The sequence below is a fragment of the Lysobacter sp. ISL-50 genome, from assembly GCF_018612875.1.
Lineage (GTDB): Bacteria > Pseudomonadota > Gammaproteobacteria > Xanthomonadales > Xanthomonadaceae > Lysobacter.
In genome coordinates, this window is sequence record NZ_JAGGRI010000045.1 from 95,113 (window position 1) to 152,783 (window position 57,671).

47 protein-coding genes, 1 other RNA gene and 1 riboswitch are annotated in these 57,671 nt (G+C 66.8%); of the genes, 11 read left to right on the top strand and 37 right to left on the bottom strand.

Annotated elements, in window-relative coordinates; genetic code table 11:
• Positions 1-45 precede the first annotated feature (45 nt).
• An RNA gene (gene rnpB, locus J7J50_RS21660) (RNase P RNA component class A) lies at positions 46-405 on the bottom strand.
• A 100-nt stretch (positions 406-505) separates the two neighbouring features.
• Between rnpB and J7J50_RS21665 the strand changes: the two genes are divergently transcribed.
• The gene (locus J7J50_RS21665) at positions 506-847 is read left to right on the top strand and encodes a hypothetical protein (protein WP_215059400.1); all 342 of its coding nucleotides are present in this window, start codon (positions 506-508) and stop codon (positions 845-847) included.
• 10 nt (positions 848-857) lie between these two features.
• Here J7J50_RS21665 and rsmI read toward each other — a convergent pair whose 3' ends face one another.
• A complete protein-coding gene (gene rsmI / locus J7J50_RS21670) occupies positions 858-1,685 on the bottom strand; it encodes a 16S rRNA (cytidine(1402)-2'-O)-methyltransferase (protein ID WP_215059403.1) in 828 nt (275 codons plus the stop codon).
• A gap of 234 nt (positions 1,686-1,919) precedes the next feature.
• Between rsmI and J7J50_RS21675 the strand changes: the two genes are divergently transcribed.
• The 4 genes from J7J50_RS21675 to J7J50_RS21690 all read left to right on the top strand — a co-directional run bounded on the left by J7J50_RS21675 (position 1,920) and on the right by J7J50_RS21690 (position 5,995).
• The gene (locus J7J50_RS21675) at positions 1,920-3,275 is read left to right on the top strand and encodes a penicillin-binding protein activator (protein ID WP_251047327.1); all 1,356 of its coding nucleotides are present in this window, start codon (positions 1,920-1,922) and stop codon (positions 3,273-3,275) included.
• Positions 3,259-3,672: a YraN family protein gene (locus J7J50_RS21680; RefSeq protein WP_215059407.1), complete on the top strand. Its 414-nt coding sequence runs from the start codon at positions 3,259-3,261 to the stop codon at positions 3,670-3,672. Before J7J50_RS21675 ends, J7J50_RS21680 begins: the two co-directional genes overlap by 17 nt.
• A 395-nt stretch (positions 3,673-4,067) precedes the next feature.
• Complete coding sequence (locus tag J7J50_RS21685; RefSeq protein ID WP_215059409.1) at positions 4,068-4,610, top strand: metal-dependent hydrolase; 543 nt, start codon at positions 4,068-4,070, stop codon at positions 4,608-4,610.
• Positions 4,607-5,995, top strand: a complete 1,389-nt coding sequence (locus J7J50_RS21690) for an FAD-linked oxidase C-terminal domain-containing protein (RefSeq protein WP_215059411.1) — start codon at positions 4,607-4,609, stop codon at positions 5,993-5,995. Before J7J50_RS21685 ends, J7J50_RS21690 begins: the two co-directional genes overlap by 4 nt.
• 121 nt (positions 5,996-6,116) lie before the next feature.
• On the opposite strand, the gene J7J50_RS21695 is transcribed toward J7J50_RS21690, so the two are convergent.
• The 15 genes from J7J50_RS21695 to glyA form a co-directional block, all read right to left on the bottom strand.
• On the bottom strand, positions 6,117-7,289 hold the full coding sequence (locus J7J50_RS21695; RefSeq protein WP_215059413.1) for a hypothetical protein: 1,173 nt from the start codon (positions 7,287-7,289) through the stop codon (positions 6,117-6,119).
• Positions 7,290-7,494: 205 nt separating this feature from the next.
• Positions 7,495-8,898, bottom strand: a complete 1,404-nt coding sequence (locus J7J50_RS21700; RefSeq protein ID WP_215059415.1) for a YadA-like family protein — start codon at positions 8,896-8,898, stop codon at positions 7,495-7,497.
• A gap of 52 nt (positions 8,899-8,950) precedes the next feature.
• Positions 8,951-10,021: a hypothetical protein gene (locus J7J50_RS21705; protein ID WP_215059416.1), complete on the bottom strand. Its 1,071-nt coding sequence runs from the start codon at positions 10,019-10,021 to the stop codon at positions 8,951-8,953.
• A 96-nt stretch (positions 10,022-10,117) separates the two neighbouring features.
• Entirely contained in the window at positions 10,118-10,852 is a 735-nt protein-coding gene (locus J7J50_RS21710) for a response regulator transcription factor (protein ID WP_215059418.1), read from the bottom strand.
• 50 nt (positions 10,853-10,902) lie between these two features.
• A complete protein-coding gene (locus tag J7J50_RS21715; protein ID WP_215059420.1) occupies positions 10,903-13,767 on the bottom strand; it encodes an ATP-binding protein in 2,865 nt (954 codons plus the stop codon).
• A gap of 219 nt (positions 13,768-13,986) precedes the next feature.
• Positions 13,987-15,009, bottom strand: coding sequence for a thiamine-phosphate kinase (gene thiL, locus J7J50_RS21720; protein ID WP_215059422.1), 1,023 nt, complete (start codon positions 15,007-15,009; stop codon positions 13,987-13,989).
• Between the two features lie 51 nt (positions 15,010-15,060).
• Positions 15,061-15,522 carry a transcription antitermination factor NusB gene (gene nusB, locus J7J50_RS21725; protein WP_057944130.1) on the bottom strand — a complete coding sequence of 154 codons (462 nt, stop codon included), beginning with the start codon at positions 15,520-15,522 and terminating at the stop codon, positions 15,061-15,063.
• Positions 15,519-15,986 (bottom strand): 6,7-dimethyl-8-ribityllumazine synthase, encoded by a 468-nt coding sequence (ribH, locus tag J7J50_RS21730; RefSeq protein WP_215059424.1) that lies wholly within the window; start codon positions 15,984-15,986, stop codon positions 15,519-15,521. The genes nusB and ribH overlap by 4 nt, the downstream gene beginning before the upstream one ends.
• 256 nt (positions 15,987-16,242) lie before the next feature.
• Positions 16,243-17,418, bottom strand: coding sequence for a 3,4-dihydroxy-2-butanone-4-phosphate synthase (gene ribB, locus J7J50_RS21735; protein ID WP_215059427.1), 1,176 nt, complete (start codon positions 17,416-17,418; stop codon positions 16,243-16,245).
• Positions 17,415-18,026, bottom strand: coding sequence for a riboflavin synthase (locus tag J7J50_RS21740; RefSeq protein WP_215059429.1), 612 nt, complete (start codon positions 18,024-18,026; stop codon positions 17,415-17,417). The genes ribB and J7J50_RS21740 overlap by 4 nt, the downstream gene beginning before the upstream one ends.
• Before the next feature lie 197 nt (positions 18,027-18,223).
• A riboswitch (FMN riboswitch) is annotated at positions 18,224-18,388 on the bottom strand.
• Positions 18,389-18,885: 497 nt separating this feature from the next.
• Entirely contained in the window at positions 18,886-19,662 is a 777-nt protein-coding gene (locus tag J7J50_RS21745; RefSeq protein ID WP_215059430.1) for a methyltransferase domain-containing protein, read from the bottom strand.
• Positions 19,663-19,858: 196 nt separating this feature from the next.
• Positions 19,859-20,959 (bottom strand): bifunctional diaminohydroxyphosphoribosylaminopyrimidine deaminase/5-amino-6-(5-phosphoribosylamino)uracil reductase RibD, encoded by a 1,101-nt coding sequence (gene ribD / locus J7J50_RS21750; protein WP_215059432.1) that lies wholly within the window; start codon positions 20,957-20,959, stop codon positions 19,859-19,861.
• Positions 20,960-21,127: 168 nt separating this feature from the next.
• A complete protein-coding gene (nrdR, locus tag J7J50_RS21755) occupies positions 21,128-21,646 on the bottom strand; it encodes a transcriptional regulator NrdR (RefSeq protein WP_215059434.1) in 519 nt (172 codons plus the stop codon).
• Between the two features lie 2 nt (positions 21,647-21,648).
• Positions 21,649-22,056 carry a four helix bundle protein gene (locus tag J7J50_RS21760; RefSeq protein ID WP_215059436.1) on the bottom strand — a complete coding sequence of 136 codons (408 nt, stop codon included), beginning with the start codon at positions 22,054-22,056 and terminating at the stop codon, positions 21,649-21,651.
• Between the two features lie 77 nt (positions 22,057-22,133).
• Positions 22,134-23,423, bottom strand: coding sequence for a serine hydroxymethyltransferase (gene glyA / locus J7J50_RS21765; RefSeq protein WP_215059438.1), 1,290 nt, complete (start codon positions 23,421-23,423; stop codon positions 22,134-22,136).
• 279 nt (positions 23,424-23,702) lie between these two features.
• Here glyA and lpxO point away from each other — a divergent pair, with 279 nt between their 5' ends.
• The 5 genes from lpxO to J7J50_RS21790 all read left to right on the top strand — a co-directional run bounded on the left by lpxO (position 23,703) and on the right by J7J50_RS21790 (position 29,075).
• Positions 23,703-24,605: a lipid A hydroxylase LpxO gene (gene lpxO / locus J7J50_RS21770; RefSeq protein ID WP_215059440.1), complete on the top strand. Its 903-nt coding sequence runs from the start codon at positions 23,703-23,705 to the stop codon at positions 24,603-24,605.
• A gap of 585 nt (positions 24,606-25,190) precedes the next feature.
• Positions 25,191-26,852 (top strand): energy-dependent translational throttle protein EttA, encoded by a 1,662-nt coding sequence (ettA, locus tag J7J50_RS21775; RefSeq protein WP_215059442.1) that lies wholly within the window; start codon positions 25,191-25,193, stop codon positions 26,850-26,852.
• 293 nt (positions 26,853-27,145) lie between these two features.
• Positions 27,146-27,883, top strand: a complete 738-nt coding sequence (gene map, locus J7J50_RS21780) for a type I methionyl aminopeptidase (protein WP_215059445.1) — start codon at positions 27,146-27,148, stop codon at positions 27,881-27,883.
• A gap of 102 nt (positions 27,884-27,985) precedes the next feature.
• Entirely contained in the window at positions 27,986-28,798 is an 813-nt protein-coding gene (pyrF, locus tag J7J50_RS21785) for an orotidine-5'-phosphate decarboxylase (RefSeq protein WP_215059447.1), read from the top strand.
• A 13-nt stretch (positions 28,799-28,811) separates the two neighbouring features.
• Positions 28,812-29,075: a hypothetical protein gene (locus tag J7J50_RS21790; protein WP_215059450.1), complete on the top strand. Its 264-nt coding sequence runs from the start codon at positions 28,812-28,814 to the stop codon at positions 29,073-29,075.
• Positions 29,076-29,094: 19 nt separating this feature from the next.
• Here J7J50_RS21790 and J7J50_RS21795 read toward each other — a convergent pair whose 3' ends face one another.
• Positions 29,095-29,976 (bottom strand): hypothetical protein, encoded by an 882-nt coding sequence (locus J7J50_RS21795; RefSeq protein ID WP_215059451.1) that lies wholly within the window; start codon positions 29,974-29,976, stop codon positions 29,095-29,097.
• Positions 29,977-30,091: 115 nt separating this feature from the next.
• Between J7J50_RS21795 and J7J50_RS21800 the strand changes: the two genes are divergently transcribed.
• On the top strand, positions 30,092-31,069 hold the full coding sequence (locus J7J50_RS21800) for an MBL fold metallo-hydrolase (protein WP_215059453.1): 978 nt from the start codon (positions 30,092-30,094) through the stop codon (positions 31,067-31,069).
• 146 nt (positions 31,070-31,215) lie between these two features.
• Here the strand turns inward: J7J50_RS21800 and J7J50_RS21805 are convergent, their stop codons facing one another.
• The 19 genes from J7J50_RS21805 to purL form a co-directional block, all read right to left on the bottom strand.
• Positions 31,216-32,088 carry a glycosyltransferase family 2 protein gene (locus tag J7J50_RS21805; protein WP_215059455.1) on the bottom strand — a complete coding sequence of 291 codons (873 nt, stop codon included), beginning with the start codon at positions 32,086-32,088 and terminating at the stop codon, positions 31,216-31,218.
• 7 nt (positions 32,089-32,095) lie between these two features.
• Positions 32,096-32,935: a glycosyltransferase gene (locus J7J50_RS21810; protein WP_215059458.1), complete on the bottom strand. Its 840-nt coding sequence runs from the start codon at positions 32,933-32,935 to the stop codon at positions 32,096-32,098.
• 648 nt (positions 32,936-33,583) lie between these two features.
• Complete coding sequence (gene gspD, locus J7J50_RS21815) at positions 33,584-35,830, bottom strand: type II secretion system secretin GspD (protein WP_251047326.1); 2,247 nt, start codon at positions 35,828-35,830, stop codon at positions 33,584-33,586.
• A 9-nt stretch (positions 35,831-35,839) separates the two neighbouring features.
• Positions 35,840-36,631, bottom strand: a complete 792-nt coding sequence (locus tag J7J50_RS21820) for a general secretion pathway protein GspN (RefSeq protein ID WP_215059459.1) — start codon at positions 36,629-36,631, stop codon at positions 35,840-35,842.
• Positions 36,621-37,292 carry a type II secretion system protein GspM gene (gspM, locus tag J7J50_RS21825; protein ID WP_343222557.1) on the bottom strand — a complete coding sequence of 224 codons (672 nt, stop codon included), beginning with the start codon at positions 37,290-37,292 and terminating at the stop codon, positions 36,621-36,623. The genes J7J50_RS21820 and gspM overlap by 11 nt, the downstream gene beginning before the upstream one ends.
• Positions 37,282-38,454, bottom strand: coding sequence for a PilN domain-containing protein (locus J7J50_RS21830; protein WP_215059461.1), 1,173 nt, complete (start codon positions 38,452-38,454; stop codon positions 37,282-37,284). The genes gspM and J7J50_RS21830 overlap by 11 nt, the downstream gene beginning before the upstream one ends.
• Positions 38,451-39,299: a type II secretion system protein GspK gene (locus J7J50_RS21835; protein ID WP_251047334.1), complete on the bottom strand. Its 849-nt coding sequence runs from the start codon at positions 39,297-39,299 to the stop codon at positions 38,451-38,453. Before J7J50_RS21835 ends, J7J50_RS21830 begins: the two co-directional genes overlap by 4 nt.
• Positions 39,300-39,385: 86 nt before the next feature.
• Complete coding sequence (locus tag J7J50_RS21840) at positions 39,386-40,087, bottom strand: prepilin-type N-terminal cleavage/methylation domain-containing protein (RefSeq protein WP_215059513.1); 702 nt, start codon at positions 40,085-40,087, stop codon at positions 39,386-39,388.
• Between the two features lie 14 nt (positions 40,088-40,101).
• Positions 40,102-40,458, bottom strand: coding sequence for a general secretion pathway protein GspI (locus tag J7J50_RS21845; protein ID WP_251047725.1), 357 nt, complete (start codon positions 40,456-40,458; stop codon positions 40,102-40,104).
• 122 nt (positions 40,459-40,580) lie between these two features.
• On the bottom strand, positions 40,581-41,015 hold the full coding sequence (locus J7J50_RS21850) for a GspH/FimT family pseudopilin (protein WP_148649010.1): 435 nt from the start codon (positions 41,013-41,015) through the stop codon (positions 40,581-40,583).
• A 166-nt stretch (positions 41,016-41,181) separates the two neighbouring features.
• Positions 41,182-41,616 carry a type II secretion system major pseudopilin GspG gene (gene gspG, locus J7J50_RS21855; RefSeq protein WP_057944152.1) on the bottom strand — a complete coding sequence of 145 codons (435 nt, stop codon included), beginning with the start codon at positions 41,614-41,616 and terminating at the stop codon, positions 41,182-41,184.
• A gap of 487 nt (positions 41,617-42,103) precedes the next feature.
• Positions 42,104-43,321 carry a type II secretion system F family protein gene (locus tag J7J50_RS21860; RefSeq protein WP_057944153.1) on the bottom strand — a complete coding sequence of 406 codons (1,218 nt, stop codon included), beginning with the start codon at positions 43,319-43,321 and terminating at the stop codon, positions 42,104-42,106.
• A gap of 39 nt (positions 43,322-43,360) precedes the next feature.
• Positions 43,361-44,146, bottom strand: coding sequence for a DUF4333 domain-containing protein (locus J7J50_RS21865; RefSeq protein ID WP_215059465.1), 786 nt, complete (start codon positions 44,144-44,146; stop codon positions 43,361-43,363).
• An 87-nt stretch (positions 44,147-44,233) separates the two neighbouring features.
• Entirely contained in the window at positions 44,234-45,928 is a 1,695-nt protein-coding gene (gene gspE / locus J7J50_RS21870) for a type II secretion system ATPase GspE (protein ID WP_215059517.1), read from the bottom strand.
• 339 nt (positions 45,929-46,267) lie between these two features.
• Complete coding sequence (locus J7J50_RS21875) at positions 46,268-46,594, bottom strand: hypothetical protein (protein ID WP_215059467.1); 327 nt, start codon at positions 46,592-46,594, stop codon at positions 46,268-46,270.
• A complete protein-coding gene (locus J7J50_RS21880) occupies positions 46,581-46,913 on the bottom strand; it encodes a hypothetical protein (protein ID WP_215059469.1) in 333 nt (110 codons plus the stop codon). The genes J7J50_RS21875 and J7J50_RS21880 overlap by 14 nt, the downstream gene beginning before the upstream one ends.
• The gene (locus J7J50_RS21885; RefSeq protein WP_215059471.1) at positions 46,895-50,374 is read right to left on the bottom strand and encodes an RHS repeat-associated core domain-containing protein; all 3,480 of its coding nucleotides are present in this window, start codon (positions 50,372-50,374) and stop codon (positions 46,895-46,897) included. Before J7J50_RS21885 ends, J7J50_RS21880 begins: the two co-directional genes overlap by 19 nt.
• Complete coding sequence (locus J7J50_RS21890; RefSeq protein WP_215059474.1) at positions 50,371-52,638, bottom strand: RHS repeat domain-containing protein; 2,268 nt, start codon at positions 52,636-52,638, stop codon at positions 50,371-50,373. The genes J7J50_RS21885 and J7J50_RS21890 overlap by 4 nt, the downstream gene beginning before the upstream one ends.
• A 702-nt stretch (positions 52,639-53,340) precedes the next feature.
• On the bottom strand, positions 53,341-57,291 hold the full coding sequence (purL, locus tag J7J50_RS21895) for a phosphoribosylformylglycinamidine synthase (RefSeq protein ID WP_215059477.1): 3,951 nt from the start codon (positions 57,289-57,291) through the stop codon (positions 53,341-53,343).
• Positions 57,292-57,671: the final 380 nt, after the last annotated feature.

Genomic DNA, 57,671 nt, shown 5'->3' on the forward strand with positions numbered 1-57,671 from the left:
TTTGCAAAGCAAACTTTGGGGCTTTTCCTGGCGCAGCCAAGAAAAGCGCGAAGTAGGCCGATAAGCCGGGTTCTGTCGTGGACAGTCATTCCTCTAGGCGCAACGTCACCGTTACGCTCAAGCAACCTACCCGGAGACATCGCGGGCCGCGACATAGTCTCCCTATTTGGTTTTGCTCCCGGTGGGGTTTGCCGTGCCGGTCTGTTGCCAGACTCGCGGTGCGCTCTTACCGCACCGTTTCACCCTTACCACGCACCCTTGCGGGCCGTTCGGCGGTCTGCTCTCTGTTGCACTTTCCGTCGGCTCGCGCCGCCCAGGCGTTACCTGGCACCGTGCCCTGTGGAGCCCGGACTTTCCTCGGCACCGGATCTTGCGACCCGATGACGCGACTGCCTGGCCTACTTCGCGCCGGCATTGTCGCACGCGCACGCGCCCAACCGCCGTCGCGCAGTTAAATTGGCCGATACCGCGCATCCCGCGCGCCGCGGCAAGGATCGGCCGGCCCATGCAAAGCGACGACCCCGAAGACCACTATCCGCTCTACCCGCGCGGCATGCTCCGCCGCGCCGGCCTGCTCGACGCGCAAAGCCTCGCCGCGCGCCTGCCCGACTGGACCGAGGAAGAACTGCAGGCCGCGTTCTGGCCGGCCTACGGCTCGATCCGCCTAACCGAAATCGACGGCGAGCATTCCTTCAGCATCGACGGCGGCGAACGCACGCTTCGGGTCAACGGCCTGCCGATCTTCATCTCCGAAGACCGCTGGTCCTTCGAAGTGGTGGCTGGGCCGGAACTGCTGGATCAACTGGTCGCGGCGATGCGGCCCCTGCGCAAACCGCCGCCGGGCTGATCGACGGCGTTTATTCGCCGCTGCCGTACAAGGCCTTGCGCGGCGCCCCGCTCAGCTCCGCCGCCAGCTTCGCCGCGGTGGACGGCGGCAGGTGCTCGCTGAGCTTGGCGTAGATGCGCTTGCCTTCGATCACCTTGGCATCGGCATCGTCGCCGGCGCCTTCGACGATCACCACGAACTCGCCCTTGCGCTGATTGGGATCGGCCTTCACCCGCGCCGCCAGTTCGACCAGCGGGCCGTCGAGCACGGTCTCGAACAGTTTCGTCAGCTCGCGCGCGATCACCGCCACGCGCTGTTCGCCGAACGCCGCCGCCATGTCGTCCAGGGTTTCCTCGATGCGGTGCGCCGACTCGTAGAACAACAACGTCTGCGGCTCGGCCGCCAGCCGGGTCAGGCGCTCGCGCCGCGCCGAGGTCTTGGCCGGCAGAAAACCTTCGAAACTGAACCGGTCCGAGGCCAGGCCGGCGACGCTGAGCGCGGCGATCGCGGCGCAAGCGCCCGGCACCGGCGAAACCCGGATGCCGGCGGCGCGCGCGGCGCGGACCAACCGATAGCCCGGATCGCTGACCAAAGGCGTGCCCGCATCGGACACCAATGCCAACGATTCGCCCGCCTGCAAACGCGCCACCAACTGCGCCGCCTGTTGTTCCTCGTTGTGCTGATGCAAGGCCAGCAACGGCCGCTCCAGGCCGAAATGCGACAGCAACTGGCGGGTATGGCGCGTGTCCTCGGCGCAGATCGCCGCCACGCTGCGCAAGGTTTCCAGCGCGCGCGGAGTGAGGTCGCCGAGATTGCCGATCGGGGTGGCGACGATATGTAAGGTGGCGGGAGTCTGCATCGTGCTCAACTGAATGAAATCGCTTGGCCGGGCGGCGCCGGGCGCGCCAGAGCCGGACCGGCGCGCGCGCTGGATGCCGTACCCGCCGTCCAGCGCCGTACCTGAAGCCGGGGCGGCGCGAATGATTCACCGCTACCCAGGCCGGGTAGAATCCTAACCGGTCCCATAGGAACGCCGCTGCGCGGCGAATGCAAGCCGATGACTTATAAGAAAAACCGGCCCGCTTTGACATGGATGTTCAGTGCTTTGGCGGCGACCGCGCTGTTGGGCGGCTGCGCCAGCGTGGAAACCCGGCCCACCGCCGCGGTCAGCGCGTCCAACCCGATCGTAGCCCAGGCCGGCCATCTGGCCGGCAAGCACGCCGGCCTGACCGGCGCCGAACGCGCCGCGAACGAACAACAGATCGATCGCCTGCTGACCCAGCTCGACGACGCCACCTTGAGCCGCGAAGCCAACGCGCTGCCGGCCGGCGATCCGCTGTACAACTTCGTCGGCCGCGCGCTGATGAAGCGCGGACTGCCGCTGCCGCGCCCGTTCGACCGCAGCTCGGACTGGCGCTTCAACGCCGGCCAGCGACCGCCCGCGGAAGCCGACGGCTACCGCCCGCCGGTGAAACTGGCGGTGCTGCTGCCGTCCAGCGGCCCGAGCATGATCGCCGGCGCGTCGGTGCGCGACGGCTTGAACGCGGCCTACTACGGCGAAACCCGGCGCCGCCCGGAAATCAATTTCTACGACACCGGCAGCACCGGCGGCGGCACCCTCGCCGCCTACGACAAGGCCGTGGCCGACGGCAACGATTTCGTCATCGGCCCGCTCGGCCGCGACGAAGTCAGCGCCCTGTTCGCCAAGGGCGCGTTGCCGGTGCCGGTGCTCGCGCTCAATCGCGGCAATGTGGCGCCGCCCAGCGGCAACGTCAGTTTCTCGCTGACGCCGGAAGACGAAGGCCTGGCCGCGGCCGACTACCTGCTCGAACGCAAGGTCAAGCGCGTGCTCGCCATCGACGGCGGCGACGACGGCCAGCGCCGCGCGATCGCCGCGCTGAAGGAACGCCTGGCCGGCGCCGGCGCCGTGCTCACCGACAGCGTCAGCGAAGGCACCGCCGACCTGGGCCCGTTCGTGGCCAAGGAAGGCGGCGTCGATGCGGTGTTCCTCGCGGTCAAGGGCAGCTCGGCGCGCACTCTGGTGCCCAAGCTGGCGATGGTCGGCCTGTCCGACAAACCGCGCGTGGCGACCTCGCAAGTGCTGCAGGGCACCGGCAAGCCGGAGCAGGACCGCGTCCTCGACGGCATCGCCTTCCCCTCGGAAACCTGGACCACCGGCGGCATCCGCGGCCTGTCGCCGGCGGTCGGCGTCGCCCAGACGCTGCCGACCGCGCGCGGCCCCGGCGGCGCGCGCCTGTTCGCCTTCGGCTACGACGCCTGGCAGCTCAGCGCTTATCTCGAACGCCTGGCTTCGCGTCCGGATGCCTACATCGCCGGCGCGACCGGCGTGCTGCGCATCGACGGCGGCGGCACCGTGCTGCGCACGCCGGCGTGGTCCACCTTCAGCAGCGGCGTCGCGGTGCCGCTGGCGGATGCCTCGCGCCGCTGATCCGGCGGCCGGTCCGGCGCGCACCGCGCCGGATCGTCGCGGCCGCGGCGCCGCGGTCGAAGCCGCGGCGCGCGCGCATCTGCTCGAACACGGCCTGCGCGCCGTCGCCGCCAACGCCAACTACCGTTTCGGCGAACTCGATCTGGTCGTGCTCGACGGCGCCACCGTGGTCTTCGTCGAAGTGCGCTACCGCCGCGACGATCGCTTCGGCGGCGGCGCGGGCTCGGTGGACGCGCGCAAACGCCGCAAGCTGGTGCTGGCCGCGCAAGCGTTCCTGCTCGCTCATCCGCGTTATGCCGACTGTCCGTGCCGCTTCGATGTGATTCAGGCCGATGGCGATCCGGCGCAGCCTCGCTTGCACTGGCTGCGCGACGCGTTTCGCGCCGACGACGTCTAGCGCTGCTGCTCTTGTGCTTTGCTGTTGTGGGAGGGGCTTCAGCCCCGATGCCTTTCGATCAGATCGCGCGATTGCGGAGTCTGGCGACCTGATCGAAGAGCATCGGGGCTGAAGCCCCTCCCACAAAAGAGGCACAAAAGATTTCGCCGGGCCGCGGCGATGCCATCAGAGTGCGCGATTACGGAAAAGTCTGGCGACCTGATCGAAAGGCATCGGGGCTGAAGCCCCTCCTACAAAAGAGGCACAAAAGATTTCGCCGGGCCGCGGCGATGCCATCAGATTGCGCGATTGCGGAAAAGTCTGGCGATCTGACCGAAAGGCATCGGGGCTGAAGCCCCTCCTACAAAAGAGGTACAAAAGATTTCGCCGGGCCGCGGCGATACCATGAGCCCACTATGCCGACCATCATGACCCACGCCGTGGTTCCGCTCGCCCTGGGCTGGGCGCTGGGCCCGCGCACGATTCCACCGCGGCTGTTGGTCGCCGGCGCGATCGCGGCGATGCTGCCCGACGCCGACGTGGTCGCGTTCAAGCTCGGCATCGCCTACGCGGACGACTTCGGCCATCGCGGCGCCAGCCATTCCTTCGCCTTCGCGGCGGTCCTCGCCGTATTCGGCGCGCTGGCTTCGCGCTGGTTGCGCGCGCCGCCGTCGCGCGCGGCCTTGTGGCTGTTCGTCTGCGCCGCCTCGCATCCGCTGCTGGATGCGCTGACCGACGGCGGCCTCGGCGTGGCGCTGTATTGGCCATGGTCGGACGCGCGCATCTTCGCGCCGTGGCGTCCTATCGAGGTCTCGCCGATCGGCGCGCGTTTCTTCAGCGTACGCGGACTGCAGGTGCTGTGGTCGGAAGCACGCTGGATCGTGCTGCCCGCGCTCGCCGTCGGCGCACTCGGCGCGAGCTTGCGACGGATGTCGATGCGCGCGGAACCGGCGCGATGAGCAGCCGCCTGCCGCCGGCCTTGCACGAGGAACTCGCGCAGTTGCTCGGCGATGCCTGGCTGACCGATCCGGGCGACCGGCTGTCCTACGCCTACGACAATTCGCGCCGGCAAGCGCTGCCCGATGCGGTCGCGTTGCCGCGCAATCGCGAGCAAGTGCAGGCGCTGGTGCGCGCGTGCCGGCGCCATCGCGTGCCGGTGGTCGCGCGCGGACGCGGCACCAACACCACCGGCGCGTCGGTGCCGATCGCCGGCGGCGTGGTGGTCTCGTTCGAGCGCATGAACCGCATCGTCGAAATCCGTCCCGGCGATCGCTGCGCGATCGTCGAACCCGGCGTGCTCAACGGCGATCTGCAGACCGCGCTCAAGGCCCACGGTCTGTTCTGGCCGCCCGACCCGACCAGCGCGGCGTTCAGCACCGTCGGCGGCAACCTCGCCTGCAACGCCGGCGGCCCGCGCGCGGTGAAATACGGCGCCAGCCGCGACAACGTGCTGGCGCTGACCGCGGTGACCGGCGCGGGCGAATTGATCGTGTGCGGCACGGCCACGACCAAGGGCTCGACCGGGTACGACTTGCATCGTCTTCTGGTCGGCAGCGAAGGCACGCTGGCCCTGATCGTCGAAGCCAGCCTGCGCCTGACGCCGTCGGCGCCGGCGCGTGCGGCGGTGCGCGCGATCTATCGCGACGTGTCGTCGGCCGCGCTCGCGGTCGCGCGGCTGATGGCGCAACCGGTGACGCCGTCGATGCTGGAATTCATGGACGCGCACGCGGTGCAGCTGGCGCGCGACGTCGGCGGCGCCGATCTGCCGCACGAAGCCGGCGCCTTGCTGATGATCGAGGCCGACGGCGATGCGCAGACCCTGCCGTACTCGATCGAGGCCTTGAAACGCGCCGCCGCCGGCGACGGCCTGCTCTGGCTCGACGATGCCGCCGACGAAGCCGCGCGCGAAAAACTCTGGGCCGCGCGCAAGGCGCTGTCGCCGTCGCTGCGCACGCTGGCGCCGGGCAAGATCAACGAAGACGTGGTGGTGCCGGTCTCGCGCATTCCGCAACTGGTCGATGGCGTGCAGGCGCTGTCGCGCGAATTCGACTTGCCGATCGTGTGCTTCGGCCACGCCGGCAACGGCAACCTGCACGTCAACCTGCTTTACGACCCGGCCGACGAATCGCAGAACCAGCGCGGCCACCGCGCGATGAACCGCGTGTTCGAACTGGCGCTGGCGCTGGGCGGCACCTTGTCGGGCGAACACGGCATCGGCCTGGCCAAGCGCGAGTTCATGCCGCAGGCGGTGGGCGTGCAGACGCTGGCGTTGATGCGGCAGTTGAAGACGGTGTTCGATCCGGACGGCATCCTCAATCCGGGCAAGTTGCTGCCGGACGAATGAGTCGCCGATACGATGCGGTTGCTGCTTTCGCGGCGTCGGCGCGACGATTGAAACATCGAAACGGAACCATGCTGGATCTGGATCGCGGACTCGAACGTTCCCGCCTGCTCACCGGCGCGGCTCACAACATCCGCACGCCCGGCAGATCGCGAAAGTACGCCGATACATCACCCGCGCTGAGTTCGGCATGCCCCGGACGCCCCGGCTGACCGTCGGGAGCGGACGAGCCGTAACTGCCGTAACGCCCGCTGCGACCCGAATGGCTGCCACCGCCGCCGCTGCCCTGGCTGCCGCCGCTGCCGCCTTCGCCGCCCGGGCCGGGACGGCCGCCGGAAACGTCGAAACGCAGCAACTGCGCGAGTTCCGGATAACGCCGGTCGTAGATCAATTCGATCCCGCCGCCGTCGCCGCCGATGCCGCCGGGCGCGCCGTAACCGCCATCGCCTCCGTCGCCGCCATCGCCGCCGTAACCCGGGCGATCCTTGTCGCCTTCGCCGCGTCCGCCATCGCCGCCGCTGCCGCCCATGCCGCCGTCGCCGCCCGCGCCGCCGATGCCGCCGGTCGCGAGCAAGGTCAGCGGACGATCCGCCGGCGCCAGCACGAAGTCCTCGAAATCGCCGAGCACGCGCACCGCGATCAGCTTCGGATACCGCCGCGTACTCGCATAGGTCGCGTACATGCGCAGCCGCGGCCCTTGGAAACCCGGGCCGCCCGGCATGCCGTCGCCGCCGCGACCGCCGCTTTGTCCGCCCTGCCCGTCGTAACCGCTGCGCCCGTCGCTGCCGCTGAAACCACTGGCGCCGTCCGCGCCCGACGGCCCAGGTCCGCCGGGCGCGCCGACGCTGGCGATGCAGCGGTAATCGGCCAGGTAATGCCGCGTCTGCGCCAACGACGCGGTCGGGTGCAGCAACTGCGTGCTGATCGCGAAACCGCTGTCCACCGTCGCCAGCACATCCGGATCGGGCGCGAACCAACCCAGTTCGTCGAACCGTCCCTGCGCGCTTGCAAAAACGAAATTACGGAAATCCAGCATGCCGTTGCGGCGCGTGCCGTTGCCGCCGCTCCAGGTCTCGAAGCTCGCCGGCGCCGGCTGGCGCGGCAACTGCGCGGTGACCACCACGTGCATCTGCACCGGCTGGCGCGGGCAGATCGTGTTCACCCCGGGGCCGATGTCGCTCTGGATCCCGCTGACCTTGGCGTCCTGCAGATGGACGGTGTTGATGCCGGCGATCGAACGCATCGCGCCGCAGCCGCTGAGTCCCAGCGCCGCGGCGATGCCGACGAATGCACACACCTGATGACGACGCCGGTGGAAGGAAACGGAACTCGACGCGGCGTGGCGCATGGGCGTGGGCTATGAAGGGTCGGGGCTCAGACTCGCATCGGCGCGATGAAAGCGGTCTGAACTTTTCCGGGCGATCGACCCAACCGATGGCATGGTGGTGCCGCGACGCGTTCCGCCCGCGTCGGAGCCGAAGACACGGCCCGCGACCGGCCGCTTACAGGTCCAGGCCGAAACCCATGCCTCCGGAGCGTTCGCCGCCGCTGAACGCCGCGCCCAGCGAGAACGAAGCGCGTTCGCCCACTCGCCGGCCGTAGCCCAGCGACACGGCTTGTTCGCCGCCCTGGAAACCGGCGCCGATCGCGATGCGTCCACGCCGGCTCTGGCCGCCGGCGGTATTGACCGCCATGTTGAGCATGGCCGCGCTCATCGCGCCCTGGCGATCCATGCGCCGGTCCTGATCGCGGAAACGGTCGTCGACCCGATCGCGGAACGCATCGAAATCTCCGGCCAGATGCGCCAGTTCGCCGACCCGCCGATCCGTGTAGCTGCGCGCCGAGGACAAGGTCGCGGCATCGCCGGCCGCGGCATCGTCGCGGATCGCCGCCTCGCGATTGTCGGTGTATGCGTTCGCCGCGGTGCCGCCGGTGGCCACCGCCGTGTCCGTGTATGCGTTCGCGGTGGCCAGCGTGGAGCGCAACTGATCGACATTGACCGCATCGCTACCCTGGGTGCCGGCGGCGACGTTGACTATCTGTCGCTCCGCGCCGACCGCGCCGACCGACAGCGTGTTGCCGCGATCGGCGATCGAACCATGCCCGATCGCCGTGCTGTAGTCGGCCAGCGCCTGGCTGCCGTGCCCGAAGGCGCTGCTTTGCAAGCCGCGGGCGGAGTTGTTGAAACCGAACGCGCTGGCTTCCTCGCCGTCGGCATAGTTGTTCGCGCCGACCGCGCTGCCATAGCGCGAAAAGACCGAGTTGGCGCTGCCGATCGCGCTGCCGAATTCGCGATCGGAATAGTTCGAGGTCCCCAGCGCCGTGCCGGAAGTGGCGTTGACGGTATTGCTCGCCCCCACCGCGGTGCCGCGATAGCCATTGGCCCTGTTGTCGAAACCCACGGCCGTGCCGTACAGACCGCCGACCTGGTTGCGCGAGCCCAATGCGCTGCCGTAGTCCCGGGTCACGTTATTGCTCTCGCCGAACGCGCTGCTGTAGTTTCCGTAGGCGGTGTTGCCCACGCCGAACGCGCTGGCGCTGCTGGCGCCGACCCCATTGTTGTTGCCGAACGCGCTCGAGTTCGCGCCGCTCGCTTTGTTCGACAGCCCCACCGCCAGGCTCTGTTTCGCATAGGCGTGATTGCTCTTCCCGAGCGCCACGCTCGATTCGCCGCTGGCGTTGTTGCCGTAGCCGTAGGCGCTGCCGTCCGCGTGGCAGGTCGTGTTTTCGAAACCATGCTCGTTACCGGCATTGGTTCCCGGCGCGGGATTGATCGCCAAACCCAAATCGTCGCGGCACAGGTCGTCGGCGGCGTGCGCTGGAAACGCCGCGGTGACGGCTATCGAAATGGAAAGCAGCAAGACGCGGCGGGCATGACCGGCCGAACCACCATTCAACGCATGCATTGTCTGACTCCTTTCGAACCGTTACCGCGACCCGAACGCCGGGGCCGCGCGATCAGTCGCGCGTACCCTGCCAGTTGCAGCGCGGTTGCCCGCTGCTGCCGACGCGCCAACAACCCAGGAAGCGGTCGCGGCCCTGCAAGGTGAAGGTCACCTCGCCCGACTGCGCGCCTTCGGTCCATCGGCCTTGCCATTGGTCGCCGCGCACCGTGCCCTCGACGCGACCATTGAGCTTCGGGTACTCGCCGATGGCCTTGTCGCCGTCGACGCGGATGGTCATCGGTCCGTACAAGGTGGTCCAACTGCCACCGAAGCCCGCGGCGCCCACCGCGTCGATCGCACGGCTCGCTCCGATCGCGCTGCCCAGGCCCGGCGCGGTCCCCGCCTGCGCCAGATCCTTCACGGGCTTGACGGATAAACCCGTCGACACCTTCCGGCCCAGGGGCTTGGGCGGCGCGGGCGCAGCCGCCAACTCCGGCGCCGGATTGCAGATCGGCAGCAGTTGATCGATGTACAAACCGGAGGTTCCCTGGATGCCGTTGACCAGTTGCCCGGCGGCGCAGCGGTTCTTGACCACCACGCCCGGGCCGTCGGTGATCGGAATCGGGATCAGCGGCGCCTTGGAAATCTCGGAATCCGAGCCGAACGAACGCGCAATGCGATTGGACGAGCCATCGATCGGCACGCAAGTGAACTCTATCGAATGCAGCACGCGCGGATCGCGCGCGTAAGCGATGCGGTAGTCCGCGCCGACCGCCATGCCGTCGGGGCAGCGTTTGCTCAAGGCATCGCCGCCGTTGGATTCGCCGATACGCGGCTGCGCCGCCGGTGGTCCCAAGCGTTGCGCGCTCGCATCCCAGCCCGCGCACAGCAGCGCGATGTTGTCGACCCAGGCGCCGACCCGGCCGGCGAAACCGACCACGACGTGTCGATCCGGGCATTCGATCCGATACGGCACCGCGCCATGCGCGGCCGGCGCGCAATGCGCCATCGCCAATCCCGCCGCGGCCAAGATCAGCCATCGGCCAGCCCGCAGTTCGACCTCGCGCGAACGCACCGCCTCGCCTGCCAGAACTACACCCGAAACCGACATCGAGCCCTGCTTGGATTTCGCCCTGCGCTCCATGTCCACCACCTTCCTGTTCGAGACAGGCGCAGGCTAGGCAGGTCGGATCGGGCTGCCTATCGCATGGTGATGCGACATGATCGCGCTCGACGCGGATCAGACCAGGCCATGCCGCAACGCGTAGGCCGCGGCCTCGGCGACGCTGTGCACTTGCAGCGCGGCGTAGATCCGCCGCACGTGGGTGCGCACGGTGTCCAGCGAGATGTTCAGCGCCCGCGCCACTTGCGGATACGACTGGCCCTTGACCAGTTCGCGCAGCACGTCCAGCTGACGCGGCGTCAATCCCAGATCGGCGGGCAGTTCGTGATTGAAGGCGTGCGCGTTGCCGACGCGGACGAAGTTCATCACCGTCGCCGCCAGTTGCGGCGACAAGGCCGCGCCGTGGCCGGCGACTTGCTCCAACTGCTCGCCGATCTGCGCGCCCAGCGCGCTCTTGAGCAGATAGCCGTCGGCGCCGGCGCAGATCGCGGCGAGCACGCGGTACGGTTCTTCGAACACGGTCAGCACGACCACGCGCACCGCGGGAAACATCGCCTTGAGTTTCCGCGTGGCCTCGATGCCGTCCACTTGCGGCAGGCCGATGTCCATCAGCACCAGATCCCAGGGTTGCGGCTCGCCGCGGCGCTGGGCCTGCGCGGCGCGCGCGAGCAGCGGCTCGGCGGCATGGTAGGCGGCGGTCAGAACGAACCTGGGCAGATGGCGCGCCAGCGTTTCCAGGCTGGCGCGGTAGCGCGGGTCGTCTTCGACCACGGCCACGCGGATCGCTGCAGGTGCGGTGTTCATGCGTTGCACCGTGCCGGTCGCGGCGGCGGCCGGATATCGCATGGGCATGCGACCCACGCCCGCCGTTTGCCGAAAGAGTTGGCGCTCGACCGGTTCATTCATCCACCGAACGGTTCGAAATACACCGCGATGCGGGTGCCGGCGCCCGGCGCGCTGTCCAGTTCCAGGCGCGCGCCGATCGCGCGCGCGCGCTGGCTCATCGTGTCCAGGCCGCTGCGGCGCGCCGGGTGTTCCGGATCGAAGCCGACGCCGTCGTCGTCGATGCGCAGCCGCCAGCCCACGCCCTGCGCGCTCAATTCCACCACCACCTGCGCCGCGTGCGCATGCCGGGCGGCGTTGTGCAGCGCCTCGAGCGCGATCATCAACACGTGCCTGCGCACTTGCGGCCGCACCGTGCCGGACGGAAATTCCTCCGGTCCGCACATGCGCAGTTCCGGCGCCGGCCCCGGCAACAGGCGTCCGGCGTGCTGGGCCAGTTGCGCGGCCAGATCGGCCAGGCCGGCGCGGCTCTCGCGCATGGTCCACACCAGCGAACGCAGGCCGCCGCCGAGCAGCTCGGCGACCGAGGCGATCTCGCCGGCGATCTGGCGCCGCTCGCCCTCGTCGTAACCTTCGCGCGCGGCGACGTTGGCGAGCACGCTGATCGAGCCCAGGCCGGAGCCCATTTCGTCGTGCAGGTCCATGGCGATTTCGTTGCGCTGCCGCTCCAATCGCAGCAGTTGCCGCACCCGCAGTCGATACAGGACGACGCCCACGGCGACCAGCGCGCTCAGCCAGATCAATCGCGCCCACCACGTCGCCCACCACGACGGCGCGACCTGGAACGCGAAGGCCCGCGCCGACGACCAATGCCTGCCGTCCAGACTCGCCTGCATCTGCACGCGATAGTCGCCGGCGGGCAGATCGATCAGTTGCAGGGTCGCCTCGTTGCCCGCCTTCGACCATGGATCGCGATCGGAGGTGCGCGAACGAAAACGCAGCAGACTGCGGTCGCGATAGGTCAGCGCGGCGTATTCCAGGTCGAGCCGGCGCTGTTGCGGCGCCAGGCGCAGCGGCTGGTCCGGATCGTGCTCGCGTCCGTCCAGCGTGACCCGCACCAGCCGCACGTTCGGCGCCGGCGTGCGCAACTGCCGTTCACCGGCCGGCACCGCGATCACGCCACGATTGCCGACCACCCACAAGTCGCCGTTGTCGCGCTCGAAGGCGCCGGTCGCCGCGTTGCCGGGCAAGCCTTGCATCGCGCCGGGTTGTTCGAGTACGCGCCAACCTTGCGCGCACTCGTCGCAAGGGGCCAGCCGCCACAAGCTGCCGCCACCGGCGACCCAATAGCCGCCTCGCGGCGACGCGCGCACCATGCCCATGTAGTTCACCGGCAACGAGTCGTTGCCGGGCAGCCGCCGGATCGTCTCGCCGCGCAGTTCCTGCAAGCCGTTGACGCTGGCGTACCAGTAACGTTGCGCACCGACGCGTTGCAGCGGTCCGGAACCCGACGAGCGCGGCGCGGCGATGCAATGGCGCGGCCGCAGCGGCATCGTCGTATCGGTGCGATACCAGCAGGCCTGGCCGCCGCCGACGCGCAGCAGTTCGTCGCGCTCGGTCAGCGCGATCAAGGTCGGTTCCTGCGGATCGGACGCCGCGACCAGTTCGATCGCGCGGGTATCGGCGCGTTCGATGCCATGCTCGATACCGCGTTCGATCCGAAACAACCCGCCGGTGGTGTTCAACCACCAGCGCCGCTGCGCATCGACGGCGCAGCCGGTGCTCATGAATTCCGGCAACGGCCGTGCCGGTGCCGCGGCCCGGCGCAGGCCGGAGCGGTCGAGGCGATAGATCAGCCCGCCGCGGGTCAGCCATAGTCCGCCCTCGCTGTCCTCGCACGGCACCCCGCCGATCAGCGGACCGGCCAACGGGTCGAGCCTGCGCATCGCGTCCGCGTCGAAACGCACCACGCCGGCCCAGCTCGTCACCCACATCTGTTCGCGATAAGGCGCGGCGCGGAATACATGGTTGGACGGCATGCCTTCCAGTTCGGTCCATTGCCAGGTGCGCGGCCCTGGGAAATGCAGCAGGCCGACGAAGGTGCCCAGCCACAGGCTGGCTTCGCGATCGATCAGCAACGGCCCGCCGCTGGGCACGCCCTGGCGCAGATCCTGCAGGCGCTGGCTGCCGTCGTCGGAGACGGTGACCAACACATGATCCAGCGACAGCCACAAAAGGCCGCCGCGCTCGACCAGATCGATGGCGCGGCCGTGCGGGCGCAGAAAACTGCGCAGGCCGCGCGCGTCCTTGCGCCAGATCAGGGGCGGGATCTTCTCGGTGCGATGGCCGACGAACCAATACGGCGCGTCGCCGCCGCCGGCGACCGCGAACAATCCGGGCTGGCTCAGCAACCGCTGCGCGCTGGCGTCCGGATTCAAGCGCCATGCGCCGCGATCGGTGACCAAGGCGACGCCATCGCGCAGCGGCCACAACCGCCAGGGGATTTCGCCGTCGATCGTCGCCGCCGCGAGCGAATGCCAGCGGCTGTCGGGATCGCGCCGCCACACGCGTTCGCCCAGCACTACCCACAGCCGTCCCTGTGCGTCGAACAAGGCCGCGTTGAGATCGCGCACCGCGCGCCCTTGCGGGCCGCGCCACGGTTCCAGGCTATCGCCGCGGCGCTGGTAAGCGACGCCGACCTTGGTCGCCGCGATCAGTTCATCGCCGCGGGTCACCACGATCATGGTCGGTTCGTGCAGGTGTTCGCGGCCCCAGGACTTGAAGGTGCGTCCGTCGAAGCGAACCAGTCCGCCGAACGTACCCAGCCAGAGGAAGCCGTCGCGGTCCTGCGCCAGCGCCGACACTTCGCCGGAATTCAGGCCCTGGCTCTGATCGTAGAACACCGAATGATTGCGTTGCGCAGCCGCGCGCCCGGCGCACAACGCCGTCAGCAACAGCAGCCAGACCGCAAGGCCTCGTTCCATCGCACTCTGCTGGGCAGACGGGTCGGGCCGAGCTTACGCGCGAGGCCGTGCGCGCGACTGTGCGTGCGATCCAAACATTCGGGCCGGCTGGCCCGGCGGAAGTCTGTGCGGGAGGAATCTCGGCGTCGAGCACCGGTTCCATCGTCACGCTCCGGGAAGACCCACCCTCGCTCTCGGCGAACGCCTCTCATGGGAGAGGCTTCAGCTCTGCATTCCGGATCAGCCGAAGTGCTGGTATCCGAAGCGATCGGGCCGCCACGCCGATCCGTCGGCCAGACGCACATGCAGCGCATGCGCCGCGTCCGTTCCGGGGGCTTGAATCCGGCCGATCACGCGCGCCGGCGTGTCCAGCGCGCTCAAGGCTTGCGCGATCACCGCGCGCTGCCGCGGCGGCGCGGTGAAGCACAGTTCGTAGTCGTCGCCGCCGCTGAGCTGCAAGAATCGGCGCGCATCGCCGCCGCATGCGGCCGACAAGGCCGCGGAAACCGGCAAGGCATCGGCGTCGATGCAGGCGCCGACGTTGGAGGCCGCGCACACATGGCCCAGGTCGGCGAGCAGGCCATCGGAAATATCGATGCCGGCGCGCGCCAGTCCGCGCAAAGCGCGGCCCATCGCGACGCGCGGCGTCGGGCGATGCAGGCGTTCGAACAAACGCGCGGCGTCGGTCTGCGCATCGCCCGCGTTGCGGCGCACCTCGTGTTCGCAATACGGGGCGATGCCGGCGAGCGCCAGCGCCGCGGCGGCGTCGCCGAGCGTGCCGGTGACCCAGATGTCATCGTCGATCTGCGCGGCATCGCGGCGCAAGGCCCAGCCGGGCTCGACGAAACCGATCACGGTCACGCACACCGACAAGGGCCCGCGCGTGGTGTCGCCGCCGACCAGGGCCACGCGGTGTTGCGCCGCCAACTCGACAAAACCATCCAGGAATCCGTCGACGAAGTCCTGCAAGGCATCGCCGCCATCGGCGGGCAACGACAACGACAACGTGCACCAGGCCGGATCGGCGCCCATCGCGGCCAGATCGGACAGATTCACCGCCAGCGCTTTCCAGCCGATATCGGCCGCGGCCGCGTCGTCGCCGAAATGCACGCCGCGGTTGAGCGTGTCGGTGGCGACCACCAACTGCCGGCCCGGCGGCGGCTGCAGCAAAGCGGCGTCGTCGCCGATGCCCAGCACCACGTCCTCGCGCGTCGCCGCGCGGGCGCGGATGCGGGCGATCAGGTCGAATTCGGCTGCGCTCATCGCGATGGTCCCAGCGCGCCCGCGGTGTTCAACCGGCGCGGCGCGAGCGGATCACTTCTTCTTGGAAGCGTTGAATTCCACCGCGCGCCATTGCGCGGCGGCATGGTCGAGCACGCCGTTGACGTAGGTGTGGCCGTGCTCGGCGCCGAAGCGCTTTACCGTTTCGATCGCTTCGTTGATGACCACGCGATACGGCACGTCGGGACGATGGCGCAGTTCGTAGGCGGCGATGCGCAGGGTCGCGCGCTCGATCGGATCGACCTGCTCGATCTCGCGATCCAGGAACGGCGTGAGCGCCTGATCCAGATCGTCCTGATGCTGATCCACGCCGCGCACCAGATCCTCGAAATAGATCAGATCGGCCACTTCGTGGGCCTGCTCGTGGGCGAATTGCGAGATCACGTCGTTGACCTTGGCGCCCGACAGCTGCCAGGCGTACACGGCCTGCAGCGCGCGGCGGCGGGCGCGCGAACGCGCTACGGGGTCGATTCCATCCTGACGGCGGCGATTCATGACAGTTGCTCCAGCAGGTGACTCATTTCCAGCGCGGCCAGCGCCGCTTCCTCGCCCTTGTTGCCGTGGCTGCCGCCGGCGCGGTTTTCCGCGTCCTCGTGGCGCTCCACCGCTAGCACGCCGTTGGCGATGGCCAGGCCGTGATCCAGCGACACGCGCATCAGGCCGTCGGAGCAGCCGTCGGCGACTTGTTCGTAATGGCGGGTGTCGCCGCGCACCACGCAGCCCAGCGCGACCACGGCGGCGTGACGGCCGGCGAGCGCGAGGCGGCGCGCGAGCACCGGCAGTTCCCAGGCGCCGGGGACGCGGATCACGTCGATGGCGTCCTCGGTGACGCCGTGTTCGGCGAAGGTCTTGCGCGCGCCGGCCACCAGGGTATCGGTGATGCGCGGGTTCCAGCGGCTGGCGATGATGGCGTAGCGCGCGCCCGGCGGGCTGCGCAGGTCGCCTTCGTAATGGGGCATGACGGGGTCCGCTGAACTGAGGGGGCTGGACGAAAGGGGGCTAGTTTACCGGGTGCGGGCATTGGCTGCCGGCTGGGTGGGCGGTGGCCGGGGGTTTGCCCGGCCTTTGTTTTTGCTCGTCATTCCCGCGAAGGCGGGAATCCAGGGCCTTTCGTGCGAGGACGTTTGAAGTCGCTGGATGTTCGGCTCCGCCGAAGTAAAGCGGAGCCCGCTTTCGCGGGAATGACTGCATGGAAGAAACGAAGCGCCGCCGACCTCACCCCAGCGACGCGATATCCACGTACTCGACCACTTCCAGGCCGAACCCGGCCAGGCCGATCTGGCGCCGGGGCGTGCCCAGCACGCGCAGCTTGCCCAGGCCGAGGTCGGCCAGGATCTGGCCGCCGGCGCCGTTGCGCCGCCATTCCAGCAGGGCGTGGCCGCGGGTCGGCGGCTCGGTCTGGGCCGGTCCGCCCTGCCCCTCAAACGCGGGCTCGTGCGGGCCGTGCCCGTCCGCGTGCGTGGACGGCTGCTCGCGCACGCGCGCCAGCAAGGCCTCGGCGTCGGCGTGGTCGGCCAGCAGCACCAGCGCGCCGCGGCCTTCGCGCGCGATCGCGGCGAGCACGTCGCCGACCGCCGGGCCGAAGTCCGGACGGCGCCAATGCAACGCGTCGGCCAGCGGGTTCTGCACGTGCACGCGCACCAGCGTCGGCGTGTCCGCGTCGGCAGTGCCGCGGGTCAGGGCGAAGTGCAGCGAATGGGTCAGGCGGTCGCGATAACTCAGCAACTGGAACGGGCCGTGCTCGGTTTCGATCTCGCGCGCATCCACGCGCTCGACCGTGTGCTCGGTGGCCAGGCGATAGCGGATCAATTCCTCGATCGAGCCGATCTTGAGCCCGTGCTCGGCGGCGAAGGCTTCCAGTTGCGGACGCCGCGCCATGCTGCCGTCGGCGTTGAGGATCTCGACCAGCACGCCGGCCGGCTCCAGGCCGGCCAGCAGAGCCAGATCGCTCGCCGCCTCGGTGTGGCCGGCGCGGCTGAGCACGCCGCCGGGCTGCGACATCAGCGGGAAGATGTGACCGGGCTGGGCCAGATCCGACGGCTTGGCGTCGGGCCGCACCGCCGTGCGCACGGTATGCGCGCGGTCGTAGGCGGAAATGCCGGTGGTGACGCCTTCGGCCGCTTCGATGCTGACGGTGAAGTTGGTGTGGTGCGAGGACGTGTTGTCGCGCACCATCGGACCCAGGCCCAGCTGCAGGCAGCGCTCGCGCATCAGCGACAGGCACACCAGTCCGCGGGCGTGGGTGACCATGAAGTTGATGTCGGCCGGACGCACGAGTTCGGCGGCCATGATCAGATCGCCTTCGTTCTCGCGGTCTTCGTCATCGACGATCACCACCATGCGGCCGGCGCGGATTTCCTCCAGCAGTTCGGGAACGCTCGCGAAACTCATGCCGCACCTCCGGGCCGACGCTCGCCGAGCAGACGCTCGACGTAACGGGCCACCAGATCGATTTCCAGATTGACCGCAGCGCCGACGCCGGTCTGCGCGAACGCGGTGTTGTCCACGGTGTGCGGAATCAACGCGACCTCGAACCCTTCGCTATCGACTTCGTTGACCGTCAGGCTGACGCCATCGACGCAGATCGAGCCTTTCTTGGCGATGTAGCGCAGCAGCGGCTGCGGCGCGCGGAAACGCCAGCGCTGCGCGCGCGCGTCCTCGTGCACCGACAGCACCGCGCCGACGCCATCGACGTGGCCGCTGACCATGTGGCCGCCGAGGCGGTCGGTCGGGCGCATCGCGCGTTCCAGGTTGGTCAACGCGCCGGGCTTGAGCGCGCCGAGCGTGGTCAGCGACAGGGTTTCGGTGGAAGCGTCGGCGTCGAACCACTCCGGGCCGAACGCAATCACGGTCAAACACACCCCATTGACCGAAATACTTTCACCCAACTTGGGCTCGGAGAAATCCAGCGTCCCCGTGGCGATGCGCAAGCGCACATCCCCGCCCAGGTCTTGCGTGGCGGCCAGGTTGCCGACGCCTTCGATGATGCCGGTGAACATCAGCGCACCTCCCGATGGAGGGCGCGCGGGCGCGAGGCCGCGCCGGTGTTGCGATTGAACTGGGTCATGAAACGTTTCCCGCATGAAGTGAGCGAAAAACGCCTCAAGGCTATGAAGACAACGCACGACGCGCGGCCGGGGCCGCGGGAGTCGTCTCGCCCGTGCGCGCGAACATGTTCGCGAACGGGCTCGCGCGTAGCCGTCTTCTTTCATCCGGACTGTGACCGTCGGCTCCGGCATTGGACCGGATCTGCTGACCCTGCGGTTCGCGCGGCCGAGGCCGGGACCCGCAGGCGCTCGCGGGCTCGCGCGTCGCCGCGCCTACCGCCGGTGGGGAGTTTCGCCCCGCCCTGAAGACGTTACCTGTGGTGTGCCGGCGAACCGGCGGGGGGAGTTTAGCACCGGGGGGCCGCCGGGCCGTTTGTCCGGGGTTGGCTGGGGGACGGATGGTTTGTTCTGTGGGTGCGGGGGTTTGGCGGGTTTCCGGGCGGTATCGCCTCTCCCGGCCGTCATTCCCGCGAACGCGGGAATCCAGTGTCTTTGCCGTGACCTGCACGAAAGACGCTGGATTCCCGCGTTCGCGGGAATGACGATCTGGAGAGATGGCGCTGAAGTCTCTGGATTCCCGCGTTCGCGGGAATGACGATCTGGAGAGATGGCGCTGAAGTCTCTGGATTCCCGCGTTCGCGGGAATGACGGACTGGAGAGATGGCGCTTAAGTCTCTGGATTCCCGCCTTCGCGGGAATGACGACCTGGGGGCATGACGCTTAAGTCTCCGGATTATTCGGCTTCGCCGAAGTAAAGCGGAGCCCGTCTCCGCGAAAATGGCGACCCCAAAGGGTTACGCCCCCACCTGAATCATTCCGCCTTACGCCGCAAATGCAGATGCAGCGGCCACTGGAGCGTGCGCACGTCCTCGGCCATGCCCCAGGCCTGGGTCAAGGCCGTGCGGTGCATCGCGACCGGGTCGTCGCCGGTCGCGGCGCGGCAGCGCTCGCTGGCCGACAGACTGTTCAGATAGCCCAGGAAACGCCCCAGCCCCCACTCCGCTTCCAGCCACACCGGCGTCGTCGGCAACGCCGCGAACGGCCACGCGTAGCCGGCGTAGCCGTCGCGGACTTCGGCGTTTTCGCGTTGCCAGTATTCGTCGATCTGGAAGCGGAACGCCGCCACCGCCTCGACCATGCCTTCCGGCGCCAGGAAATCGCCGTAGGCCCACGCTGCCAGCACGCCGCCCGGCGCGAGCACGCGATCGCATTCGGCGAAGAAGCGTTCGCGATCGAACCAATGCACGGCCTGGGCCACCGCGACCAGTTGCACGCTGCCATCGGCCAGTTCGGTGCGCTCGCCCGGCTCGATCGCCAGGCTGACCTGTCCGTCGCCGCGCATCGCCGCCTCGCGCGCCCAGTGCTGTTCGATCTGTTGCGCGCTCGGATCGGTCGCATGCACCTGACCGAAATGCGCGGCCAACCCGCGCGTGGCCTGGCCGCTGCCGCAGCCGGGCTCCCACACCCGCGCCTGCGCCGGCACGTGGCGCGCGATCTGCTCGAACAAGGCGGACGGATACTCCGGCCGCGCCGCCGCGTAGGCGCCGGCGATCGCGGAAAAATGGTCCTTGAACGCGTTCTGGCTCATAGGTTGGGGCTGGGAGTGAGTTGAGAGGAGTGAGGAGTGAGTAAGAGCAAGAGCAAGAGCGAAAGCAGCTTGAGTGGGGGCGGTATAGATGCGCTGAAGAGAATCGGCAAAAAAATCAGCAAACCAGCGCCGTCGCAACCGCCAACGAACGCTCTTGATCTAACTCACTCCTCACTCCTCTGAACTCACTCCTCAGCTACCCCAGGCGCCTAGGCCGCAACAACACCCGCGTGTCCTCGCCGAGCCGGCGCACATCGATCACATCCAGTTGCAGCTTGTGGGTCATCGCCTCGATGCCCAGGCCGTCGAACAAGGGCCGCGCGTTCTCGCCGAGCAACACCGGCGCGACGTACAGCAACACCTCATCGACCAGCCCCTGGGCCAGAAACGCGCCGGCCAGGGTGGCGCCGGCTTCCAGCTGGATTTCGTTGACGCCGCGCTCGGCCAACAGCTTGAGCACCGCGTCCAGGTCGATGCGGCCTTCGCGCACCGGCACCGCCGCGTGCTGGGCGCTGAAGTCGCGCGACGGCTTGGCGTCGGGCGCATGCAGGTACAAGGTCGGCGCATCGCCTTCGCGCACGCGGCCGCGCGCGACCGTGGCCAGGCCGGGATCTAGCACCACCCGCAGCGGCGCGACGAAAGCGGTGTCGTCGCCCAGGCGCACGGTCAGCGAAGGATCGTCGGCCAGCACGGTGCCGGCGCCGGTCACGATCGCGCCGCAGCGCGCGCGCCAGTGCTGGACGTCCAGGCGCGAAGCCTCGCCGCTGATCCATTTTGATTCGCCGCTGGCCAGCGCGCTGCGCCCGTCCAGGCTGGTCGCCAGCTTGACCCGCAGCCACGGCCGTCCGCGCTCCACGCGCGAGAGAAAACCGCGATTGAGCGCGCGCGCCTGGGTTTCCATCAGGCCGCTTTCGACCGCGATGCCGGCCGCCTGCAGTTTGGCGAAACCGGCGCCGTCCACTTGCGGGAACGGATCGCGCATCGCCGCGACCACGCGCGCCACGCCGGCCTGAATCAGCGCATCGCTGCACGGCCCGGTGCGGCCGGTGTGCGCGCACGGCTCCAGGGTCACGTAGGCGGTCGCGCCACGTGCGCGTTCGCCGGCCGCGCGCAGCGCATGCACTTCCGCGTGCGGCTCGCCGGCGCGCACGTGCCAGCCCTCGCCGACGATTTCCTCGCCGTGCGCGATCACGCAGCCGACCATCGGATTGGGCTTGGTGGTATAGGCGCCCTTCTCGGCCAGGCGCAGGGCGCGGGCCATGTGGGCGTGATCGGTGGCGCTGAAGTTCGTGGTCATGGCACGCGCTTGAAATGGGGAGCGGCGGAAAATCGGAGATCAGATCGGCGGATGAAACCGCGGCTCGGCGGATGCGTTTTTGGAAAGCCGATCAACAGCGAGACCGAAATCCGATGCCACCGCTTCTCACCGAACGCCGGTCGCACCCGCGCAGCCGCGTTGCGCTGTTCAACGTTTCTTCTTGTCCAACCGCGGCTCGTCCTCGCCCAACAGCGGCAGCTGCCCGTCGCCGGGAATATCGCGTTCCAGCCGGTCGAGTTCCTCGCGGAAGTCGGCCACGTCCTCGAACGAGCGGTACACCGAGGCGAAGCGCACGTAGCCGACATGGTCGAGCTTGCGCAGCTCGGCCATGACGAATTCGCCGATCCGGCGCGAGGCCAGTTCGCGCTCGGCGGTCATGCGCAGTTGATGGACCACCGCGCGCACCGCCGATTCGATCTGTTCTTCCGAGACCGGGCGCTTTTGCAGCGCGCGATCGAAGCCGGCGCGCAGCTTGCGCGCGTCGAAAGCCTCGCGGCGGCCGTCGCCCTTGATGATCACCGGCAGCTTGAGTTCGATCGTCTCGATCGTGCTGAAGCGTTCCCCGCAGGCCTCGCAGACGCGGCGGCGGCGGATGGTCGCGCCGTCGTCGGACACGCGCGAATCGATCACCCGGGTGTCCACGTGCTGGCAGAAAGGACAGTGCATGGTTAGAGCCGGGAATGGGGCGTGGGGAATGGGGAATGATCGGCTCGCGGCAGCTTGGCGCTCAGCGACTTTCTCAGGCTGTGCAGGAGCAGACTCACGGCCCGCACTTGTCCCAATGCCGGCGTCAGCGACGACTCATCGATGAAGCCCAGCCTTGCCGAGAGCAGCACCTGCGTCTGCACCTCCGCCAACGATCCCTTCGCCATCGATAGAAACCTCAAATATTCGCGAGTGCTGCCGCGGGCATTGCCCTCGGCGATACACGATGGAACCGACACGACCGCTCGCTTGAGTTGTGCCGCCAAACCATAGCGTTCTTCAGTGGGGAAGCGATCACAGAGCCGGTACACCGACTCCGCCAACGTCATCGCTTCACGCCAAACCCGCAAATCCCGAAAATCCGTAGTCATTCCGCCCTCCTTGGCGAAACACACGACGGCCGGAACAGCCGCCATTACCCATTCCCTTTATTCCCTGGTTCCCCGCCTTAGCCATACACCGGGAACTGAGCGCACTGCCTGGTCACGTTCTCGCGCACCCCGGCGATGATCTTCTCGTCCTTCGGGTTGTCGAGCACGTCGCAGATCCACTCGGCCAGGGCGACGCAGTCGGGTTCCTTGTAGCCGCGGGTGGTGACGGCCGGGGTGCCGATGCGCAGGCCCGAGGTCACGAAGGGCTTCTGCGGATCGTTGGGCACCGCGTTCTTGTTGACGGTGATGTGGGCGCGGCCGAGCGCGGCTTCCGCGTCCTTGCCGGTGATGCCCTTGCCGATCATGTCCACCAGCATCAGATGGTTCTGGGTGCCGCCGGAAACGATCTTGTAGCCGCGCGCGATGATGGTCTTGGCCATCGCCTGGGCGTTCTTCACGACCTGGGCCTGGTAGTCCTTGAATTCCGGCTCCAGCGCTTCCTTGAACGCCACCGCCTTGGCCGCGATCACGTGCATCAGCGGGCCGCCCTGGATGCCCGGGAAGACGATGCTCTGCAGTTTCTTCTGCATCTCGTCGAAATCCACCGCGCCGTTGCCGGTGTCCACCGACGATTCCCAGCGCTTGGCCACGATGATGCCGCCGCGCGGGCCGCGCAGGGTCTTGTGGGTGGTCGAGGTGACCACGTGCGCGTGCGGCACCGGGCTGGGGTAGACGCCGGCGGCGATCAGGCCGGCGACGTGAGCCATGTCCACGAACAGGTAGGCGCCGATCTTGTCCGCGATGGCGCGGAAGCGCGCCCAGTCCACCACCTGCGAGTAGGCGCTGAAGCCGGCCACGACCATCTTCGGCTTGTGCTCCAGGGCCAGGCGCTCGACTTCGTCGTAATCGATCAGGCCCTGCTCGTTGACGCCGTACTGCACGGCGTTGAACAGCTTGCCGCTGGCGTTGACCTTGGCGCCGTGGGTCAGGTGGCCGCCGTGGGCCAGGCTCATGCCCAGAATGGTGTCGCCCGGGTTGAGCAGGGCGAAATACACCGCCTGGTTGGCCTGCGAGCCCGAATGCGGCTGCACGTTGCCGTAATCGGCGTCGAACAGCTGCTTGACCCGGTCGATCGCCAGCTGCTCGGCGACGTCCACGTATTCGCAGCCGCCGTAATAGCGCTTGCCCGGGTAGCCCTCGGCGTATTTGTTCGTCAGCACGCTGCCCTGGGCCTCCAGCACGCGCGGGCTGGCGTAGTTTTCCGAGGCGATCAGTTCGACGTGGTCTTCCTGGCGACGCGCCTCGTCGGCGATGGCCTGGGCGAGTTCATCGTCGAATCCGGCAATACGGGTGTGGCTGGGAAACATTCGCGGCCTCGGGGAAAGAGCGGACGGGGAAGGGGGAGGAGGTCTATCGGCCGGGCCGGCAAGGCAGGCGGTGGCGTTAACGTGCCGGTGGCTTGAGGCAAGACTTGAAATGTTAGCCTAGGGGCGTATGGCGGCCAACCGCCAAGGCGGGGCTGCCATCGGCGCCCGCTCCGGCGGACAATACTCGCCTCACACTTTTAATGTGCCTGCCTAGCCGCCGGACCCGCCCCACCCCGGCGTCCCCCGGCTTGCGCGGCCCCTGATTCGGATGTTGCGACCATGAAATGGGTCTTCGTCTTCCTGTTCCTCGCCAGCGCGGTGTACGTGCACTACCGCGGCCGGGTGCGTCACCGTCTGGGCCGGCAGCTGCTGGACCACTCGACCTTCATGGCCCCGATCAACGTGCTGATGTACGCCTGCTCGCGGGTGCCGACCACCGCGTTCCTGAGCCCGGACCAGTACTTCCCGGAGCTGGAGCCGCTGCGCGCGCGCTGGCGCGACATCCGCGCCGAGGCCCTGCATCTGCGCGAACTGCAGCAGATCAAGGCCGCCGAGGGCTACAACGACGTCGGCTTCAACTCGTTCTTCCGTCGCGGCTGGAAGCGCTTCTACCTGAAGTGGTACGACGACGCCCACCCCTCGGCCGCCGAGCTCTGCCCGGTCACCACCCAGTTGTTGCGAGAGGTGCCCAGCGTCAAGGCGGCGATGTTCACCGAACTGCCGCCGGGCGGCGAACTGCGTCCGCACCGCGACCCCTACGCCGGCTCGCTGCGCCTGCACCTGGGCCTGGACACGCCCAACGACGACGCCTGTTTCATCGACGTGGACGGCCAGCGCTACAGCTGGCGCGACGGCGAATGGACCATGTTCGACGAGACCTACATCCACTGGGCCCAGAACGGCTCCACCCAGAACCGCATCATCCTGTTCTGCGACATCGAGCGGCCGATGCGCTGGGGCTGGGCGCGCGGGCTGAACCGTTTCATCGCCAAGCGCCTGATCGCGGCCGGCGCCTCGCCCAACAACGAGGGCGACAAGACCGGCGGGATCAACAAGGCGTTCAAGTACTTCTACAGCTTGCGGCTCAAGGCCAAGGGGCTGAAGGAACGCAGCAAGGGGACGTACTACTTCTTCAAGTACGCGGCGGTGGTGGCGGTGGTGGCGTTTATTGTCTGGCTTTGAGGTTGAGGCCCGGCGTCGGGTTAGGCAAGCCCTGTTTCGGCTCGATTGCGATGGCGTTCCTGGTCGATGGCGACGTCCTCCCAGGCCGTCATTCCCGCGAACGCGGGCTCCGCTTTACTTCGGCGGAGCCGAACATCCAGGGCCTTTCGTGCGAGAACCTTTGAAGTCGCTGGATTCCCGCCTTCGCGGGAACGACGGGCTGGAAAGATGGCGCTGAAGCCTCTGGATTCCCGCTTTCGCGGGAATGACGGTCTGGAGGGATGGCGCTGAAGTCTCTGGATTCCCGCGTTCGCGGGAATGACGGTCTGGGGGAGATGGCGCTGAAGTCTCTGGATTCCCGCCTTCGCGGGAACGACGGTCTGGGGGCGACGCGACCCCTGAAGATCCAATCCCGCCCGCGGCTGCGACTCCAACGGCCCATCGGCCCACACCCCGGCCATTTGAATCCCCGCCCCGCGCCACCAACTCCTGTTCCCATCCCCCGCGCTGGAACCCAGCCGGCGCCTGCGGGATAATCCTCGTTTCCCGCCCCGCCCCTGCGGCCTTCCCCGGCCCGGCTCGGCGCGTCCATGCTTCGGAGTTCGCATGCAATACATCTACACCATGAACGGCGTCAGCAAGACCGTGCCGCCGAAGCGTCAGATCATCAAGGACATCTCGCTGTCGTTCTTCCCCGGCGCCAAGATCGGCCTGCTCGGCCTGAACGGCGCCGGCAAGTCCACCGTGCTCAAGATCATGGCCGGCGTCGATCAGGACTTCACCGGCGAAGCGCGCCCGGCCACCGGCATCAAGGTCGGCTACCTGGCCCAGGAGCCGCAGCTCAACCCGGAACACACCGTGCGCGAAGCGGTCGAGGTCGGCGTGGGCGATGTGCTCAGCGCCCAGGCCGCGCTCGACAAGATCTACGACGCCTACGCCGAGGAAGGCGCCGACTTCGACAAGCTCGCCGCCGAGCAGCAGCGCCTGGAAGCGATCCTCGCCTCCGGCGACGCCCACACCCTGGAACACCAGCTGGAAGTCGCCGCCGACGCGCTGCGCCTGCCGCCGTGGGAAGCGATCATCGGCAAGCTGTCGGGCGGCGAGAAGCGCCGCGTCGCGCTGTGCCAGCTGCTGCTGCAAAAGCCCGACATGCTGCTGCTCGACGAACCGACCAACCACCTCGACGCCGAATCGGTCGAGTGGCTGGAACAGTTCCTGACCCGCTACACCGGCACCGTGGTGGCCGTCACCCACGATCGCTACTTCCTGGAAAACGCCGCCGAGTGGATTCTCGAACTCGACCGCGGCAAGGGCATCCCGTGGAAGGGCAACTACACCGCGTGGCTGGAACAGAAGTCCGAGCGCCTCAAGCAGGAAGAGTCCGGCGAAAAGGCCCGCCAGAAGGCGCTGGCGAAGGAACTGGAATGGGTGCGCAGCAACGCCAAGGGCGGCCGCACCAAGGGCAAGGCGCGCATGGCGCGCTTCGAAGAACTCAACTCGGTCGAGTACCAGCGCCGCAACGAGACCAATGAAATCTTCATCCCGCCGGGCGAGCGTCTGGGCAACGCGGTGATCGAGTTCAAGAACGTGTCCAAGTCCTTCGGCGACCGCCTGCTGATCGACGACCTGAGCTTCATCATCCCGGCCGGCGCGATCGTCGGCATCATCGGTCCCAACGGCGCGGGTAAATCCACGCTGTTCAAGATGGTCACCGGCCAGGAAACCCCGGACAAGGGCGAGATCGTCAAGGGCCCGAGCACCAAGATCGCGTATGTGGATCAGAGCCGCGACAAGCTCGACGGCAACCACAACGTGTTCCAGGAAATCTCCGGCGGCGCCGACATCCTCAACATCAACGGCGTCGAGATCCAGTCGCGCGCCTACCTGGGCCGCTTCAACTTCAAGGGCCAGGACCAGCAGAAGATGGTCGGCACGCTGTCGGGCGGCGAACGCGGCCGCCTGCATCTGGCCAAGACCCTGCTGCAGGGCGGCAACGTGCTGCTGCTCGACGAACCGTCGAACGATCTGGACGTCGAAACCCTGCGCGCGCTGGAAGACGCGCTGCTGGAGTTCCCGGGCTGCGCGGTGGTCATCTCGCATGACCGCTGGTTCCTGGACCGCATCGCGACCCACATCCTGGCCTTCGAAGGCGACTCGCACGTCGAGTTCTTCCAGGGCAACTACCGCGAGTACGAAGAAGACAAGAAGCGTCGCCTGGGCGAAGAAGGCGCGCGGCCGCATCGTCTGCGGTTCAAGGCGCTGAAGTAAGGCCGATCGCCCGGCGCGCAGCGTTCGGACAGCGGGACCGGAAACGGTCCCGCTGTCTTATCCGCGGCGGGCTTTTGTAGGAGGGGCTTGAGCCCCGAGGCTTTTCTTTCAGAACTGGGCATCGGATCGAAAAGCATCGGGGCTGAAGCCCCTCCTACAAAAGACCTCGAAAGATCTCGGCGGCTTACACATAAGATTCGCGGCCCACGCCGCACTGTGGAACTACCCGGTTCACCGCTCAGGCTGGCCGCGCTAACCTGCCTCATGGCTTCCGTCCCCCGAGGAACCTCTCCATGACCGTCCTGCACGCATTCGAACTCGAAAGCCTGCGCCGCGCCGGCTCGCTGGTGGCGTCGATCCTGACGACCATGCGCGAAGCCGCCGTCCCCGGCGCGGTCTCGCGCGATCTCGACGCCATCGGCGCGGCGATGCTGCGCGACGCCGGTGCGCGCTCGGCGCCGCAGCTGACCTACGATTTCCCCGGCGCGACCTGCATCAGCATCAACGCGGTCGCCGCGCACGGCATCCCCGACGCGACCGTGCTGCGCGAGGGCGATCTGATCAACATCGACGTCTCGGCCGAACTCGGCGGCTACTTCGCCGACACCGGCGGCAGTTTCGTCATCGGCGCGCCCAACGCGACCCAGCAGAAACTGCTCGACGCGACCTTGGAAGCGCGCGACACCGCGATCGCGCAACTGCGCGCCGGCAACCTGATCAACAGCATCGGCCGCACCGTCGAAGCGGTCGCCGCCAAGCGCGGCCTGCGCGTGATCCGCAACCTCGGCAGCCACGGCGTCGGCCGCGCCCTGCACGAAGCGCCTGGCAACATCCCGGGCTACTACGATCCGCGCGACACCCGCCGCCTGCACGAAGGCATGGTGATCACGGTCGAACCGTTCCTGGCCACCCATTGCACCCAGACCGACGAAGGCGCCGACGGCTGGGCGATGCGCTGCCGCCGCGGTTTCGCCGCGCAGTTCGAACACACGGTGGTGGTGACTTCGGGCGAGCCGATCATCGTCACTTGACGGCCGGGATTCGCGGGAGCGTGGCGGCGCGGTGGTTTTACGTCCGGATTTTTTCTTCAAGCCGCGGCGACCGGTGCCGTCGGCCCAACTAGGATTCGCGATATGAGTTTCATGCAGTCGTTGCGGCAGCGCTGGCACAGCGCCGATACCCTGGTCTGCGTCGGCCTGGACCCGGAGCCGGCGAAATTCCCGGCCCGGTTCGCCGGCGACGCCGATGCGGTGTTCGCCTTCAACCGCGACATCATCGACGCCACCGCCGAGTACGCCTGCGCGTTCAAGCCGCAGATCGCCCACTTCGCCGCGCTGCGCGCCGAAGACGCGCTGGCGCGATTGATCGAATACGCGCACGCCGAACATCCCGGCATCCCGGTGATCCTGGACAGCAAGCGCGGCGACATCGGCAGCACCGCGCAGCACTACGTGAGCGAGGCCTTCGACCGCTACGGCGCCGACGCGGTCACCGCCAACCCATACCTGGGCCACGATTCGGTGCAGCCGTTCCTCGACCGCGCCGACCGCGGCGTGGTGGTGCTGTGCCGCACCTCCAACCCCGGCGCCGGCGATCTGCAGGACCTGATCGTCGATGGCCGCCCGCTGTATCAGCACGTCGCGGAAAAAGTCGCGCGCGACTGGAACGGCAACGGCAACTGTTCGCTGGTGGTCGGCGCGACTTGGCCGTCGCAACTGCGCGAAGTGCGCGCGATCGTCGGCGACGTGCCGTTCCTGGTGCCCGGCGTCGGCGCCCAGGGCGGCGATGTCGAAGCGGTGGTCAGCAACGCCAAGACCGCCGACGGCACCGGCCTGATGGTCAGCAGCTCGCGCGCGATCCTGTACGCCTCCGCCGGCGACGACTATGCGCAGGCCGCGGCCGCGGCGGCGAAGTCGCTGCGCGATCAGATCAACCGCTACCGCTGAACGCGGCCCGCGCGTGAGCCGCTCGTTCCTGCACATGGACAACCACGGGGTAGTCGCCGCGCTGCGCGTGCTGTTCGCACGCGGCGAAGTCGAGCTGCTCGGCGAGGGCGTTGTTCCCGAAGCGGATTTCTTCCTGTGCCGCTGGCGCGGGAAAAGAGTGAACGCGAAGTTCGACTTGGCTTACGGCCCGGAGCTGCACTTCATCGAGCCGTGCACGGCGCAGGAGCAGGCCGAGCTGGAAGCGCTGATCGCCGCGGTCGAGCCGCGTATCGGCTGACCGCGACGCTGGCGCCGGCTCAATCGGCCAGCACCTGCAGGCGGTCTTCGCGGAACACGTACAGCGCGCGCGACAGGTTGTAGGCCGAAGACTGTTCGATCTGCGCGGCGATGTCCTTCAACGATGCCAGGCTCTCCGCATCATCGCTGCCGCAGACCATCACCTCGTCGCGCGCGGCGATCGCGAACACCGGATCGCCCTGCACATCGATGCGTTCGCGCCAGCGATCGAACAGCAGCACCATGCTGGCGTCGTAGTTGCGATCCAGGCGCGCCACATAGCGGCCTTCGCCGCCCTGGATCTGGAGTTCCGGCAGGAATTTGGTCAGGTTGCTCAACGCCTGCGCGTGCAGCGCTTCGCGGCCCAGGCCGCGGCGCTCGGCCTCGGTCGGCGACAGGAAGCTCATCGACTCGGGCGTGTCTTCGACATAGGTCAGCACCAGATCGCCGGCCAGCGGTTCGACGATGAAGGGAATCTGCGCGCCGGCGCCGATGGAGCGCGCCTGTTGCAACGCGATCTCGTGCCACCCGCGGGTCTTGAGCACCGGCAGGATCACCGCGTTGGCGCGATCGGCCTCGTCGCTGTCGCCATCGGCGAAACCGCGCTGCATCGCCCGCGCCGAGGCCAGTTGATCGCCCAGCACCTCGCTCAGCCGCTGCGGCGCGTCGAGATAACGCTGGTAGCTGTTGCCGAGAAAATTCGTGGCCTTGAAACCGTCCGGCAACGACCACTCGATGCGCGTGTCGGCGACCAGCGCGCCGTGCGTGATCGCCAGCCGCGCCTGCGGCCAGGCCTCGCGCAGCAATGCCGCGTAGCGGTCGGCGAAGGCGTGCAGATCCATCGGATGCTCCAGCGGCCGTGCCTCGGGCCGGCCGCCGAACAGCTTGCTGAAGAAGGACATGACCGGTTCCTTGTGGTCGGCCCGCGGGCCCGTGTCGGCCGACTATACGGGTCGCCCCGTGGACGGGTGCATTCACAATCTTCACGCCTCCCGGTCGCGGGTTAGGCTAGCGGCCATGGACCGATTCACGGATCGCACACGCCGCCGCCTGCTCGGCGCTTCGGTGGCCGCGCTGGGCTTGAGCGCCCTGCCCGCGCTCGCCGCGGCGCCCGCCGGCCCGGCCGGGAAACCGGCCCCGAAACCTGGGTCGCGCACACGGCTGATCCTGCTCGGCACCGCCGGCGGGCCGACGCCCAAGGCGCTGCGCGCGGCGCCGGCCAGCGCGGTGGTGGTGGACGATGCGATCTACGTCATCGACTGCGGCAACGGCGTGGCGCGGCAGATGGCCCTGGCCGGCTTGTCGCTAGGCGCGATCGGCAACGTGTTCCTCACCCATCACCACTCCGATCACAACGCCGACTACGGCAATCTGCTGTGGCTGGCCTGGGCCGCGGATCTGCGCCATCGCGTCGATACCTGGGGTCCGCCGCCGCTCAAGCGCATGACCCGGCAATTCCTGCGCCTCAACGACACCGACATCCGCACCCGCATCGCCGACGAAGGCCGGCCCGAGCTGGCCTCGCTGATCCGCGCGCACGAATTGCGCGCCGGCGGCGAGGTGATGCGCGACGAACGCGTGCGCGTCACCGCCGCGGTGGTCGATCATCCGCCGATGCGTCCGGCGTTCGCGTATCGCTTCGATACGCCGGATCGCTCGATCGTATTTTCCGGCGACACCCGGCCCAGCGCGGCCCTGATCGAACTGGCGCGCGGCGCCGACGTGCTGGTGCACGAGGTGATGTATCTGCCGGCGCTGGAAAAGCTGATCGCCAGCGAGGCGCAGGCGGCACGGTTGCGCCAGCATTTGCTCGACAGTCATACGACGACTGAGCAGGTCGGCAAGCTCGCCACCGAAGCGGGAGTGAAGACGCTGGTGCTCAATCACTTCGTCCCCGGCGGCGATCCCGCCCTGACCGATGAGGTGTGGCGGGCGGCGGTGGCGCCGCATTTCAAGGGCGAGTTGGTGATCGGCCGCGATTTGATGGAGCTTTGACGGTCACCGGATCGTTGTGTGGAATCTTTTGTGGGAGGGGCTTCAGCCCCGATGCTTTTCGCTCCGATCGCGCGCGATTCCGAAGTCGAGCGACCGACTCATCTGAAAGAAAAGCATCGGGGCTGAAGCCCCTCCCACAAAAGACCTCAGCGCATCGCCGCGCGCAACGCTGCGATGGGAAAGCGCAGCCAGATCGCCGCGAACACGCCGGCGCGCACCAGCGCGCCGCGCCGCGGCGCTTCGAATTTGCGGAAGTAACGCCACAGGCCGCGATGCTTGTTCCATTCCACGAAGAACGGCCGCGAGCGGCTGGACACGCCGCGCACATGCATCACCCGCACCGCGTTGGCGACCGCGATGGTGCCGCCGGCTTGGCGCACGCGCCGGCACAGGTCCAGGTCTTCCGCGTGCAGGCGGTAGTCTTCGTCGAATCCGCCGATGCGCGCGAACAGATGACGCGGCATCAGCATCAGCGCGCCCGAGGTCGCTTCCACCACCTGCAGCGCCTGCGCGTCGTCCGGCGCCACGGCCATTTTCGGCGCCGCCCACGGCCGCGCGATGCCGGCCAGCATCGCGCCGAAATCCGGATCGCGACGGCGCACCGCGGCGTCGCGTTCGCCTTGTTCGTTGACCAGATCGGCGCTGATCAGCACCTGTCCCAGCGGCGCGGCCAGCGCGTGCAGGCGTTGCAAGGTGTCGGGCTCGACCATGCAGTCGGGATTGACGAAGGCCAGCCAGTCGTCTTCCTCCGGCGCCGGCTCCAGATCGGCGGCGCCCTGGTTGCAGCCGACCGAAAAGCCGGGGTTGTCCGGGTTGGCGATGAAGCGCAGGCGCGGATCGAGCGAGGCGTGGCGCTGGATGATGTCGAGGGTGCCGTCGTCGGACTGGTTATCGACCACGCGGATCGCGACGACGCCGTCGCAGGCGCGCAGCCGCTCCAGGCATTCGTCGATGGTGGCGGCGCTGCGGTAGCTGACCACCACGGCTTTGAAGGCGGGGCCCTGGGCGGGCGGCCTCATCGGTTGGTCAGAGGAAGAGATCACGTTGCATGTCCGGTGGGCCGACGCGTTCCAGGCGTTCGGCGAGTTGTTGGCGCAGATCGCGCAGGGGATCGTGCATGAGGAAGTTGGCCAGGCGGGCGTGCCAGTCGGGCCAGCGCGCGGCCAGCGCGTCCATGTCGCCATCGCTGGGCCGGCCTTCGCCGGCGCGCGCGACGAAGGCGGTATCGCACAGGACGTTGCGCCACCCCAGCCCGGACAGGCGCAGCGACAGATCGGTCAAGGCCGCGTACCACGAGCCGTAGCTGGCCGCGTCGAGGCCGCCGGCGCGGCGGCGCGCGCTGCCGCGCAGGAGCACGGCGTGGCCGATCGCGGCTGGCAGTTCGGGATGCACGGCCGGCATTTGCGCCAGCGCGCGCGCCAGGCGTTCGGCATCGCTGGCGTCGGGCGGCGGCTCGATTTCGCCGATGCGCGGCCACGACGCGGCTTCGCCGGCGTTGCACCAGGGCGTGGCCGAGGCGATGGCGCCGTCGGCGGCGAAGCAGGCGTGCAGGCGCGACAGCCAGCCCGGCGCCGGCACGGCGTCGGCCGCGAGCACGGCGACGTCGGCGTCGCCGCAGACATGCAGGATTTCGTCCAGGTGCGCGACCTCGCCGATGCTGCGCTGGCGGCGGCTGTAGTCGGCCTTGAGCGCGGTGCGTTGCAGCCAGCGTTCGATGATGGCGTAACCGCGCGGCCCGGATTGGGCGTCGTCGGCCAGCCACACCCGCGCGCCCGGCGGCGTGCACAGTTCCAGCGCGGCGAGGCAGGCGTCGAGGGCGTCGTCGCCGACGCCGACCGGGACCACGATGATGGGCAGTTCGCTCATCGGGCCGGCTCTCCACGCGCGCCCCGGGCCGGGCCGCGCGCGATCGGCGGCGCGGCGAAGCGGAACGAGGGCGGGTGCGGACGTTCGGGCATCTGCGCGTTCGTAAGGGACGCGCATAGTGTGCGCGATCGCGGGCGGGTACGGGTGATGGCGGTGTCAGTGGAGCGGGAGGCGCGCGGGTCGATTCGCCTCCTTCGGGGAGCGGCGCGCGTCAATTCGCCCCCTATGAGAAAGGGGGCTGGCGCTTGCGAGAGCACGAAGCACGGAACGACCGCGGGTGCCGGGGGATTTGGCTCTTTGCCGCCGAGCGTGGCGATCCGCAGGTAAAAGCGAATCCCCCCTTCCCCCCTTTTTCAAAGGGGGGAACAGCAACGGCGGCTCTCCGCGTGGGCGGCAGCACGTCGTCAATTCGCCCCCTTTGAAAAAGGGGGCTGGCGTCTGCGAGAGCACGAAGCCTGGAGCGATCGCAGGCGCCGGGGGATTTGGCTCTTTGCCGCGGGACGTGACGATCTGTTGCTAAAAGCGAATCCCCCGGCCCCCTTTTCAAAAGGAGGGAACAGCAAAGGCGGCTCTCCGCAAAAAAAAAAGAGGCCGGCAATGCCGGCCTCGTCCATGATCGCTTCGATCGCGCTGGCGACGCGAGCGGCGTTACTTCTTCTTCGACTTGGGATTGAGCGGTTCCATCGCCCGGAACCGACGGCTGTATTCGTCGGTCAGGTCGCGCGATTCCTGCGGGTTACGCACCAGCGTGGGCGTCAGCAGGACGATGGTCTCGCGCCGGGTCGTGGACGAACCCTGCCTGCCGAACAATGCGCCGATCACCGGTATCCGGCTCAGCCCGGGCAAGCCGGAGCCACTGCGGCGAGTCTCGTCGTTGATCAGGCCGGCCAGCAACACGGTTTCGCCGCTCTGCACCGCCGCCTCGGTCTTGAGCTTGCGGTTGTTGATGGTGACGTTGGTGCTGTTGGCGTTGAGCGGCAGTCCCACCGAGCTGACTTCCTGCACGATATCCATGAACACCATGCCGTCGCGGCTCACGCGCGGACGCACCTTGAGGATCACGCCGGTGTCGAGGTACTGCACCTGGCTGTAGGTGTTGTTGTTGCCGGTGCCGGTGTTGACCGACACCGACTCGATCGGAATACGCGTGCCGACGTTGAGCGAGGCTTCGGCGTTGTTGCGCACGAACACCGATGGCGTCTGCAACACATGCACATCGGTGACCTTGTCCAGCGCGCTGATCACCGCCGCGGCGCCGTTCTTGACCAGACTCCACGACAAGCCGTTGACGCCGCCGACGCTGGCGCCGATGGTGCTCCATTTCAGCGGCACGTCGGGATTGGTGCGCCGGTTGAGGTTGGGGAAGCCGGCGTCGGTGGCGGCCTGCTCCAGATACCAGTTCACGCCGTAGCTGAGGTCGCCGCTGAGTTCGACCTCGGCCACCTGCGCTTCGATATGCACCTGCATCGGCATCACGTCGAGTTTTTCGATCACGTTGCGGATCGACTTCCAGGCCTGCGGGCTGCTGCGCACGAGGATCGAATTGGTTTCTTCGACCGCGGCCACGCCGACCTTGCTGCCATCGACTTCCAAGGTCACCGCGCCGTTGCCGGACTGGCGCGATCCCAGCGAGGCGCCGTTGCCGAGGCCGCCGCCGCTGGAACCCCCGCTGGAACCGCTGTCGCTGCTGTTTTTGCCGATATCGGCCGAGGACGTGCCCGAACCGTCGTCGCGCACTTCGGTGGATTCCAGCCCCGGCATCAACGAAGGCGCGCCTTCGCCGCCTCCCGAGTTGCCGCCGGCGCGGCCGCCGAACACTTCCGACAGGCGATCGGCCAAATCCTTGGCCTTGATGTACTTCAATTCCAGCGTATACAGCTGGACGTTGTCGCCAGCGCTGTCGATGCGGTCCAGCCAATCCTTGATGTCGTCCAGATAGTCGGCCTGCGGGGTGATCACCATCACCGCGTTGGCGCCGTCCAGCGGCATGAAGCGGAACATGCCCGAGACCGGCGACTTGCTCTGTTCGCCGAAGACTTTTTCCAGGTCGGCCACGACCTTGCTCGCCTTGCCCGACTGCAGCGGGAACACGCCGACCGACATGCCCGACAGCCAGTCCACGTCGAACACTTCGATCGTGCGCAGATAGTTTTCGAGCTCGGCGCGGGTGCCGCCGACGGTGACGACGTTGCGCGAGTTATCGACGTTGACGATCGCGTTGGGACGCGCGTACGGCTTGAGGATCTTCTCCATCTCGGTGGCCGAGATGAATTTCAGCGGCACCGTGCGCACTTCGAAGCCGCGCGCGTCCGCGGCCGAACCGGTGCGCGGGGCGACGTTGCCCGGCAGCGCCTGATCGGCCGGCACGATGTTGTAGCGTCCGCCGCTGTAGACCAGGCGGGCGTTGTTCCAGCTCAGCACCATCTCGAGCAGATTCAGCGCTTCGGCCGCGCTGACCTGCTTGGGCGTGGCCAGGGTGACGGTGCCCTGCACGCCCGGCGCGATCACGTAGTTCTGCCCGAGCATGTCGCCGAGGATGGCCTTGACCACCGCGTGCACGGATTCGCCTTCGAAATTGAACGAGGCGGTGCCGGTGGTGACCGGCAACCCCGGCGGCGGCTTGACCGCGGCGCCGCGGTTGATGGTCTGGCCGGTGCCGCGGCGGATCTGCGCCTTGGGGCCGTCTTCGTCGGCCTTGCCCTCCAGCGGTTCCTGTTCGACGCCGTTATGCAGTAGACGCGCGCCGGCCTGTTCTTCCTTGGGACCCTTCAGAGCCTGCGGATCGCCGTCGCGCTGGATGCGCGGCGACATCACGCTGGAGCACGAGGCCAGTTGCGTGACGATGATCGCCGCGGCCAGTGCGTGGGTGGCGTATTGCTGGGGACGTAGCTTCATGCGTTCACTCTACGGCGTGTTGGCCGGGGGTTGAGCGGCTTGTTGCTGCCGCAGTTGCGCGCGACGCGCCTCGATCCGCTTGCGGATGGCTTCCATCTGCGCCTGCTCGGTGAGCGGCGCGGATGCTTCGGTTGATGCGGGTTGCGGTTGCGGCGTGGGCTGCGGCGGCACCTGCGAGACCTGCGGCGAGCGGTTGGGCATCGGCGGCGGCGGTATCGACGGGATCGGCCGCCCGACCGGCTGCGGGCCCACCGCGCCGGGCGGCGCCGAGGTGGACGCGGTCGGCGGTTCGCCGCCCTGGCCGTTGAACACGCGCAGGTCGAGTTCGCGCCGGCCTTCCGGCCCTTCGAACACGGCGTGGCGCGGCTGCAGCGAGGTCAGGCGCCAGGCCGGATGCGATTCGGGCACTTCACCCAGCTTGACCCGCACCGATTCGCTGCCGTCGGCCGGCTGCAGGAACGCCATCGACAGCTGCGGGGTCAGGATCACGCTGGTCAGCAGGTAGTCGAACGCGGCCGCCTGGTTCTCGCCCTCGCCCTTGCCCTGCATGAAGAACGGCTTGGGCCGGCGGTCGTCCACGAACAGCGGGCGCGAGGCGATTTCGCTGTACTGGGCGAGCGCGCCGAGGGTGTCGGCCGGGCTCTTGCGCACCTGCGGCAGCGGTTTGACCAGGCTGGGGTCTTCCGCCAGCGCATCGACGCTGCGGCCCATGCCGGCCAGCGCCAGCACCCAGGTCAGCAGCGCCCAGCCGGCCACGGTGGCCAGCAGCCAGGTACGCGGGCTGGCGTCGTTAAGGCGCATTGGCGGCTCCCGCGGCAGGGGCGGCGGGCGCCGCGGCCGGAGCCGGGCCCGGACGCAGGTAGCCGTACAGGTCGAAGCTCACGTCCAGGCCGCCGTCGTTGGCCGGGCCGGCGGTGCCGGGCACGAAATAGCCGCGCGTGGACAGCAGGTTGAGATTGCCGACGAACAGGCGCGGCGAGCCGCTTTCCAGCGAATACAGCACCGCCGCGGTCTCCGGCGCGCCGCAGCGCAGGCGCACCTGCACCACCACGCGGGCGTAGCGGTCGCGGCGCGGCTCGGCCAGCGGCGAACGGTTGACGATGCCGCAGCTGCGGTTGCCGGGGCTGGCCTGCAGCACCACGGTTTCCAGGCGCTGGACCAATCCGGCGGTGGCCAGTTCGGCGGTGGCTTCGGGCAGGAAGCCCGGGCGGGTTTCCTGCTGCTTGCGCACCTGTTCCAGGCGCTGATTGATCTGCGGCGCCTGCTTGAGCTCCATGCGCTGGCGCAGTTCGCGCTCTTGCAGGTCGTGAAGGTTGTCGCCGGCCTCCAGCATCGGCACCGTCCACCACGGGTGGATCAGCACCGCGTAGGCGATGCCGAGCGCGGCCAGCAGCAGGCCCAGCGCGAGCCAGCGTTCGCGATCGGCGGCGAGGTTGCGCAAGCCGGACAGATTAGGGGCCACGCGCGGCCTCCGGGGTCTGCGACTTGGGCGGGCCGATTTCGGCGGTGAGGGTGAAGCGGTCGCGGCTGGTGGCCGGGTCCGGCTGGACCGCGCCGGTCAACGCCGGCGAGCGCCACAGCTTGGTGCCCTGCAGCTTGCCGATCAGCGACGAGGCCTCGCGGCTGAGACCGATCATGAGCAGGCTTTCGTCCTCGATCGCGAGTTTTTCCAGGTAAGTGCTGTCGGGCATGCGCCGGCTGAGTTCGTCGATGATTTCCACCGTGCTCGGGCGCGCGGCGCGGGTGCGGTCGAGGAAGGCCTGGCCTTCGATCAGATCGACCATCTGCTGGCGCTGGGTCGCGGCCTGGCGCGCGGCGTTGGCGTTCTTGGCGATGGTCTGCTTGAGGGCGACGATCGCTTCGCGGCGGTTGTCGAGCACCTGCCACATCGCCGCGGCCAGCGCGAACACCGCGACCGCGGCCAGGGCCAGGTTCCAGAAGCGGAACGGATCGCTGCGGGTGCGGCGCTGGGCCGGCGGCAGCAGGTTCACGCCCAGCGGCACGCCGTCGCCACCGGCGACTTCGATGCCGGCCAGGGTCGAGGCCAGCGGGCCGATCGCGCTGAGCTGCGGGTCCAGCGACTGGCGCGGCACCGCCACCAGTTCGGCGTCGAGCTGGCCGTCGCTGTCGCGGCGCCCGATCACGCGCGCGTCGAAGGCGACCGCGTCGGCGGTGAACGGGGTCTGGCGGTCGATTTCGAAGCCGACCACGTCGCGCAACCGATCGGCCGCCGCGGCCGGCAATGTCAATCGCCGGCGCAAGCTGGCGGCCGGCGGCAGCAACAGCCAGCGCGGCAATTCAGCCACGCGAGGCGGCAGCAGCGGCGCCAGCGGATCGGCGACGACGGCTTCGCCGGCGGCGTTCAAGTCGGCCAGGCTGGGCAGCACCGCCAGATCGCGGACCTCCAGCCCCTGCTGCAGGCGCAGATGGACCTGATCGCCATCGACCTGCAGCAACAAGCGGCCGCGATCCACGCCCAACGCCTGACGCGCGCGCAGCGGCAACCATGAGGCGAGGGTTCGTCCCCACCATGAGAAAAAGCCGCCCGCCCCGGGTGCAAGCCGCGCGCTAAGACTTCTCAACCGGTTGTTGCCCAACCGGCCTTCGGCAACCTGCGAGTTCATCGTGATGAAGCTCCCTCCTCCCAACGTAGCGGGGTGTACGGCAATCCTGGAACTGCTCCCCCTCCCGCTCGCACGACCACCCGCAAAACCGATTCACGGCCATCCGCTAGCCGTGCACGGCTGTCGATACTATAGGTGCCGCTGCGTTCGCCGACGAGACCGCCGCCGACGCCGTTACCGTCGGCACCCGGCAATTGTGATCCCGGCTGGTTTCTTTCTCGCTGCTGGACCAGCTGGTTTCCGTTCAACCCCATAGCATCGAGCACTTCCTTCGATGCGAATGCCTGTTCGGGCCGGGTACGGCCACTGTAAACCGTGACGTGGGGCGCGATCCGCGCATACAGCTCGGGAGTGAAGCCCAGCACCTGTTCCAGTTCGGCCACGCTTTCGAACTCCGCATCCTTGGCGCCGTAGGGCCGCGAGGCCGACGAATAATCGGCGTCTTCCGCACCGCCGGAGGGCTGGGTCAGCGTGTCGGCGTCGCGCCAGTCGATGATGGCGCCGGCCAGTCGCGCCGCTTCGGACTGCTCCATCTTGCCGGCGCCCTGCAACAGCGCGGTCAGCAGCGCGGCGTCGGCCTGGTTGAGGTCGATCTTGCCGTTCTCATCGACGATCTTGATCTCCAGCTGCGCGTCGGCGTAACGCCAGCGATGCGGACGGCCGTCGGGCTGCCACTGCAGTTTCTGGTCGGTCATCGCCACCCGGGTCAGCGAGTACTCCATGCCGGCGCGCGCCGCGTTCTGTGCGACCAGACCACGGACCATGACCCGGCCCTGCAGATTTTCGGTGCGCGCAGTCAGCGAAAACGCGCCGATCAGCGCCGTCAGCAACGCGATCAGCCACATCACCAGCAGCAAGGCCGCGCCGCGCGTGTGCGCGCCGCTGCGCGGACGCTTGCGAAACACGGCGACGGGAGCGGTAGGCGCGCGCATCACAGCTCCGGCACGAAGCCGTTGGAGGACGCGCTGGCCAGCGGCAGCGACACCACCAGCGGCGGCCAGTTGCGACCGTCGCGATCGGTCAGGGTGACCTCGACGAACAGCGGCAGTTGATCGGGCTGCTGCCAGCGCTCCTGCCAGTCGCCGAGCGCGCCGCGCTGCGGGTCGATCGCGCGATAACGAAAACGCGCCGACTTCAAACCATCGACCAGCAATTCCGGCGGCCGCTCGCGTTCGTCCTTGATGGTCTCGCCGGCCAGCACCATCGACAACGACAGCATCATCCGCGTCTGATCGCCGTCGTTCTCGATGGCGAAATCGTGCAGGTAGGGGCCGCCCCGGCCCAGGTAATCGGGAAGATCCGCGACGAAACGCAGGCGATCGGGCTCGCCGACGAAGCGCTGCGGCACGGCCGTGCTCTGGTCGAAGGCGAACGGGATCGGCCGGGTCGCGGCGATGCGCTTGCGCAGGAAGCCCTCGACCGCGCGCTCGCGTTCGCTGCGCTGCGCCAACAGTTCGCCGCGCGAGGCGGTCTTGGTCGCCGCGGTCAAGGTCGCGAACGCCAGCGCCAGCCCGGCGACCAGCAACACCATCGCCAGCAGCACTTCAATCAGGGTGAAGCCGCGCGACGCGCGCGGAACTGCGCGCCACACGCGGGCGCGATCGATCGCCGCGCGTTTTTCCACGATGCGCATCGCCGGCGCGCGGCTCACAACGACACCTCATTCGACGCCGTGCTGCTGCGCAAGGTGCGCAGGAACAAGCGCCGGCTCGGGCCCCCGTCGCCCCACTCCACCGCCAGCTGCACTTCGAACAGGCGCATGGCGTTCGGGTCGATGGGTTGGTTGGAGGCCGGCAGCGAATCGCGCCACGGCGTGATGCCCAGCGTCCAGCGGTACCGGCCGTTCTCGAAATCGCCGCTGCGCTGGCCCGGCTTGAGCGCCTGGCCGACGCCGACCTGATCCATCAGCGACTGCGCATACAAGGCAGCGCGGCCGGCGTCGCTGGACCAGCGCACTTGCTTGGCCGCGCCCGACAAGGTGCCGAGCAATAAGGTCAGCGCCATCGCCAGCAAGGCGAAGGCGACGATGACTTCCAGCAGCGTGTAGCCGCGCTCGCGCGAGGACGGCGCGCGCCGCAGCGCGCCCAGGCGGCGCCGCGACGGCGCCGGTGTTGCGCGCAGCGCGCTCATCGCGGCGCCTCGCCGCGCTTGAGCTTGACCTCGCCGGTCAGCCAGGCGACATCGACGTTCCACGCCGCCTGCTTCGCGCTGAGCTTGACCCGGCCGCCGGTGGAGGCGCCGTCGGAGAAAAACATGATCGCGCCTTCGCCGCGCCGCGGTTGCACTTCGCGCGCGCCGGTGAAGATCAGCCCGATCGACTTGGGAATGCTGCCGCTGCGGCCGTTGGGCGCGGTCCAGGTGTGGGCGCCGGGATCGAGGGTGAATTTCTGCGAGCGCCCGGTCGCGATCGCCTGACTGCGCGTGTAGCGCAGCTGCGCGGCGATTTCCTTCGACGCCGAGCGCAATTGCATGCCGGCGATGCCGCCGGTCAAGGCGGCCACGGTCAGCACGCCGATGGCGGCGATCAGGGCGATCACCAGCAGCATCTCCAGCAAGGACATGCCGCGCTGGCGAACGCGCCGCCGCGCAACGCGCGCGCGCGCAGGCCCAGGCTGCGTCGCGGCCTGTTCCCCTCGCCCTCCTCGGGCGGAGGGACTGTGCCGCGAACGCATCATCGATTACCGACCTCGCTGGGGCCTGATCTGCCGGGCGTGTTTACCGCCGGCCTCAGTTGTTCTTGATGTCGCCGTCCACGCTGCTGCCGCCGGCCTTGCCGTCCTTGCCGTAGCTGACCAGGTCGTAGGGACCGCTCTCGCCCGGCTGGCGGTATTCGATCGGGTGGCCCCACGGGTCCTTGAGCTCGACTTCCTTCGCATACGGGCCGAGCCAGCCGCTGGCGTCGGCCGGCTGCTTGACCAGTTCTTCCAGCGTGCCCGGCAGGCGGCCGGTGTCCATCTGGAACGAGTCGATCTTGCCCGCCAGGGTCTGCACCTGGCCCTTGGCCAGGTTGTAGTCGCCGCGATCCTTGCCGCCGAGCACGCGGTTGCCGACGAAGGCGAGCACCGCGCCGATCAACACGATCACGATGATGATCTCGATCAGGCTCATGCCGCGCTGGTGGCGGGGGGACGGGGAGCGGGTCTTGGAGCGGAGGTTACGCATCGTCGTCATCCGTAGAAAGTGGGTTACAGGTTGATGCTGAGATGGGGCGCGGCTTCGGCGCGGCACGGCGCGGCCGGCCAAGCTGAAGTGTCAACGTCCGGCGGGCGAAAACGGGGTTGCAAGGATTCTGTTCCGCACCGATTGCCAAAGTTCGCTGAAACCCGCGCTGCGCGCGAGTCGGTACAGCGGGCGTTCAAGGCCGCTGGATGAACAGGCAGGCGGGCGGAGCGGCATGGGACGGCGCTCGCTGGATCGGGGCGATGCGGGCGCGAGTGGTTCGTGTCGGTTTCGATGTGCGGGCGCGGGCTACGCGGCTCGGCTTCGATGTGCAGACGCGGGCGGCCCGCCTCGGCTTCGATGTGCGGGCGCGGGCGGCTCGTCTCGGCTTCGATGTGCGGGCGCGGGCTACGCGTCTCGGCTTCGGGAGATGGGCGCCGGGGTTCGGGGTTCTTCGCGGCGAGCGGGGGGGTTTTCTGTTCGCTCATGATCAGCCGATTGAGTTGGTGAGGTCGTACAGCGGCAATAGCACCGCCATCACCACCGTGCCGACGATGCCGGCCAGAACCACGGTCACCACCGGCACCAGCGCGGCGAGCATGCGATCCAGCGCCATCGCGGTGTCCTGCTCGAAGGTCTCGGCGGTCTTCATCAGCATCGCGTCGAGCGCGCCGGATTCCTCGCCGACCTGGATCATCTGCATGGCCAGGCGCGGGAAGCGCTTGCCCTTGGACAACGCGGTGGACAGCGCCACGCCGTTCTTGACCTCTTCCGCGGCGGCATCGACGTCGGCGGCCAGCACGCGGTTGTTGAGCACGTTGCGGCCGATGCCGATCGCGGTCATCAGCGGCACGCCGTTGCGCACCAGAGTGCCCAGGGTGCGCGCCAGCCGCGCGGTTTCGATCTTGCCGATCAACGGGCCGACGAACTTGCGCTTGAGCAGCCACGCGTCGAGCGCCTCGCGGAACGCCGGATCGCGGCGCTTGCGGTCGAACCACAGCACCGCCACCGCCGGCACCGCGATCAGCAAGATCCACCAGTTGCGCACGAACATGCCCGCCCACAGCACGACCTGGGTGAACATCGGCAGCTCGGCGTCCAGGCTTTCGTACATCGCGCCGAACTGCGGCACCACGTAGCCGAGCAGGAACATCAGGCTGGCGCCGACCATGCACAGCAGGATCGCCGGATAGATCAGCGCGTTGATCACCTTGCCCTGCAGCAGGCGGCTGCGTTCCAGGTAATCGTCCAGGCGCGACAGGGTTTCGTGCAGATTGCCGCCGGCCTCGCCGGCGCGGACCATGTTGATGTACAGGCGCGAGAACGTGCCGTGCTGGCGCTCCAGCGCCACCGACAGCGAGGTGCCGCCGCGCACCGCGTCGCGGATGTCGGCGACCGTGCTCTTGGCCGCCTCGTCCTCGGGCAGGTCGAGCAGGATGGTCAGGGCGCGGTCCAGCGGCTGGCCGGCGCCGAGCAGGGTCGACAGCTGCTGGGTGAACTGCACCAGCCGCGCGCCGGTGAACGGCTTGGGCTTGAACAGGCCCTTCCACGACGACGCCCCGCCCGCTTCCGAGGCCAGCTTGGCCTCGACCGGCAGATGGCCTTGTTCCTGCAGGCGCTGCACGACCTCGGCGTTGCTCGCGGCCTCCATCTGGCCGTCCAGCAGCTCGCCGCGCGCGTTCAGGGCTTTGTAGTGGAAAAGGGGCATTCGCTGGGATCGGCTGGGCGGTGGGTCGGTTGGAGGGCGTCAGTGGCGGGCGCTGTCGGGGTCGAGCTGGAATTCGAAGTTCTGCATCCGGGTTTCAGGATCGCGTTGCGCGGTCTTCACGGTCAAGCCGACGCGGCGCGCGCCGTCCACGACTGCGACACAGCGCACCAAGTCGCCGGCCTGCTCGCCGAGCGGGCCGTCGCACCGCACCGACCGCGCGCTCAGCTTCGCCCGTTCGTTCAAGGCCGACTTCAAGCCGGCCTGCAAGCGCTCGCGGGTGATGCGGGTGGTGATCTGATAACGCATTTGCGAGACGTCCTCCCCCACCTGGACGACGGTCAGCGCGACCGATTCGGTCTCGCCCGACAGGGAGGTCGCCACGCAGTCCAGGCGGCGGCCGACCGGGCCGGTCAGCGAACCCGGGCAGGCGACCTTGGCCGCGGCCGAGCCGCTCTTGGCCAGGGTCCGCGCGATGCTGTCTTCCAATTCGCGCACCGAAACGAACTGCCGGACTTCGCGCAGTTCGTACTGCAGCCGCTGGCCTTGGCGGTGTTCGCTGACGAACCGGTAGTGATAGCGATCGCCGGCGGCCGAGGTCACCGCGCATTGCACCGTATCGCCCGGCGTGGAGGTGAGTTTGCGCGGGCACGACACCGACTGGGGCGACGGCAGTTTCTGTTCGGCGATGTGCGTGCGAATGCGTTGTTCGAGCTGGGCGGGCTTGAACTGCGGCGGAAACCAGCGGTCCATCGCCGCCTCGCACCCGGTCAACGACACCAGCGCGGCGACCGGCCCCGCCCATTTCATCCATCTGCGTCCGTGCATGGCCTGATTCATGTCGAATGCTTCATCGCGCGCTCGCGGTCCGGGCGCGGCGGCGCGCACGCGCCTCGCGTCGCGGGCCGCCGGGATTTACGCATCCTCGGTCACCCGCAGCACTTCTTCGATCGTGGTCAGCCCGGCCATCGCCTTGACGATGCCGTCCTCGTACATGGTGCGCATGCTCGCGGTCTCGCGCGCGATCTGCTCGATCTCGCCCATGCCGGCATGACGCATCACCGCGCGGCGCAGCTCGTCGTTCATGACCAGGAATTCCATGATCGTGGTGCGGCCGTGATAGCCGCTGGGCGCCAGCGCCGACGGACGCGGCCGGTACAGGCAGATTTCGCCCTCGGGCTGGTAGCGGCGCAGGTTGAACTTCTCGATCTCTTCCGGCGACGCGGGGTATTTCTCCGCATGCGTCGGCTCCAGCCTGCGCACCAGGCGCTGGGCGAGGATGCCGTTGATGGTCGAGGTCAGCAGGTAATCTTCCACGCCCATGTCGAGCAGGCGGGTGATGCCGCCGGCGGCGTTGTTGGTGTGCAGCGTGCTCAGCACCAGGTGGCCGGTCAGCGCCGACTGGATCGCGATCTTGCACGTCTCCAGATCGCGCATTTCGCCGATCATGATGATGTCCGGGTCCTGGCGCACGATCGAGCGCAGGGCGTGGGCGAAGTCCAGGCCGATCTGCGGCTTGGCCTGGATCTGGTTGATGCCCTCGATCTGGTATTCGACCGGATCTTCGACGGTGATGATCTTGACGTCGCTGGTGTTGAGCTTGCTCAGCGCCGTGTACAGCGTGGTGGTCTTGCCCGAACCGGTCGGGCCGGTCACCAGCATGATCCCGTGCGGCTGATCCAGCACCTTCTGGAACTGCGGCAGGAATTCATCCGTGAAGCCGAGCTTGTAGAAGTCGAACACCACCGTTTCGCGATCGAGCAATCGCATGACCACCGACTCGCCGTGCGCGGTCGGCACCGTGCTCACGCGCAGGTCGAGCTCCTTGCCCTGCACGCGCAACATGATGCGGCCGTCCTGCGGCAGGCGGCGCTCGGCGATGTTGAGCTTGGCCATGATCTTGATGCGGCTGATCACCGCCGCGGTCAGATTGGCCGGCGGACTTTCGCCCTCGGTCAACACGCCGTCGATGCGGTAGCGCACCTTCAAACGGTTTTCGAACGGCTCGATGTGGATGTCGGACGCGCGCAGTTCGACCGCGCGCTGGATCACCAGATTCACCAGACGGATGACCGGCGCTTCCGAGGCGAGGTCGCGCAGATGCTCGACATCGTCCATGTCGCCGGCGCCTTCGCCCTCGGCGGTCTCCACGATCGCGCCCATGGCGCTGCGGCCCTGGCCGTGCCAGCGCTCGATCAGATCGCCGATCTCCGAGCGCAACGCCACGTAGGGCTTGATCTCGCGCTGGGTCGCCAGACGCAGCGCGTCCATCTGATAGGCGTCCTGCGGATCGGCCATCAGCACCTCGACGTGGCTGTCGCCCTCGCCGACCGGGCAGATCGCGAACTGCTTCATGAACTTCAGAGTCAGCGCCACGCCCTCCGGCGGCATCTCCGGCGCGTCCTTGATGCTGACCAGCGGCAGGTCCAGCGCGGCGGCGACGGTCTCGGCGTGATCGCGCTCGGAGACCAACCCCAGCCGCGAAAGCAGGGCCAACAAACTGCCGCCGGTTTCCTCCTGCAAACGCCGCGCGCGCGCCAGGTCGGGCTCTTTGAGCCGGCCTTTGGCGAGCAGCGCATCGACGATGCGCGTGTCTACCGCCAACTGGATGTCGCCGCTGCTTGCCGCGGCGGTGTTGACGGACGGATCGATGGTGGTGGCTACTGCGTTCACGTCACCCTCCTGCGCGTGAACCCTGGACTTTAGCAGTTTCGTTCGCGGTCTCTACCAGACCACGGCGGATCGATTCGGTTCCCCAACAACAGACCCGGCTACCAAATTTCGACCATCGCGGGATATCCAAATTAAGGGAGATTGCGCGGAATGCATGCAACGTCACACTTCTGCTCGCGAATAACCATCCACGCGGCACCTCGACTCACCGCATCTGGTGGTGTTCATAAATGCGAATTAGTAGACACTCAGAACTTATAGCCAAAAGAACATCTTCTAGTCATCTTGCTCTTCGGAAACGCGCCCAAAAGCCGTTATATATGCACCAGTTTGAACCATTTCGAGAGCGACAGCTTCAATCGTCTCCAATTTCAAATCCCTCACTATCACCATGTCTTTTGCCCAAAAAAAAGTTCCAGATAGACACTCCCCAGTCGCCTTGTGCCCCTCAATAATTGAAGCAATATTTTCAAGCGTAAAGAACGTCACAGTCCGACCTTCGCCACACGGAAGACGAACAACAGCATCAACGTTATCGTTTTGAATATTTTCAACCTGATGAATAAGACTAACAACAATTCGATCGCGGTCATTTTTTTTCATAAATATCTCTCAAGCGTTGAATTACCTTGGGCTGATTTTCCTTAGAACTTTTCCCAACAATTTCCACCCCATCCTCAACATGACGAAAATACACTCTAGCCCCATCAAGGGCTCTAGCCTCAAAGACACCATTGAACAAATGCTTTGTCCCGGTACCGGGATTCATATTCCCTTTAGCCAGTTGAGCCGTAAGACCATCTATTGATGCCTGCACTGATTTCCCAGCCCGCTCGGCTTCACGCACCAGCAAACGATCAACCTTAATTGCAGAAACAACACGACCGCTTTTCCCAAAAGGAACTACGCCAATAGCAGCCATCGCCCAGCCGCCACGACCACAACCGTCCCGATAGCACTCGGCAGCCGGCATAAACGGATTGATGAATTTGCAACACCGTCCACGACATCAGCAAAGGTCGCATCTGATGACGGAGGCCGAGCGCCTGACAACTTGTATTCATTCTCAAGATCACGCGATTGGCGACCATCCGGATCTATGAATCGATAAGGATTATTTTTAGCATAAGCGTAGCGATTAAAATTCGTTATCGGACTCTCATATGCCTGAACCGGGTCTACACTGAGGAAAATTGCAACCGCCGAATCGTAATATCGCTGCTGCATATACGTTAAACCCGTCGCCGCATCCATCACATGTCCGGAATACCCAACCCCGTCATAAGCCGGCTTACCGATTGCCGAGCCATAAGGCTCCCATTCGGTCCGCGGCTCGATCACTACTCCAGCCGAATTAGTCACTGCAACAGGGCTGCCGAGAGCGTCGACATGCTGGTACTTAATCTCCCCCCTGTTGGTGGCCCGGTTCCATTCATACGTAGCCAATAGCCTGCCACCAAGATAAATGTGCGGAATATTGAATTCACGATAATTATCGTTGTCCGATTCCCCATCGTGACGCTCTTCACGCAATAGTAACTGTCCAGCCTGATTGTAGAAAGATTTTACGAATGTCGTATCCGAGCGCCCAGCTTGGCTGACCCGGCGACCATAGGCATCGTAGCGATAAATCTCTTTACCAACCGCTGTGCGCAGCCGATTGCCGAAGTCAAAGTCGTAAGCTTGTCCGTTCTTGTTACTGAGATTGCCCTGCGCGCCGTAGCCCAACCCGCTTACGCTGGCACCCGCGCCATTTCGAATATTCGTCAGGCGATTGTTCGTGTCATAGAAATAGCGATGGTCTTTCACACCACCCAGCGACCACGTTTTGAGGTTATCTAGTGCATCGTAGGTGAAGCGATGCCAGCAATCACCGCCAAAACTGCATGAACCGACCGAAGTCAGACGGTTGAGGCCGTCGTACGTCATCCAGCGACTATAGCTATCTCCGCGCAACCTATCGAGAATCTGCCCGACATTACCGGTGTCGTGGTAGCTGGTTTCGAAGTCGATCACGCCCGTATCCGTGCTCCGAGCAGGCAACTGACGCAGGTTCTGCTGCATGGTATGGACGATGCCGTTGCCATAGGTGAACTGCTTGATCGCGCCGTTCGGGTAATAGCTGATACCCCAGGCATGGCCTCCCAGGATGCTGGAAACGCTAACCGGCTGACCCAACGCATTGTTGGCGTAGTCGATCTGCAAACCGTCCGGCGTGGTGTAACGGTTGCGGTTGCCGTAGGCGTCGTAGCCATTGGCGCTCGTCCACGAGTACCAGCCCGGCTGACTGACCGTCTCGCTGCTCAACAGGCGACGTTTGTTGTAGACGTAGGTATTGACGACATTGCCCTGCCCCGGGCCGTCGTTGCTGGTGGTGACCTCGCGCGGCAGCCCATCTGGGGTATAGAGCCAAGTCTGATTGCCACGCCCGTCCGGAAAGGCCAGCGTCTGCAGCCGGTTGCGACTGTCGTAACCGCGATCCACGCGGCGGCCGGACGCATACGCCTCGGCCGAGTTGCAATTACTCAAGCTAGGCAGCGTCAGACCCGCGGCCGACCAAGCCGGGTTGCCCGCATCGTCGTAAGCGGTAACCGTCGCACCAGTCTCCGGTTCGATGCTCTTGCACAGGCGCTGATGTGCGTCGTAAACGAAATACCGATATAGCGACACGCTTTGGTCGCGGCTGCGGCGACGCAGCGAGGTCGGCTTGCCGAACACGTCGCGGGCGATTTCGGTCAGCGTATCTTCGGGGCTGTCGATGATGACCGGCGTTTCGTAACTGGGCTCGCCGAATGCCTGAAATGCCGCCTGGGTCACGTTGCCTCGCGGATCACGAACCAGGGTCTGAAGGCCGAAGTGGTATTCGGTCGTGGTGGTCAGCACGCCGAGTTCGGAATCCTGCTGCGAACTGATAACACGCCCCAGCGCGTCGTAGCGGGTGCGCACACCCAGCATCGCGGTCGGAGGCGGGGCCTGAACCTGGATACCCAGATTCGGTGACGCTGGGCCGAACCAAGTCACGCCCTCCTGCAGCATTTGCCATTGGAAGTCGTAGGCACCTGGCGATGTGGGCGCGCGCACCGTGAAATTGAAAGTCGCGATCTGTCCTGTGGCGACATCTCCCGGCACATCGATACGCGCGATGTTCCAGCGCCCGTTGTCGCCAGGATTCTGCGATCCCAATCGGAACTGGTCTGCGATACGCCAGGTTCGCGTGCCCGTGTTCCGCATCTGGACACTGACGGAATATTCTCCGCCCGGCTGCATGACCGTGGGTGCGGACTGGTTAACGAACTCCGAAGCGTGAGTGGGCGGTATCTGAACTTGAATCACCTGATTCGCCGACGATGCGCCGAACCATCGCACGCCCTCCTGCAACATATTCCATTGAAAATTATGCGCGCCCACGCTTGTCGGCGCAGTCACATTGAAGTTGAAAACAGCGACCTGCCCCGGCCCCACATCGGCGCTAAGCCCTACGCGGCTCAACCCCCAGATTGCGTTGTCCTGAGGATTGAACGAACCTAATGCGAATGACTTGCTGCTGCGCCACACCGCGGTGCCGGTGTTCTTCATCTGCACGCTGACGGGATAACTCACACCAGGGGCCATGTTCGCAGGCACCGATTGCGCCACGAATTCCGACTCACCGGTACCGACCACGACGGTGATCGGCGCGGATTGGCCGTGCTTATTCTTGTTGTCGTACGCGTGCGCGATAACCGTATAGGCACCTGCGGCCACGTTGTTCCACTGCGCGGAGAACGGAGCTGTCATGGACGCCGCCACCCACGCGCCGTTGGCGAAGTACTCCACCTTGCTGATCGAACCGTCGCTGTCGGTTGGATTGGACGTCAGCGCGATGCTGGCCGGCACCAGATATTCGGCTCCGCCGGGCAAGCTCAAGGTCACCACCGGCGCTTGGTTGACCGGCTGGATCACGACCTGCTTGTTGACCGTGTTGGTTCGCCCGCCGAAATCCTTGGCGGTCACACTGAAATTGTAAGTGCCTGCGGCCAGACCGGTGATCGTCTTGCTGATGAGGTAGTCGTTCACCTTTTCGATCTGGACTGCGTTTTGATAGAGAGCCATCCACTCGATGCCAGCTTCCGGCGTGGACTCGCCTGTGACCTCGATCGTCGCCGGCGCTTCCAGGTCCGATATCGGCTGGACCGCGATGCTGATCGGAGGCGTACCCGAAGGCGGCGCCGCGTACGCCGGCATTACCAAACCGCCTAGCAAGCAAAGCAAGCCGATAGACAATTGGCGCACGGCATAGACCACGCTACCGCATCCGAACCAGCGCCTACCTTCATCATCCGTGATCCTCATCGCCCCCACCCCTATCGCCGTCGCTTGAAATTTCGCTTCATGTTGATTCACGGAGCTATCCCCGTGCAGTCAAAGTTGCGCGCGCCATCGACGAAAGGGTTACGCGGATACGACGAGAAGGTTACCCGCCCTTCGTGGTCGTAGCATTTCATCGTCCAACGCGTCGTGGCCGCGGGATTGGAGACGTCCTCCTCCTGCTCCACTACGGGACGCCATAGTGCATCGAAAAAAATCGTCTTTTTGCTGTTGCCTGTCGTCGTCACCTGCCGCCAATGGCCACCCGACAATCCGGATTCGTTAACACTGACCTGTTCGAACTGTGAGCGGGTATCGTTCCAAACCGTATCGTCTCCCGCGGGATAAGTAACATGATTCAATCGCCCCATCTGGTCATAACCGTAACCAATAGTGTTTCCACTCTCGTCAACGACAGAAGTGACCCAGCCGTTGTCATCTACAACGGAAATTTTCTGAGTCCCGTCATGGAAACGCACCGTCTGTGGCACTCCACGCTTCCAGTCGTTGAAAGCTGTGATCAGATTGCGGCCATCGGTAACGGAGGCAACGCTCCCATCAGGGTGATAGGCCATCGTCTTCTGTAGTTTTCCGAACTGGTAGAAGGAGACTGGCATCGCATTATCTGGCGCGTATTCGATACGAGAGGGCGTAGCCCCCGTATCCTGATTCGTCTCGCTGGCGATTTGCCCCAATATCCATTTGGAAGAGCTGTCAAAGTAAGCAAGGACATCGGTTTTTCGATATCCCAACGTGCTCCACAACGAGACATTCACGGGCCGAAGAGACGAGTCGAACTCGTTAATGTCCCGATGAAATCTGACGTTATCCTGGAACGTCTCGACATTCTTGAGCCGACGGCGCCGTTGTTCCCAGAAATGATTCCCCGCACCGTTGAGCGGTAATCCCACGCCATCGAACACCTGCCAGCTCTGTATCTCGGTCTTGAACACCGTTCCAGCACCTCCCCACTCAGTTTTAAGCAAGATGCCGTCGTTTTCGTATGCCTTGTTGCCGTATTCGTATCGAACAAAGGTTCCGGCCGGCCCCTGAATCTCGACTGTTCGAGTAGTAGGCGAAGTAGCGGTACATTCCTGCCCTCGATTTTGATTTATATAGCAACCATTCGCCGGGCCGTACACAAACGACCAGTCAAGTGCAGTGATTCCGGGACCTTGAATCGATTTCAGCTTGAGCGCAATGCTGTCGTAGTCCTTCGGATCCTGATTGCACCATGAAGATCCAGCCACCTCCACCCATTTCACATACGACAAACCTCGTCGCAAGTTACTAAACGAAAATTGCCCCACTGCGCCAGATGGATGTCGTAATGTCAGCGTGGCATAACCGGTATATCGCTCGGGAGCTTGAGTGCCGCTGCAACCAGCACCCACTCGGCGGATCTCACCGGAAAGTGACGAACTCCATGTCGAACCATCCGGATAAGTCAATTTGACTTCATTCGCCGGATACTCGTACAACCAGTTTCTGCGCCCATCCGTCGCGGAAACAAGCCTCGTCGCAGTCGCATCGTATGTCAGCGCCAAGCTCCGTCCATCGCTGGAGGTCACTGTAGCCAGATTGGCGTTCTGATAACCATAATTAACCCAATTACCAAAGCGGTCCTCGATCCGGGTGACATACAGCCGTTGCTCCCGACGCCCCAACAGCGTCTCACCCAGCAGACCGATCTTTCGGATATGATCAGTGATTTCACCCGGGACGAGCCAATCAAAATAATACTTATTCCCCCGCGGATCTCGGGCCAGAAACCCCTCGCCAGGAGCGCCGTTTTTAAGCTGCGATATGCACGAAAAGCGCCAATCCTCGTTGGTGGCCCAACGATACGTTTGCCCATCCGCCGGAACATCGGCAGCGCCGCTAAGCAATAGTTGCGCATTGCCCCCAGGCAGATTCAGACGAATCCCGTGGAAATACTCTTCAGCCATGAAAGTGTCTTCCTTACCGGAGCTTTGCCTGACCTCCGGGGGAGGCGTGACCATGGAGCAACGCTTTTCGTAGCTACCGTTCACCCAACTGTTCCAACCGTTCAAATTTCTGCTGGCCGAGCCCCATGGAAAGATGCCCGACAAATAGGGCACCTCGAAATTGCTCCACTGCAGATACCCGCCTAACCCGTCGTCGGAGCCTTCGAATTTCCGGACCAAAGCAACGGAAAGATCATTATTGCCAGGCAGACTAATGTCGGTAACCCAAAAATCCGTGCTGCCGCTATAAGGATCAGTTTGATCTCCGAATAGATTCGGCCCCAATGCGCCGATGCTTTCGGAGGTCTTCATCTGAGTATCGAAATCTTCGTACCGCGTCCGGTCCGCAGCGAAAGCGGGGACGAGCACGACCGAGTAAAAAAGTAGGGCAACCGCAAGGCACCGCTGTAAACGCATTATTCTTGGCATGTTTTTCACTTGTTTAAAATTGCGACTTAGCCCACGGTCTTCCCTGCGCTCTCGCGCCGTTTTAGTTCGGACATCCACACGCGCTTTTATTCGATAGCCATGCCACTGGTGTATGGGAAGTCCCGCCCCCCCGAAAGGACGGTTACCGGGCATCAGCCGGGGCCGAGAAGCAGCGGCCGACAGCCACCGCCAGCGAATGATTAACCGGCAACGACACACCGGTGACGGCAAAACTTGTGGCCCTGTATAGACCTGGGCCCTCGGTCTTGATCGTCTGCGCCTATTTAATGAACTCGTCGCACTCCTCCCACGGCGCCTTTACCGCAACGGCGGCGCACGACGTCACGCCCCCCATACGGCCTTCTCCCCAAGAGTCCTTGGCCAAATCTGAAGCCAGCATCGGGCCGACTCAATCAACGGACCTTTTATCACAACGCAGACTCGCCACGTATTAACAGGAAGTCTGGCGGCAGCCCGGATCGCAAGCTGAGACCAGCCCAGTCAGTCCCCGCAAATAAAAACGGGCCCCCGAGAGGGCCCGCCGCATCACCGCTGGATCATCCAGAAACTAGCGCATCAACTACTTCACCCCACCCAAACCCGAGCATTGCGGAACATCCGCAACCACGGCGAGTCCTCGGCCCAGTCCTTCGGCGCCCAGCTGAAATTGGCGCTGCGCAGGGTGCGCTCGGGGTGCGGCATGAGGATGGTGGCGCGGCCGTCGCGGCTGGTCAGGCCGGCGATGCCGTCGGGCGAGCCGTTGGGGTTGAGCGGGTAGCGGTCGGCGACGCGGCCGTCGCCGTCGATGTAGCGCAACGAAATATCGGCGGCGGCCTGATCGATGCCGCTGGCGAAGTCGGCGCGGCCTTCACCGTGCGCTACCGCGACCGGGATGCGCGAACCGGCCATGCCGCGGAAGAACAGCGATGGCGATTCGACCACTTCCAGCAGGCCCAGGCGCGCTTCGAACTGTTCGCTGCGATTGCGCAGGAACACCGGCCAATGCTCGGCGCCGGGGACGATCGGCTTGAGCTGGGCCAGCATCTGGCAGCCATTGCACACGCCCAGCGAGAAACTGTCTTCGCGCGCGAAGAACGCGGCGAAGGCATCGCGCAGCGCGCTGCGTTCGAGGATGCTGGTAGCCCAGCCGCGGCCCGCGCCGAGCACGTCGCCGTAGCTGAAACCGCCGCAGGCGGCGAAGCCCTTGAAGTCGTCCAGCTTGAAGCGGCCGTTGATCAGGTCGCTCATGTGCACGTCGAAGGCTTCGAAGCCGGCGCGGTCGAAGGCGGCGGCCATTTCGATCTGGCCGTTGACGCCCTGCTCGCGCAGGATCGCGACCTTGGGCCGCGCGCCGGTGTTGACGAACGGCGCGGCGACATCGTCCTGGGGATCGAAGGCGAGCTTGGGCTTCAGGCCCGGCGCGTTGAAGTCGCGCGCGATCGCGCGCTCTTCGTCGGCGCAATCGGGGTGGTCGCGCAGCTTCTGCAGGGCGTGGCTGGTGGACCACCAGGCGTCGAACAATTCGTCCCAGCGCCATTCGACCAGAATCTTGCCGTCTTCCTTCACGCGCACTGACGCGGCGGTCGTCGGCTTGGCGATGCGCTGCGCGCAATCGATCAGGTTGTGGCGCGAGATCAGGTCGGCGAATTCGGCGCGGTCGTCGTTGTGGATCTGCACGATCGCGCCGAGTTCTTCGTTGAACAAGGTGCGGAACGGATCTTCGCCCCAGCCGTCGAGGCTGATGTCCACGCCCAGGCGCGAGCAGAACGCCATTTCCGACAGGCTGGCGAAAGCGCCGCCGTCGCTGCGGTCGTGATAGGCCAGCAGCAGGCCGGCTTCGCGCGCGTCGCGGATCAGTTCGAAGAAATCGCGCAGGCGCTGCGGGCTGTCGAGATCGGGCACGCCGGCGTCGAAACGGCTGGTGTCGCCGGGCGCGCCGGCGAAGGCCGGCAGCGAGTCGCCGGCCTGTTTTTCGACCGCATCGGGATGCACCTGCGCCAGCACCGAACCGCCCAGGCGCTGCTTGCCGGCGCCCAGGCCGATCAGCCACAGCTCGGTATCGGGATCGCGCGACAGCAGCGGCGTGAGTTGCTGGCGCACATCGACCACCGGCGCGAACGCGCTGACGATCAACGACACCGGCGACACCGACTTGGAGGCGCTGTCGCCCGAGCCCCACTGCGCCTGCATCGACAGCGAATCCTTGCCGACCGGGATGCTCAGCTCCAGTTCCGGGCACAGTTCCAGGCCGACCGCCTTCACCGCGTCGAACAGCAGCGCGTCTTCGCCCGGATGCGAGGCCGCGGCCATCCAGTTCGCCGACAGCTTGATGCGGTTGAGCGATTCCACCGGCGCCGCGCACAGGTTGGTGATCGCTTCGCCGACCGCCATGCGCGCGGCGGCGGCGGCGTCGAGCAGCGCGAGCGGAGTGCGTTCGCCGATCGCCATCGCTTCGCCGACGAAGCCGTCGAAACCCGACAGGGTGATCGCGCAATCGGCCAGCGGCAGCTGCCACGGGCCGATCATCTGATCGCGCGCGACCAGGCCGCCGACGGTGCGGTCGCCGATGGTGACGAGGAAATTCTTCGCCGCGACGGTCGGATGCGCGAGCACGCGTAAACCGGTGTCGTGCAGGTCCAGCCCGTCCCATTGCAGCGCCGGCCACGGTGCCGGCGGCGGGTGGCGGGCGTCGCGATGCATCTTCGGCGGCTTGCCGAACAGCACGTCCATCGGGAAATCGATCGGCCAATCCGCATGGGCGATGGCTTGCTCGCCGTAGACGCTTTCGATCGTGGCGCCGTAGCCGACCACGAGGCGTTCTTCCGCCGTCGCATAGCCGACCACCGCGAACGGGCAGCGCTCGCGTTCGCAGATCGCGGCGAAGTCGTTGATGCGATCGGCCGGCAGGCCGAGCACGTAGCGTTCCTGCGATTCGTTGCACCACAACTGCATCGGCGACAGCGAGGGATCGTCGCTGGGCACTTGCGCCAGATCGATCACGCCGCCGAGGCTGGAGTCGTGCAGCAGTTCGGGAATGGCGTTGGACAAACCGCCGGCGCCGACGTCGTGGGCGCTGTCGATCGGGTTGTCGGCGCGCAGCGCGACGCAGCGGTCGATCACTTCCTGGCAGCGGCGTTCCATCTCCGGGTTGTCGCGCTGCACGCTGGCGAAATCCAGCGATTCGGCGCTGTCGCCGGAGGCGACCGAACTGGCCGCGCCGCCGCCCAGGCCGATCAGCATCGCCGGGCCGCCGAGCACGATCACCGCGTGACCGGGCTTCAGGCCGAGCTTGTCTACCTGGATGCGGTCGATCGCGCCCAGGCCGCCGGCCAGCATGATCGGCTTGTCGTAGGCGCGGGTCAGCGCGCCTTCGGACAGTTCGAAACTGCGGAAATAACCGACCAGGTTCGGACGGCCGAATTCGTTGTTGAACGCGGCCGCGCCGATCGGGCCGTCGAGCATGATTTCCAGGGCCGGCGCCATGCGCGGATTGAGCGCGCGCGGGCGTTCCCACGGCTGCGGCAAAGTCGGAATGCGCAGGTGCGAAACGCTGAAACCGCACAGGCCGGCCTTCGGGCGGCCGCCGCGGCCGGTCGCGCCTTCGTCGCGGATTTCGCCGCCGTTGCCGGTGCTCGCGCCGGGAAACGGAGCGATCGCGGTTGGGTGGTTGTGGGTCTCGACCTTGATGCAGAACGCCGACGGTGTCTGCGCTTCGGCGGTGTAGGCCTGGCTACCCGGTTGCGGGCGGAAGCGCCGGGTCGGATAGCCTTCCACCACCGCGGCGTTGTCGCTGTACGCCGACAGGGTGTTTTCCGGCGTCTGCGCGTGGGTGTGCTTGATCATCTTGAACAACGACTGCGGCTGGTCTCGGCCGTCGAGGGTCCAGGATGCGTTGAAGATCTTGTGCCGGCAGTGCTCGGAATTGGCCTGCGCGAACATCATCAGTTCGACGTCCGACGGCGCCCGGCCGAGCGCGCCGTAGCGTTCGCGCAGGTAGGCGATTTCGTCCTCGGCCAGGGCCAGGCCGAGGCGGCCGTTGGCGGCTTCCAGTTGCTCCAGGGCGATGCGCTCGAGTTCGCCGCGCGCCGGCACCGCGAACAGCGCGGCCGCGTCGTCGCGCGTTTGCAGCAGCGACTGGGTCATCGGGTCGTGCAGAACCTTGGCCAGCGCGCCCTGGGTGGCGGCATCGGCCGGCCAACCGCTGAGGTCGTAGCGGGTGCCGCGTTCCACGCGCTTGACCGGCTGGCCGGCGCCGCGCAGCAGTTCGGTGGCCTTGCTGGCCCAGGGGGACAGGGTGCCCAGGCGCGGGGTCACGTAGCGCGAGGTGGCGTCGCTTGCGCGCGCCGCTTCGCTGGCTTCGGCCTGCAGGATGCGGCGCAGCGTGGCGTCGTCGGGCGTGGCGCCGGGCTCGGGCTCGACCCAGTACACGGGCCAGGCATCGATCAGGCGGACATCGGAATGGAGGGCGGACAGGCGGGCTTGGAGCCGCTCGCGGCGGAACGAAGACAGGGCCGAGTGGCCCTCGAGGACGATCATGTCCGGGAAACCGTGCAACGCAGGGCCGGGTATTGTATCGAAAACGCGGGCGGGCTTCGGGCCGCGCCGGGGCGAAGAGGGCCGCGAGGACCGATCGCGACAAGCCCGGGGCCGGGTCAGGGTTTCGAGGTTCGGGCGTCGCGGCTCAGGCGCTGCAAGTTCGGCGGGGCGGCTCGGGTCCGGGACAGGATCGAAGCGGCGACGCAGCGACGGAGCCGGCGCGCGGCGGGCGCCCCAGATGTTTCACGCCGAAGCCGTGAAACGCCGTCAACTTCAAGTTGCACAACCCATCCGAAATTGCCATTTCGATTCGGCTAAGTCGCTGAAATACAAAGGGCTCGCCTCAGCGAGCCCTTCGTTGCCGGTTGCCGGCCGGCAAC

Bases quoted from the DNA above. Each gene is read 5' to 3' on its own strand.
- J7J50_RS21665 (WP_215059400.1), top strand. From the start codon at position 506: ATGCAAAGCGACGACCCCGAAGACCACTATCCGCTCTACCCGCGCGGC.
- rsmI (WP_215059403.1), bottom strand. From the start codon at position 1,685: ATGCAGACTCCCGCCACCTTACATATCGTCGCCACCCCGATCGGCAAT.
- J7J50_RS21675 (WP_251047327.1), top strand. From the start codon at position 1,920: ATGTTCAGTGCTTTGGCGGCGACCGCGCTGTTGGGCGGCTGCGCCAGC.
- J7J50_RS21680 (WP_215059407.1), top strand. From the start codon at position 3,259: ATGCCTCGCGCCGCTGATCCGGCGGCCGGTCCGGCGCGCACCGCGCCG.
- J7J50_RS21685 (WP_215059409.1), top strand. From the start codon at position 4,068: ATGCCGACCATCATGACCCACGCCGTGGTTCCGCTCGCCCTGGGCTGG.
- J7J50_RS21690 (WP_215059411.1), top strand. From the start codon at position 4,607: ATGAGCAGCCGCCTGCCGCCGGCCTTGCACGAGGAACTCGCGCAGTTG.
- J7J50_RS21700 (WP_215059415.1), bottom strand. From the start codon at position 8,898: ATGCATGCGTTGAATGGTGGTTCGGCCGGTCATGCCCGCCGCGTCTTG.
- J7J50_RS21705 (WP_215059416.1), bottom strand. From the start codon at position 10,021: ATGGAGCGCAGGGCGAAATCCAAGCAGGGCTCGATGTCGGTTTCGGGT.
- J7J50_RS21710 (WP_215059418.1), bottom strand. From the start codon at position 10,852: ATGCCCATGCGATATCCGGCCGCCGCCGCGACCGGCACGGTGCAACGC.
- J7J50_RS21715 (WP_215059420.1), bottom strand. From the start codon at position 13,767: ATGGAACGAGGCCTTGCGGTCTGGCTGCTGTTGCTGACGGCGTTGTGC.
- thiL (WP_215059422.1), bottom strand. From the start codon at position 15,009: ATGAGCGCAGCCGAATTCGACCTGATCGCCCGCATCCGCGCCCGCGCG.
- nusB (WP_057944130.1), bottom strand. From the start codon at position 15,522: ATGAATCGCCGCCGTCAGGATGGAATCGACCCCGTAGCGCGTTCGCGC.
- ribH (WP_215059424.1), bottom strand. From the start codon at position 15,986: ATGCCCCATTACGAAGGCGACCTGCGCAGCCCGCCGGGCGCGCGCTAC.
- ribB (WP_215059427.1), bottom strand. From the start codon at position 17,418: ATGAGTTTCGCGAGCGTTCCCGAACTGCTGGAGGAAATCCGCGCCGGC.
- J7J50_RS21740 (WP_215059429.1), bottom strand. From the start codon at position 18,026: ATGTTCACCGGCATCATCGAAGGCGTCGGCAACCTGGCCGCCACGCAA.
- J7J50_RS21745 (WP_215059430.1), bottom strand. From the start codon at position 19,662: ATGAGCCAGAACGCGTTCAAGGACCATTTTTCCGCGATCGCCGGCGCC.
- ribD (WP_215059432.1), bottom strand. From the start codon at position 20,959: ATGACCACGAACTTCAGCGCCACCGATCACGCCCACATGGCCCGCGCC.
- nrdR (WP_215059434.1), bottom strand. From the start codon at position 21,646: ATGCACTGTCCTTTCTGCCAGCACGTGGACACCCGGGTGATCGATTCG.
- J7J50_RS21760 (WP_215059436.1), bottom strand. From the start codon at position 22,056: ATGACTACGGATTTTCGGGATTTGCGGGTTTGGCGTGAAGCGATGACG.
- glyA (WP_215059438.1), bottom strand. From the start codon at position 23,423: ATGTTTCCCAGCCACACCCGTATTGCCGGATTCGACGATGAACTCGCC.
- lpxO (WP_215059440.1), top strand. From the start codon at position 23,703: ATGAAATGGGTCTTCGTCTTCCTGTTCCTCGCCAGCGCGGTGTACGTG.
- ettA (WP_215059442.1), top strand. From the start codon at position 25,191: ATGCAATACATCTACACCATGAACGGCGTCAGCAAGACCGTGCCGCCG.
- map (WP_215059445.1), top strand. From the start codon at position 27,146: ATGACCGTCCTGCACGCATTCGAACTCGAAAGCCTGCGCCGCGCCGGC.
- pyrF (WP_215059447.1), top strand. From the start codon at position 27,986: ATGAGTTTCATGCAGTCGTTGCGGCAGCGCTGGCACAGCGCCGATACC.
- J7J50_RS21795 (WP_215059451.1), bottom strand. From the start codon at position 29,976: ATGTCCTTCTTCAGCAAGCTGTTCGGCGGCCGGCCCGAGGCACGGCCG.
- J7J50_RS21800 (WP_215059453.1), top strand. From the start codon at position 30,092: ATGGACCGATTCACGGATCGCACACGCCGCCGCCTGCTCGGCGCTTCG.
- J7J50_RS21805 (WP_215059455.1), bottom strand. From the start codon at position 32,088: ATGAGGCCGCCCGCCCAGGGCCCCGCCTTCAAAGCCGTGGTGGTCAGC.
- J7J50_RS21810 (WP_215059458.1), bottom strand. From the start codon at position 32,935: ATGAGCGAACTGCCCATCATCGTGGTCCCGGTCGGCGTCGGCGACGAC.
- gspD (WP_251047326.1), bottom strand. From the start codon at position 35,830: ATGAAGCTACGTCCCCAGCAATACGCCACCCACGCACTGGCCGCGGCG.
- J7J50_RS21820 (WP_215059459.1), bottom strand. From the start codon at position 36,631: ATGCGCCTTAACGACGCCAGCCCGCGTACCTGGCTGCTGGCCACCGTG.
- J7J50_RS21830 (WP_215059461.1), bottom strand. From the start codon at position 38,454: ATGAACTCGCAGGTTGCCGAAGGCCGGTTGGGCAACAACCGGTTGAGA.
- J7J50_RS21835 (WP_251047334.1), bottom strand. From the start codon at position 39,299: ATGTGGCTGATCGCGTTGCTGACGGCGCTGATCGGCGCGTTTTCGCTG.
- J7J50_RS21840 (WP_215059513.1), bottom strand. From the start codon at position 40,087: ATGCGCATCGTGGAAAAACGCGCGGCGATCGATCGCGCCCGCGTGTGG.
- J7J50_RS21845 (WP_251047725.1), bottom strand. From the start codon at position 40,458: ATGGCGCTGACCTTATTGCTCGGCACCTTGTCGGGCGCGGCCAAGCAA.
- J7J50_RS21850 (WP_148649010.1), bottom strand. From the start codon at position 41,015: ATGTCCTTGCTGGAGATGCTGCTGGTGATCGCCCTGATCGCCGCCATC.
- gspG (WP_057944152.1), bottom strand. From the start codon at position 41,616: ATGCGTAACCTCCGCTCCAAGACCCGCTCCCCGTCCCCCCGCCACCAG.
- J7J50_RS21860 (WP_057944153.1), bottom strand. From the start codon at position 43,321: ATGCCCCTTTTCCACTACAAAGCCCTGAACGCGCGCGGCGAGCTGCTG.
- J7J50_RS21865 (WP_215059465.1), bottom strand. From the start codon at position 44,146: ATGCACGGACGCAGATGGATGAAATGGGCGGGGCCGGTCGCCGCGCTG.
- J7J50_RS21875 (WP_215059467.1), bottom strand. From the start codon at position 46,594: ATGAAAAAAAATGACCGCGATCGAATTGTTGTTAGTCTTATTCATCAG.
- J7J50_RS21880 (WP_215059469.1), bottom strand. From the start codon at position 46,913: ATGGCTGCTATTGGCGTAGTTCCTTTTGGGAAAAGCGGTCGTGTTGTT.
- J7J50_RS21890 (WP_215059474.1), bottom strand. From the start codon at position 52,638: ATGAAGACCTCCGAAAGCATCGGCGCATTGGGGCCGAATCTATTCGGA.
- purL (WP_215059477.1), bottom strand. From the start codon at position 57,291: ATGATCGTCCTCGAGGGCCACTCGGCCCTGTCTTCGTTCCGCCGCGAG.